The sequence below is a fragment of the Deltaproteobacteria bacterium genome (assembly GCA_017302835.1).
In the GTDB taxonomy this organism is placed as follows: Bacteria; Bdellovibrionota; Bdellovibrionia; order Bdellovibrionales; family Bdellovibrionaceae; genus UBA2316.
Genome location: JAFLCC010000017.1, coordinates 1 through 57,671, shown reverse-complemented (window position 1 = coordinate 57,671; position 57,671 = coordinate 1). Strand labels below are relative to the sequence as shown.

Sequence of the window (57,671 nt, the reverse complement as noted above, 5' to 3'; positions counted from 1 at the left end):
TGTCTGGCGTGTAGGAGAGTTGTTTTTTTTGCGTCGAGACTCTTCGGCGAAGTTGATTTCCAAACTCTGCCAGGCTGCTGCCAAAACTTTCAGAGCACAGGTCGGCAAAAACTCCAGATGAAGCAGCTAATAGTGAAGGGAAGGCCTGGGTTGGGGGCTTTTCTTTAGAGTGACCACAGTTGGCGGTTGTGGTTTTAGGTAGGGCTGCAGCGATCAAAATTTTTGAGCGATCGCCATGTTTGGACTTTACTAATTTTTGATAAAAATCTTCCGCTGATAAACCAGGACTCGCATCGTCGGCATCTGTTAAAAAAATGACGGCAAAATAGGAATCCTGTTCATAGAATCCTTGGTTGTCTGTCGAATTAATTTGATCAGTCATAACTGCCAACACCGGGGAAAAAGACTCTTCTGCCTCTGGCCCCCATTGAGTTCCAATAAGGACCGTTTCTTTTAAAACTTGCTTCGGCTGAGGTGTTTCCCTCGTGATATAAAGAGGAGTTGGCGAGATCTCATCGTTGAGGCCTTTTAAAGGGACCAGTTTCCCCAAAGCGTTCATTTTTCTTTTTCCTGAGGGTTTGTAAACGGTTTGATCATTCAAATATTTCGAATCATAAACAGGAACGACGCCTATTCGGTAATCAATACGGGTATTATCAAAAAAAGCATTGGCAAAAAGTTCGATATTTTCAGCTAAAATTGTTTGATAGGGGTTCATTGATTGAGAGTTGTCGACAACAAATAAGATATTTACCTTAGGATCTGAAAGAGTATCAGTTTGGGTTAACTCCTCAGATACCGAAGTAAAGAATTCAGGTGGAGCTTGGCGATCAGGTGAAACATTCCCACAAGCGGTTAAAAAAAGTGATATCAAGATGGGCATCAGCAATAAAGTTACATTTTTCATATAATAGCCCCCAGGTTTTTACTGTTTGATTGGTTATTTTTTGTTGGTTTTTCTTGTCCCGAGAAAGGGCAGAGATTCGTTCTTACTTGAAACTTACCAACTTCATCAAGCCAGACCTCATCATTGTCACCAGAAACAGGAAAGGTCACGGTATTGTTTTTATCAACTTTTGAAAATTGGAGTTTCTGACTTTCAGAATTCTGAGAGGTTATCAAACTATTTTTATCTTGAGTTAAAATCTTTTGCATTACTTGGATATCGATGATTTTCATTTTTTTTAAATTCAGCTCGATTTCATCCAAATCATTTTGGGCTAACTGACGCAGGCGTTTTAAAGATTCAGGTTTTTTATTTTGAAGGATAAAAGAAATAAGAGCCTTATCACGAAAAAAATAACGAGGCAATTTTTCAGCTTGTTTCCCAAGGCCTATTAAATTTAAACTTGGTTTTTTGATTTGATAAATCAGATTCCATAAGTCTTCTGATGGCGGTTTGTTGATGAGAGCTTGCAAAGAGTCCACACGGGGAATCATCACTTTTTTAAAGTGATCTATTTTTTTAAGAACATCTTTATAAGCACAAATTTTAAGAGATACAAAAGCGGATAGCATATAGGTTTCAGGACCCACTTGAGGTGCCCAAATCGGTGTCGTGATTGAATGCAATTCAGCTAAGGCTTTTTCGTAGTCTTTTAAGCTAGTGAAGGCCCACGCTTTCTCTTCAAGGGCTTCTAGCCAAAAATCTGAGCTGGGTGGAATCAAAGTATAATTTTGGATGGCTTCAGAATAATGAGCCTTTGCATACAAGGATCTAGCTGTATTTAAGATCATTTTATCTTGGGGTTGAAGTTGCAAATGGCGTTGAGCTTGCCGAAGGGGTTGAGGTTGAGACCGCGCCAGCGGTGCTGTTTTTACTATGGAGCTCGAGGCTTCAAGTGGACCGCTCCCCAGAAAAAGGAATAGAAATAAATTAAAGAGAGTTTTTACCATAGAAGAACTCCCACACTGGCAAGGGCTTGAAGATTGGATTGGTTGCGGACTTCACTGTTGAGAAGGTCGTTGTACTTAAGATAGCGTACTTCTAAACGGCTCGTGATCCATTGGTTAAGCCAAAATCCCGTACCTAAACCTACAGAATAGAGATTACTTTTTCCAGAATAAAGAGTGACGCTTCCGTACCCCAATTGCATGTAAATATCAAATTGGGCAATCCCCATATCAAACAAATTGAGCTTTCCATAAATTGGAAAAAAATTAAGTTTAAGCAAGTTAGAATCTAAGGGGTAATCTATGGCCGGGAATTTTTCAGGGCTCGCAGGATCGATTTTTTGCGCTGCCAAGGCCTTATCAAATTGATTTTTTCCCTCGGGAGAAAGTTGATTGTAGGACTTTTGGTATTCAAATCCCAGGGACCAACGAGGATTCACATGAAACTCTAAGAAACCACCCAAAGACTGGGTTTTCACATAGCTATCACTTCCGCCATTAAAAGCATAGTTTAGAGCCAGCTCAAGGCGGTTATTCCTGTCGACCAAACGGTTTTGCACCACTCGGATTTTTTGATCATGATTTAAATTTTTAATTCGCTCGGATACTTCTGGGCTGTTTCCAAGAGTTTTAAAATCATCTTTTAAATCTTTAGTTTTTTCTGCATAAACAGAAAAGCTAAAATGCTGAAAGAAAAAAATAAGGAAGAATAAAGTAGAATGAGGAAATGAAACTTTAGTTTTTTTCATGTGTACCACCCTTTTTTAAACAAGCCGTCTGACTGGGAACAAGTGTAAACGTTTTAATAAAAGTCGCAGATTTCGTTTTGCTGCCAGTGAGGTTATCCACTTTGAGAGATATCTTTTTAAGAGATTCCTTTGAAAGGCACGTGGGTGTCCAGCTTAGTTCACAAACTTGAGAAGTTAGTTTTTCTGGAGTTTCTGGTCGGCATTCTAACTTTTTACTTCCACTTAAATTTGACAATTGCTTTGTTGGATTAGATATATCCACTTTCCCTAAGTCATTCGCAGAAGAAATTCTAAATTTTATCACATTCAGTTCTCCGGCGGTGAGTTTTGTCTGATTTTCATCTTCCCATTTTAGAATGGGAGCTTGAGCCGCATACCGGGCCTTTAAACAGACTTGCTGATCAGGAGAATAGGTGTTCAAAACACTGATCGCTCGAAGATTGAAACAGACATCGACTTCAGGAGATAAGGGGTTATCGATCCCAAGACGGTCTTTATCCAGTGGGAGTTTGTCTGCATTTATTTGCAAATAAAATTTCCACTTTTTTGGGTTGTCGGTAAATCTTTTTGGGTTGATAAAATTAGGGTCACAACTGGAGCCAGTTTTTTGCGAACACTTAAGGCTCACCAAAGAAGAACCGTCCGCTCGAAAGGCCTCCGTATTTGTATAAGGGTGTGCCGTAATTTGGAGTAAGGGAATTTTGGGACTCAGAATAGATCCAGGATCTTCTAGGTCCACCTCAAAATCGATGATTTTTCCTTCATCGATGCCAGCATTTAAACTGGAGTGCTCAACAAAAAGAAGGGGTACTGAGTTATCCCGAGTGAGGAGGAGTGGTAGTGATTCTAACTTGGTAAGACCGACAAGATGTGAACTTGTGGCTTCTAAAACGGTGACTTGAATTTTTGTTTCTAATAAAATAAAAAGCTCGCCGTTAGGAATCGTTCCAAAGGGAGCTTTCCAGGTAAGAGAAAAAACATTGGGAACAGTTGTTTCTTTTATTTCGGGTTTGACGGGAAGCGATTGTGTTCCTAAAAAGATATCTGAAATTTGCGTAGAGTACTTGGTGATTTTTTGACTTTTTGGTAGCACTTTGAAGAAGAAAGTTTTTTCTTGTTCCTCTAAAAATCGAGAATTATTGCTCCCCTGATAAGAGTTCCTTTCCCCTTGAGTTCCCTGCAAATTCAATGCGAGAACTTCTGCATCTTCCAGAACCATGAGTGGAGTGAAGACCTCCGGAACGATCATTTGTGACTCTGAAGTTTTACCAGTTGGTTGAGCCGATTTTAATTCAGAATAAGCCGCCAATGGATTGGATGAGGACCCAATACAAGAGGTTAATAGTAAACTCAAAGCCAAACAGCTTGAAGCCCTACTGATCATAGACACTGATTTTTGATTTAAGAACATTTTCATTTTTATTCTCCCCATTTTTTTAATCCCCAAAAAATCTTAATTCACTAACCACTGGGTGGCTCGAAACTGGTTCCACTATTAAGTGTTAAGTGGCACTTAGTTGGTTCCACTTCATGTGTCACTGACCCTGCGAAGAACGAAAGGGTAATTAACCTTGACGTTTACTCCGCCTTGCGGCTTTGGAAACTTCCAACTTCGCAGGTGGTCTCTGATACAATTTTCTACGGGTGGATGACCCATGCTTGAGTTATTCACTTGCGCCAAGGTCACAAGACCTTGTTGACCAATTGTAAAATTAATTGAAACACGTCCCGAAAGATTTGGATTTTTTTGTAAACTATTTTCATAACAAAATCGCACTTCACTTAGATGTCTTTGAATCACGGCGGCGATGGCATTTTTATCTAATCCACCCTGGCTCCAGGCTTCGCTATCGATGGATTCAATGAAGGCCGTTGATGAAGAAGAGGATCCAACAAGGGCCATTTTTCCATAACCGCTGGCCCCGCCACCTTTACCTTTGCTGCCATAGCCTCCGCCGCCATAAATATTTTTTCCAGTGCCAAGGGGGGCTGAAAACATTCCCTTAGCATAGTGAGAAGTTTGAATTCCACCGCTGCCTTCAAGACCTTCTCCACGGCCAATTCCTTTTGAAGTCTTAAAATGGTTCAATGAAAGTCCACCACGTTGAGGTGATTTTTTCAATTGCCCCAAGGCTCCCAGAGCACCTAACTGAGTTATAGCGATGGGTTTAATTTGCTTTTTTTGTAAATGGGATCGAGAAAATTTTCTAGGTAAAATGATTCTTTTTGGAGCCTGTTGAACCAAGGCAGAGGGTTTGATGGCCAGAGGTTTAACGAGGAGTGAGGGGGGTACTAATTTTCGGTCAATGACAGTGACGGTTTGTAAAGGCAAAGGGTCCGCATTTTTTTTGTGATCATTGATGTTAGGGATTAAAATGCTTCCAATAAGTAAAAAGGCGACTAAAAAAACCATGATCCCACTGGTTTTTTTTAAAATCTCGATAAAATGATCTGGATCGTCTTTGGGTAAATCCACATTTCGCAAAATGTTCTTAGATTCAGCAACCAAACTGATATGATTATTCATAAAGCTTAAAGGATAGCGTTTATTTAAAGAAAACCTTTGTTTGTCCAAGGTTTCAAGCAAGGTAAAAGAAATATTTTCTTCGACTAATGGGCCTAAATCATAAATAGCTTCCACTCTTTGAGTGTCGTGACGAAAGATAAAATGAAGTTTCTCTTCTTCCCATTCAATGGCTCGGACGGCTTGTCCTTGATTGTTTTCAAGGTAGTAAATAGGACGGGAGTGTTGAGAACTCATGAATTACCTCATCACCTTGGAACGACGTTGACGATCTTGAAAGTTCTTACGGACCCCAATAAGGTCATCGATAGATTTTTCATCTTCTACGACGGTTAAAGCTTCAAAGGGAGATTGATACTTACCCCCAACCATTTGGTCATTAAAATCAATAGCTGTAGATAAAGCAGGAGTTGTTTTCTTATTTTTTATTTTTGCTAAAAGAGTTAAAGAGAAAAATACGAGAATAAAAAATGTAAAAATTAAAATCACTTTTTGTTTTTGCAAAGGTTTTACTTCTTTTTTCGCCATTATTTCGCTCCTTGAGGGGTAGGGAAGGCAAGTCGTGAATCTAGATAAGCAACTAAGGGGCCATCTCCTAGAGCTTTTTGTAAGTTGCGGAATTTTTCTAACTCATTGATATTAAATGGATCTTTAAGAAGGAATTTTTTACTTGCATTGGCTTCATTGACTATTTTTTGTCGTTCAAGTGAAAAACTTATAAAAGGATCCTGTTTAAGTCCAATGGCCAAAGCGGAAGTTTGGAGATGAAGCACTAGATTTTTAGCAAGCAGAGAACCTGGTTTTCCTTCTTCCTGACTCAAGTCAAAAAGGTCTTTAAATAAATTTTTAGCGATGGCTTCCTGATAGAGAGTATGGGTTTTTTCCGTAATTGAAATTGACTTCAGCTGAAAGGGATGAACTTGCTGTTGAACTTGTTCAAGATATTCTTTTTTTTGTGAAGGCTTTAATTGCTTGGGAATTGGCAGTGAAAGAATATCTGTGGCTAGCTTTGAATTTTCTTGAGCTAAATAGACCAAACCAAAAAGTTGCAAGATAAAATCCTTTCGTGGATTTAATTTTTGGATCTGGGTTTCAACTTTGCTTAGCCCTGAAACTTTTGCTAAAATATTTCTTTTTAAGGCGCTTCCAGAAGAACCAGAAATAGGAATTTGGCGGAGATGAGATTGTTTTTGAAGCATTTTCTGGAACTCTAAATAATGAGTTAATAGTTGGCCTTCAAAGGTGTTTTTAACTTTGGTTGAATTAAGTAATTTTTTTGCAAATAAATCGTCTTTTGTTTTTTCAAAAACAAAAGTTCCTGCAGCAGCGTAAACAATAAAATTGGACCTTAAAATATTTTGATATTTTAAAAAGACACTTTTTGGATTTTTAGAAATTAAAACAATTTTGTAAATAGCCAATTGCTTCTTTGAAGGATCTTTGGAGCTAGCTATAAATTGAAGGTAGTCTGGGGTAGGATCGACTCCGGCTAATTCAGATAAGAGCGCTAGTTTATAAAAATGGTCCGCTCTATTCTTTGTCGTTGGGGTAATTTTACGTGAATAAAAAATAGCCATGGGAAAATCCATTTTCATTTCGTAGACCCAGGCTATTTGGGTGAATGCAGAGTTTATCTCAGACAAGGATAGTTGAGGGACCTTTAATAATTTTTGTGATGAGTTGAGGATGAGGTCAAGACGGTTTAACTTCAAGCCTAGGGAAGTTTGATGCTGTAGGGTCTTCTTTAGATCTGCGGTTGGCCACGAGTGCAGATCGAGAGCATTTAGTTTGTCAGAGAGTTTTTCGAGGGAGCTTGATGATGTGGAAGCATCGTTTAACAATTTGGCGCTTTGGTTGAGAATGGATTTGCGCCAAAGCGTAAGATAATAGTCTGATTTTTTTGTAAAAACTTGTGAAAACAAAAGTGCGTCCTTTTCAATTTGAACTTCATCTTTAAGAAGAACCGCGCTATCGATACTTAATTCAGCAGATGTGTCCCTAAGGGAATAGGGTGCTTGTTTGTCTAAGGAAATTTCTTTAAATAAGGTAAGAGATTTTTGAAAATTATTGGCTTCATAATACCCATGGGCCATTTGATATTTTACGGAATAGAGTTTTTCTCCGTTTGGATTTAGCTCTAGATAAAATGTATAAGCCTCTAATTTGAGATCCGTTGAGTTTAATTTTTCTGAGGCTTCGATGTTTCCTAAGAGTGCGTCTTCAAATAAACGAGAAAGTCTTGGATTTTTAGGAACAGAGGTTGGAACAGAGGAAAGTAAAGTGGCTGCATCTTTAAAGGCTTGAATGGCTTCTAGATAGTTTTTTCTTTTTAAGGATGTTTGTCCGATCCAAAAACTGATTTCATAGTCAGGAAAAGCTTTTGTAAAAAGCTGATTGGCCTTGATAAGCTCTAAGGAGGGATGTTGTGTTTCCGCTTTGGCCCACTCAGCGAGAAGGGATTTTAATTTTTTTTGATTTTCAGAACTTTCTGGTAATTCTTTTGATTTTGGTTCTTGAAGAAGGTGGATCGTTTTGTCCAATTCAAGGATTAATTTATCTTTGCGGCCCAGGTCATACTCAATCCGAGTCACTCGCAATTGTCCTGCGATTCTATCTTCAATCTGTGGGTTTTTGTTTTCCACTTTTTTCCAAACAAGAAGGGCACTTTTTTTCTTTCCTGTTCTTTCTAACTCGTTAGCCAAATAAATCAAATTTTTTTGCTTAGCGGGTTGGGGGCTTAAGTTTTCAAGCAGTTCAATCTCTGACTCGGAAACATCTAAAGTGGCCATAAAAGTAGCCAAATCTCTGGAGACATCTTCGTGAAAGCTTTGGTTCTTAGTTGATGTCGTAGATATATTTTTTAGAAGTTGAATCAGGCTTTGCTTAGCCATTTGAGCTTGTCCTAAATTAAAATCGCACCAAGCGGCTCGGTAGGCTGCATAAGCCCTTCGGGCGGAGCTTGTTTGAGCTAAACTCACCTGATTTGAACCTAATAACAATCCTTGTGATTCTTTAAGTGAATTTGTAAAATAAATTTTAGCTTTTTTATAATCTCCCTTATAAAAGGAAAGATCACCAAGCTGGACATTGGCAGTGAAAATAGTTTGCCCATCAAAATTTTGTTTATGGTTTAAAATACGAAAGTAAGTACTGATGGCTTTGGCTTCCTGATTTTGGATCAAATTTAAATGCGCAATTTGTAAGTGAATATGGCCCCATTTTTCAACAGTAAATGCGGATTTTTTATGAAGTAATCGGGAATAAATACCCAAGGACTTGGTTCTATCGAGATCGATTTTTGTCTTGTTTAAAAGAGCACCTTGTCCATCCTTTTCCAGACCTAATAATCTGGCTCTTTCTGCATAGAGATCAGCCAGTCGCAAATATAATTGAGTTTGTTCTAACATGCTGTCTTTAAGAGGAGGATTGAGAACAGATTCTAGTTTCTCAATCAGAGAATCATGGACGGTCAGGCTCATCTTTTCGGCTTGGGCTGCCCCGCCAGAAAGCAAACTTAAAGAAAGAATGGCAGACAAAAGACGTAACATAAAACTTCTCATTTGAATCCTGGGAGGACGGCAAAAGAATACTTATCAAAACCAGCTTGTCCGCCAGCCCTAAGCAACAAGCTTATTTTTTCAAAATCAGAATTTCGATCCGCTTGAATCACTAAATGATTTTTGTTCTCAGCCTTGAGAGCGATGAGTTTTTTTGTTAAGTCCTCAAAGGAGGTCGCTTTCTCATCTACAAAAAGCGACTCCTTTTCAAATTTGATTTGAACACCGGGGCTTAAAACTTCCGTTTTCATAGCGGAGGGTAGAATCAAACTTTTTCCCAATTGAAAATGTTGTAGCTGTCCGTTCATGTTGGAAAGTAAAAAAATGACTAAAATACAAAAAGCATCAATGAGTGTTGTTAAGTTCATCACAAAGGAGAGGCTTTTACCTTTAGGGGAAGCTCCAGAGGCTTGAATTCGCTTTTGCAGTTGAAGCGGGCTGTTTATTATTTGGTTTTTTAAAACACTTGCTTTCATGTAAGTTCATTTCCTTCATTTAGTTGCAACTATATAGGTGATAAACCAATATCCTTAAAGCCATTTTGTTTTAGAAGATCCATAAGCTTGATGATTTCATCGTACTTGGTTTTTTTTGTTGGAAGAAGTTGCGCGATTTCGATTTTGTTATTGGCAATCGATTTTAAATACAAACTCATCTTGTTCCAGTCAATTTGACCTTTCGCCGCCATCAAGGAATAAGATTTTCTAGAGGTAGAGGCCGAAGGGGAAGAGGTGCCGTCTTGTAATTTTTTTGGCGATTGCAGGTTCAGAGTGAGGTTGTTTTCCTGATCCAAGCTAATCCAGAGGCTTTCTCTCGTTTCCGTCTCTGCCAGGCCTTGGCTACCAATCACTTGCTTTGTTTCAAGGGACCTGATCTCCACCCACACCACGGTCATCAATAAAAAACAGATACATACAGAAAGGATGTCAAATACAGGAAGTAAATTAAGTTCAAAATTCAAATCTTTCTTAGAGTAAGACTGACCAGACATTCCCATAAATACCTCCTATCCTAATTTCTTTTATTCATGAAAATCAGCTTGACGGTAATCAAAAGTACGAGGGATTTTTTTAGAAACAGGTTCGTAACTATAGGTTAACCAATTATAGACCATTAAGGCTGTTTGGTTTAAATCTTCCGTCAGGGATTGAGCTCTGTTTTGTAAGACGGCAAACATAACGAGGGCAGGAATAGCAACCAACAATCCATAGGCTGTCGCATACATGGCCATTGAAATACCGTTAGATAGGAGTGCCGCTTTTTCTATAGGATTGCTGTTGGCTACAGCAGAAAAAGAATCAATAAGACCCATGATCGTTCCTAAGAGACCTGCTAGGGTGGCGATGTTACCAATGGCCGCCAGAAAACCAGTACGCTTTTCAACTTGAGAGGTCTCTGAAAGTAAGACCTCATCCATCTTTGATTGAATCTCTTGGCTGCCGCCTCGGTGAACGGCGGCTTGAGTCCCTGCAACAATAGCTTTTCCAAGGGCATAGTCTTTTTTAGAAAGGGACTTGGCCTTAGAGAGAACGGTATCAAGGTTTCCTTTTTTAATATCTTCCTCAAATTGGAGAGCCATATTTCTGTTGTTCAGAGATCGAGAGAGAAAAAGAACGTAAATTCTTTCAACAATGATCGCTATAGAAAAGATTTGACCGAAAAAAATAATCCACATGACAAATCCACCATGGGAAAAAGCTTGAAATAAATTGGAAAAAAATCCCATACGTACCTCTTTAAAAAACAAATTAGGGTTAAAAAAACAGTTAGCGCCATAAAAGTCAGCAAGCCATGGGCCAAGTCCAGTGCATCAGCAAGATCAATTTAAAGTGGGTAGAGTCATTATAAAATTGAAATTTTCATCAACTTGTCAAAAGTTAAGACAAATTCTGGCAAAAACAAAACAATAATTGTTATTTCTATTGAAGGATAGTTGGAAGATAGAACTAAATTAAAATAGGTCTCAAGATAAAAAATAATATGTCGATCCTCATTTTGCTAAGTCTAAAACAAAAGAAAATCAATCAGAGGGGTATCTCATGGTCAAGTCATTTAAAGCCAAAATCTTGTTTAGTTTAATTGTAGCGATTGTCTTATCAATAGCTGTGGGCGTTTTTGGATTGTATAGATCCTATCATCAAGCATTGGAGTCTGCCAAAGACACTCAAGAAGGCTTAGAGTTTTCGGACTCTGTGGCTTCCATTCAAAAGGATTTTAGTCACATGATACAGGAATGGAAAAACACCTTGTTACGAGGCAGTAAAAAAGAAGCCTATGATAAACATGCAAATGCCTTTGATAAAGCCCTGGTGAGTATTTATGAAAAAGTAAACACCCTTAGAGGAAAAACAGATAAGGCGCACTTATCTCAGTTAGATAGCTTTAATTCTAAGATCAAGGAATTGGAGTCAAAGTACAAAGCCGCGAGAACGGAGTTTATCAATCCTAGTAAGTTTGATGCGGCATCTGCAGATGAAGCTGTCAAGGGAATTGACCGTGGAGCCTTGGAGCCTTTGAACGCCCTATTAGATCAAGTTGAGAAAGAAAATAAAGATCAATCGCTTGATGGCATTAAGAGCATGAGAACTTTATTTTGGACCACTGTCGTGGTTTCAGGAGTTGTGGGATTGCTATCGATATTGATTTTTACGTTTCTAATTTCGAAAATTGTGAATCCGATCAATACCTCGATTGCTTCGTTGCAAAGTACTTCTGAAAAAGTAGCCGAAGTGGCGACCCATGTTTCACAATCATCTATGAGCGTTTCCGAGGCGGCCACAGAGCAGTCTTCGTCTCTAGAGGAAACGGCGGCCTCCTTAGAGGAAATTAGCGCGATGATTTCTAAAGCGGCAGAGAGTGCTAATTCGACTGCCATTAGTTCCACAGAATCTCAGCAAAAGGCTGAAGAGGGCCGTATCGCCGTTGATCAAATGCTAACCTCGATGGATGAAATCAGTCAAAGTAATGAATCTATCATGGCACAGATAAACGAAAGTAATCAAAAGATGGGCGAGATCGTCAGAGTGATTCAAGAAATTGGTAATAAGACAAAAGTGATCAATGAAATTGTGTTTCAGACTAAATTATTATCTTTTAATGCCTCGGTGGAAGCTGCGCGGGCAGGAGAGCACGGTAAGGGATTCGCGGTTGTTGCTGAAGAAGTAGGTAACTTGGCACAGATGAGTGGTAATGCAGCCAAAGAAATCTCCGATATGTTAGATGGAAGTATTTCCAAAGTGGATTTTATTGTGAACGAAACCAAGTCAAAAGTGGAACTTCTTGTGGCTCAAGGAAAAGGAAAAGTGGAGTCTGGAGTCAGGGTGGCTCGTCAATGTTCTGATGTTTTAAATGAGATTGTTCATAATGTTTCTAAGGTTTCCACATTGTCTCAAGAAATCTCGCAAGCGAGTAAAGAACAAGCCCAAGGGGTGACAGAGATCAACAAGGCCATGGGTCAGTTAGATACAGTAAATCAGCAAAACACGACTACCAGTCAAGAAGCTTCAACCTCGGCGCAGCAGCTTTCATCTGAAGCGGTTATTTTAAAAGGAATCGTGGAAGATTTAGTTTATGTCGTGCAAGGAAGACGAGCCGATAATTTTGAGAATAATAAGGGGCTTCACCAGCAAAGGAAAAATGTCTCCAGAGGAGGTTCTTCCGGTAAGAATCAACTTCCGAATCAAGGCAGAGTCAATCATCATGCCAAGGGAAAGAATTCTGCGGCTTAAGATAGTAGCTTGAGATAGCAACTTAATTTAGAAGCTTAATTTAGAAGCTTAATTTAGAAAATAGGAAGTGATTTGAAAAAATAAGTAATTTGAATTTCAAAATAAATATAAAAAATAAAGCGTAAAAACAAAAAGTAAAGAAAAGAAGAAAAAGAGCCAATCGAAAAAAATTGGCTCTTTTTCTTTTGTAGTTGTTCTTAGTGTTGGCATTCCATTTAGTGTGGAAGTGGTTATTAATGTGATGTGTATTAAAAATAAAATTTGATTGATAATCAATCAAGGTTTTGATTTGATACACGGAGAATTGTGACAACCAAAATTAATATTTAGTTTAGATAAAGGAAAAATATGAAATTACTAGTTATGGCTTCATTGATCGCGCTTTCTTTTGCAACAGGTTTTACTTGTTCTAAAAACAAACCCGAAGAGATCAAAAACGAAGAAACGCCGGCAGCGACTTCGGAGCAGGCGCCAGCAGGGTCAGCCCCCGTAGAGCAACAACCTTCACAAGAGCAAATGGCTCAGCCAGTTGAAAGCAATTTGCCTGCAGAACCAGCAGCACCTGCGGTCAAGTCACCAGAACCACAACAAACTCCTGAATCTAAATAAAGGGCCCAAATAATTTTTAAATCGGGCTTGCTTCAGAAGAATTTAAGAGTTTTAATACCACATAGCTGTATTAATTTGTGAATTTTATTTGTGAATTCAAAAGAAAGGATTCTTTATGGAGGCATTTGGTTTTTTGCAAGCCTTTATGGGCTGGAGTTTGCTTGTAGGACTGTTAGCAGCGCTGATGTTGGGATACGTGGGGGCACCCATGATTTTGTGGTCCCTAGCTATTTTGATTTACATGGTGGGTCTGGGGTTGCCCCTGTGGTCCTTGGTTGTGGCAGTGATTCTTTTATTAGTGTTTGTTTTAAAACCCGTTCGCACGCACACAGTAACCGCCTTGGTGGTGAAGTTATTTAAAAAATTTGATTTTATCCCTAAAATTTCAGAAACAGAGAGAATCGCTCTGGATGCGGGAGTTGTTTGGATTGAAAAAGATTTGTTTTCGGGAAAACCAAATTTTGAAAATCTGATGAAAGAGTCTTATCCAGATCTAACAAGTGAAGAAAAAGCATTTATTGACGGGCCTGTTGAGCAGCTTTGTAAAATGCTCCAACCTTGGAAAATTTGGCGCGATCGTGAAATGCCTAAGGAAGTCTGGGATTTTATTAAGCATGAAAAATTTCTGGGGATGATTATCCCAAAAGAGTATGGTGGGCTGGGTTTTTCGGCGCTCTGTCACTCGGAAGTGATTATGAAGTTGTCTTCAAGATCGCTACCTGCAACGATTTCGGTGATGGTTCCTAATTCGCTGGGGCCTGCGGAGCTGCTTGTCCATTACGGAACGGATCAGCAGAAAAATTATTACCTACCTCGATTAGCCGTCGGGACAGACATGCCATGCTTTGGCTTAACGGAACCCTTGGCGGGTTCTGATGCTGGTAGCATCACTTCAAGTGGAGTGATTTTTAAAGACGCTCAGGGAAAAATAAAGATCAAGCTAAATTGGAACAAAAGATGGATCACCTTGGCATCGATTTCAACAGTGATTGGTCTGGCGTTTAAGCTCAGGGATCCGGGAAATATTTTAGGAAAAGGAGAAGATCTAGGAATTACTTGTGCCTTGATCCCTTCAAATACTCCGGGCGTCGTCATTGGCCGAAGGCATGATCCTTTATCCATTCCATTTCATAATTGTCCTACCCAAGGTCATGATGTGATTGTCGATGTCGACGCGGTTGTGGGTGGGGCTGCTGGCTGTGGCGAAGGTTGGAAAATGTTGATGGAGTGTCTTGCTGCTGGAAGAGGTATCAGTTTGCCCGCCCAAGCAACAGGAGGTTCTAAACTGATTGCCAGAGTGGTTTCAGCACATTCTGTGGTGCGAAGACAATTTGGTGTGAGCATTGGAAAATTTGAAGGTATTGAAGAGCCTTTGGCCAGGATCACGGCGAAAACATATGCACTGGAGGCTATGAGGAAATTTACCGTTGGAGCTCTTGATAAAGGAATAAAGCCACCGGTGATCACAGCCATTCAAAAGTATTATTCAACGGAGTTAGGCAGGTCAGTTGTTAATGATGGCATGGACGTGATGGGTGGCTCTGGAATTTCCTTGGGCCCACGAAATCTTATTGGTGAAATTTATGTAGCGACTCCCATTGGGATTACGGTGGAAGGGGCTAATATTTTAACAAGAACCTTGATTATTTTTGGCCAGGGGGCATTGAGAGCCCATCCTTTTGCTTACAATGAGGTGAAGACCTTAGAGGCTAATGATTTAAATGGTTTTGATACCGCTTTTTGGGGTCATGTGGGCCATGTGGTCAGAAATCTTTGTCGAAGCATCTTGTTGTCATTGACTCGTGGTTATCTTGCTAATTCACCCGATTGTCATCCTCAACTGCGTGTTTATTTTAGAAGACTGCAATGGGTTTCGGCAAGTTTTGCAATCCTGTCGGATGTGGCCATGGGATCCCTTGGAGGAGCCCTAAAGCTGCGCGAGAAGCTAACTGGTCGATTCGCAGATGTGTTGGCACATATGTATATCATGACATGTATCCTACGCCGTTTTGAAGCTGAAGGTCGAAATAAAGAAGATTTAGCTGTCGTTCATTATAACTTAAAATATGGTTTAGCTAAAATTCAAGAAGCTTTTGATGGGATTTTTGATAATTTGAAAATCCCAGGATTGCGATGGTTTTTAAAAGGATGGGTGGGAGCTTGGTCGCGGATTAATTCTGTGGGAAGTCAGGCCAGTGATGGTTGGTCTCATCATATTTCAACCGATGTGATGCAAGATGGTGAGTTTAGGCAGCGTATTACGGGTGGAATTCATTTGCCAAGCGATATGACTCAGCAGTTAGCTCGTCTTGAGAATGCTTTTAGAGTTTCAATAAAAGCTGAAAATGCAGAAAAGAAAATTAAAAAAGCGATCAAAGATAAGATCCTACCTAGGAAGAAAATATACGAAATTCTAGAAGAGGCTCGGGCTAAAAATGTTATCAGTGAGGATGAACTTAAATTAATTAAAGAATCCGATGCCATTAGGTACGATGTGATTTTGGTTGATGACTATGATGAAGATGAATTTATGGGAAGGAAAGAGTACCATCCTCAGCTTATCGAAATGAAAAGTTTTTAGAAGCGAATTTTCAAGCACTTGCTTTCAAACAAGTGCATAGAATCGCGAGTTCGCTCTACAAAGGAGATTATATGAAAAATAGGAATTTAAAAATTGGCTTTTTTTCACTTCTTTCTATTTTGGTTTCTTTATTTTTATCTGAAAGTCTTTTTGCAGCCAGGGTTTTAGACGGAAACTATTTGGCGAAAGAAAAAATTCTAAATTTAACTATTGCTTATATGGGGGGGTGTCAGGCCCCCGATTATTTTATTCAATGGGAGGATTGTGCCTTTGATGACTCTTCACAAAGGACATTTCTTTATGGGTGGTTGTTAACAAATGAAGAAGTGGTTTCTTGTGATATCAATGTAGAGCAGAAATTACAGTTTCCACTTTCAGAAATCAAATGTGATCCAGATTTGATTTTTATCAAATCGACTTCTTCAAAGATTCCTTTCTTGATTCGTAAATAAGAAGAAACAATTTCTATAATAATATTCCCTTATGACGCATTTTTTTCTGCCGCGCGCTTAATTTGTTTTGGTGACAGGACCTTTGAATTAAGTATCAAATATCATTCTGGGGGAAAAAATGGATTTTTCACAACGGATGTGGTCTTCTCTTTGTTTCTTAATTTTAACTAGTCTTTTTACCGTATCATGCACGCAACAAAAACCAAACTTGAATTTGTTTGGCCCAGACTTAAAGAGGGCAAGCCAGATTTTTAGTGATCGTCCCCAACAAAAGGGTGATGTCGTTTTGTTATTGAAATTGTCACAACCGGCATTGTTGTCAGCATTAAAAATAGATAGATTAAAAAACGTCGTCGATAAGGAATTGTCTCGGGCGATTCAAGCCGAACAGGCCGCGGTGATCGCAAAATTAAAAGAAATTAATCCAGAAATTTTAATCCTCTATAGGTATAAAATGGTCCTCAATGCCCTGACCATTGTGGCGCCAGAAAAGGATCTCGAGAAGATCCAGGGGGTTACGGGAGTGAACTTGGTTCAAAGATCTCAATCTTTCGAACGCGCCAAAGCCGTGATGCCGGCCACAGCAGCGACACTGGCAACAGCAGCAACAGCGGAAGTGGCCTCCTCGGTTATCAGTTTAAATTTGAATAACTCTGCTCTTTTTTTGGGAGCAAAGACCGCTTATGACAAAAACATTAAAGGTCAAAATATCAGAGTCGGAATTATCGACACAGGTATTGATTACACCCATGCTATGCTAGGTGGGTCTGGGAACATTGATGATTATAGCAAGGTCTCTCCAGATAAGGAGTCATCTCAGTTTCCAAATCGAAAAGTTGTAGGCGGTCTAGATTTTGTTGGGACTCAGTTCAATGCAGCCAGTGATGTTTTTTCACAAAGAATACCTAAAATGGACGGTAATCCCATGGATGAAGGGGGGCATGGTTCCCATGTCGCCGGAACAGTGGCAGGAATCGGTGATGGTTCGAATTCCTATAATGGGGTGGCGCCATCGGCCCTGTTGTATGCCCTTAAAGTTTTTGGTGCCGAAGGTTCAACCTCCGATGAAGTGGTGATTGCCGCTTTGGAATACGCTGCAGATCCTGATGGGGATGAAGTTTTGGATGATCGATTAGATGTCGTCAATTTGTCCTTAGGTTCAAACTATGGAGGGCCTAAAATATTTTATAATCAAGCCATCAGAAATTTGACCTTAGGTGGAACGGTGGTGGTTTGCTCTGCTGGAAATTCAGGGGACACGAGTTATATCGTTGGGGCGCCCAGCGTGAGTGATGAAGCCATCAGTGTGGCAGCCAGTGTGGATTCCATGGAACACAATTGGAAGTTTAAAGCGATATCTATTCAGTTTAATGATAAGTCAGAAACAGTTGTAGAGGCAGTGGAATCCTCCATGTCCAAGCCTTTGGCTCATCTTGAGTCAACCCAAGGAAATTTCATGTATGTGGGCTCTCTAAATAAAGATTTGACGGAAGAAGAAAAGGCTTTGCTTCATGAGAAGGTGGCTTTGGTAGACAGAGGGGAATCTACATTTTCAGAAAAGATTCATCGTGCTGAACAGGCTGGAGCCGTCGGAGTTGTTGTTGTTAACAATCAAGATGGCGAGCCTTTTTCCATGGGTGGAACTGGAAAATTTGATATTCCTGCTATTATGGTTTCTAAGAAGTTAGGTTTAAGAATTAAAGAAGCTTTGAAGGCGGGGCCCGTTTCGATTAATTTTAAGCTCGATAAACTGCTAGAGAAAACTAATTTGATTGACACCATAACTGATTTTTCTTCCCGTGGACCCAGGTCTGAAGATGCCTTGATAAAACCAGAAATTGCCGCTCCAGGAGCCAATATTATTTCCGCGGCTATGGGGAAGGGGAAAGAGACCGTCAAGTTTTCAGGGACCTCCATGTCGGGCCCTCATATCGCCGGAGTCATGGCCTTGATGAAACAGTACTATCCCGAGCTGAGTGTTGCCGAGCTAAAGTCAGTGGTCATGGGGACGGCTAAGTCCATGGTGGATGCCGATGGAAAACCCTATTCCATTTCTCGGGTGGGAGCCGGTAGGGTTCAGATTGATCAAGCTCTTTCTGCAACACTGGCTTCGGCAACTTCCGCCTTGAGTTTGGGGGATGTGCGGATAGACAGTCAGAAAATGTTGTTAAAGAACTTGAACTTGAAAAACATTAAGCCAGAACCAATCAAAGTTACGGCCGTATTTGAAGGGAACCCAGCTCTCACTATGGAGCCCCAGGAGATCTCCTTGGATCCACGAGCTGAAGTTGCCGTGAGCCTGAAGTTTACTTTATTGGCATCACTTTTAAAAAAATCAGCTACTGGAAATTCCGCTACCGTAAATTCGGCAACAGAGCTTGATGGCTATGTGAAGTTTTATAAAGATAAGGAAAAAGATAAAACTGAAGTGTTTAGATTGCCACTGTTGGCGGTAGTTCGTAAAATTTCGGGAATCAGTGCTAACTCCCTGATGATTCAATCGACGTCTCAAGTGGATAGCGATGGGGCTTTAGCTGAGCTAAGCTTATCAAATTTATCAGGACAAAAAGGCATCACCTATCCGATGAATTTAATTATGACTGATGATAGAAAAAAGGATCCCACCCAAGATGAGTTTAAATCCAAAGCTTGTGACTTACAAAGTGTTGGATATAAAGTTGTTGGCGATAAGCTTTATGTCGGGTTTAAATTGTATCAACAGGTTACCTCCTGGAACCTGTGTGAGCTGAACATGCAAATTGATTCAGACAGGGATGGCGTCCCCGACCAAGAAATTGTGGGTGTGCCCATGAGCCGGCTAGAAGGGCTACCGGCTTCGGGTAAATTTGTAACCTTAAATTTGGATGCTTCAATGATCAGAAACCTGAGAACGGCTTTTGAAAAACAAAACGATAAGTCCAAAGAATCTGAAAGTCCTAAGCGCCCCAATTATCTTAAGGCTGTCAATGATGTTCAGGAGATGATCTATTACGATCACTCAAGTATTGCCATGCTGATTGTGGATATGAACAAGATCAAAAGAGATCCCACAGGAGAGGTGTTTGTGAAGCTGGCAACCTCAAGTTTGGAAGAGTACGCGATCGAAGGTGATGACTATCTAGGTAATGATCAAAATCAGTGGAGAAAAATGGATCTTTCCGCTAAGGGACAGAGTTTTATCTTTGATCAGTTATCTCTTGAGCTGGAGGGGCACCAAAACAAAGTGCTTTCTTTCACGAAAGGTCAAGGCTTTGGCGAGTTGATTCTTTTAACACCAACGAATAGATCGGTGCTGAATGTGCTTTCATCGGATGATCAATTAGAAATAGTAAAAGCAAGGTATATGAATTAGGCTAATGACTCCAGCTTCGGTGTAATTGATAGGCACCAGAAGATTGATGTTGGGATCCCAAACCTGAAGGGTTCCCGTGGCCTTCGCCCGCGGAGTCCCATCCGTAAGAATCTTTGGAAGTGACGATTTTTGTCTTCTTTTTGTTAAAAGTGTTTAATTCTCTTCAGTGGTTTTACTTTAGTGTTTCGATTATATTCTCAAAATGAAATATTTTAAATTAAGTCGAAATTTTTTTATATTGTCCCTCACGTTTTTCAGTTTTTTAGACAGCTCCTTGGGCCAATCAGCAGATTCTTTGAACCTAGGGCAAGTGCTAATTAATCAAATAAGTCAGTTTCAAAATACGGAACCTTTTCAGATTTTTGGTGAAGATAAGCTATGGCTTAAATTCATGATGTCGGAAGCTCTCAAAAACCATTCGATGAAAAATCAAGTTTTGGATATTCAATCGTTAGATATTCAAAAGATTAAAGAAAAATATTTAGTGTTCAAGCAAAAAGTATCCATTGTAAAAAAAGATTTTTCATCGATGGAAGATTATATCGATTTTGAAAAAACAGAATGGCCACAATCAGGAGATTTAAAAACCGATATAAAAAGAATTGAAGAGGTAGGACTTACTTTGACAGTACCCCATTTTGACAATGAAATCGCCAATCAACTTTGGGCGAAGAATGAGCAAAATCAAATTCAGTTCTTAAAAAAAATGGGATTAGCAACAATCACTTCTTTAGTTAATTTAAGCCAGTCTGAATTTAAATCAAACCAGTCTAAGGGATTTTATGGTTCATCTCTACAAAGGCAGATTGAAAACCAATTTGTTGAGCTTTTTAGAGGGATGTTTTCAAGTAACGGGGATCAGTTAATGAGGGATGTTTTACCGATTTTGCTGTCTGAGTATTTTAAAAACTCTTCCTCAGAAATGAAAGTGAATATATTCTCGGCTTTACTCGATCTTAAATTTCCCCTGTCTAAGGAAGATTTGATATCTACTTTTTTCGCAAATAGTGGCCCTCAACTTCAAAAAGTCATTCAACTCCTAGCGCGCAATAAAAGTATTAGTCCTGAGTGGAAAAAGCTGTTTAAAAAGTTTGAATCTAACGGAAGACCCGTTCCTGATTGGCAAGTGCAAAAACTTTTAGCGGAATCTACATTTCCGTTCGAAATTCTTGAGTTTGAGAAAGAGCCTTTGGGCGTTGGTACCATGGCCCAGGTTCATGGCGGAAAGGTTAAATTTCCTGATGGGAAAATCAAGCAGGTCGTTTTTAGATTTATAAAACCGGGGATTCAAGCCATGGCTTTGGCAGAGACCCTGGTAATTAACAATGCTTGTGAAGCTATTGATAAAAATCCTAATTTTTTAGGTAAGGATTATCCTAAGTTTTCAAAGTTAGCCAGCAACGCCTATTCCATGATATTGGATGATATGAATTTAAAAGTGAGTGCTAAAAACCAATTAGAGGGGATCGAGGTTTATTCGCGTTCGGATGTCTTTGTTCCCGAAGTGTGGCTTTCTTTAGAGGAGCAGCCTCTTTTCATGGTTCAAACAAGGGCGGACGGTGAAGAGTTATCAAATCACTCCATTCAAGTCAGACAGAATGCACTCAATGCCATTATTCAGTACTGGCTTGAAGAGGCTTTGTTTGGAACGGGTTTTTTTCATGCAGACCCGCATCAAGGAAACTTAATGGTTAAGCTCAGAGAAAAATTTAAAGGTGCGGACAGAGAATTAAAAACCCTCCTCGATTTTGGAATGGTGGGCAGACTTTCTAAAGAAGACCGTCTTAATTTAATGGGATTTGCGGTGGCCATAGCCTCAAAGAATATTCAATCTCTCACCGAAATGGCTTGGAGGATGTCTGATACTCAACAAAACTCGATTACAAGGAATGAGCTATATCAAAAAATAGATGAAAAGTATGGAGCGCGATCGGATCAAGAAATTTCTAATGATCCTCATTTTATTGAGTCAATTTTAAAGTTTTTTCCTCAAATTGGATTAGAGTTGAATCTTCATATTCAAGAATTTTTAAGGGGTTCTGTGGAGCTATCAAGTCAGTTAGCAGAAGTGGATACAAAAAATACCTTTCTTTCTAATGCTCTCAAAGTGGTATCAAGACACCCCATTCAGGCCTTGAAAGTTTTAAAATTAAAAGAGGTAACAACAAAGGATTTATTTAAAGTAGCTTGGAATCAAATTTTTAAAAAGAAAAAATCGACAAATCAATCCTTGGTTCAGCAAACCCTGATTAAGCCTCGTTCATCTGTATCATCGACTCAAAGTAATCAGTGTTTAAAACATTATGGGAACTGATGGATATGGACCATAGTTCTATTCTTAACTATAGTCTTGGGTTTTTGTTAGACAAATAAGTCCGATTGAGTTGCCCTATTATCTGTGGAGGGGACCATGAAGACTTTTATAATTTTAACGATCGTTTTTTTATCTCATTTTCAGAGTGATGCAAAAATCTTAGATGTAAATCATCTCAACAAGACTTTTTTAAATTCAACTCAATTAAGTTCAATCAAAGAAAAACCTCAATGGATAGCTAAGGATAATTGGCTAAATGACTTATCCAAGGCTGAATTAAAGAAAATGTTGGGTGCTGAGGCGCCAAATACCGATGTGGAATTTATTCATTCAAGCAAAGAGTTAGCAATGACCTTACCTGTATCCATTGATTGGCGAAACAAGGATGGAAAAAATTGGGTTTCTCCCATAATGAACCAAGGAAGTTGTGGATCCTGTGTGGCTTTCGCCTCTATTGGCACTTTGGAAACCCAGATAAATATTTCTTCATTTTTGCCAAGTCTTAATTTACAACTATCTCCTCAACACCTATTTGCCTGTGGTGGCGGAGCTTGCAGCTATGGTTGGATGCCCGAATCAGCTGCAAAGTTTTTGAAAAAAAAAGGAGTTGTGGATGAATCCTGCATGCCTTACTCTTCTGGGGTTACAGGTGAGGACGTGAGCTGCCAGTCAACCTGCTCCGATTCCTCAAAACGTGTTCTGAGGATCACGGATTACCATCGTCCCACCCAGTTTTTTAAGAGTCCTAGCAGCGTTAAAAAGGCCTTATTGAATGGACCCTTGGTGACCACCATGAAAGTGTATGAAGATTTTTTAGTTTATAGCCAAGGCATCTATAAACATGCAAGTGGAGGCGCCTTAGGAGGTCATGCGGTCTCTTTAGTCGGATACGATGATGCCAAAGGAGCCTTCTTAATTAGAAATAGTTGGGGTGAGTCTTGGGGGGAAAAGGGTTTTGCCTATATGGACTACGAGGACTCTTCTGGAATAGGAAACGCGACGTGGTCCTACGAAGTAGATAAGGGAATGAAAGTGATTTCGATTGAGTACCCAAGAAATAATGATTTTGTTTCCGATTCTGTTGAGTTTAGCTCTCAGTCAAATCAAAACGATATTCAAAATGTAGTTTACAGCCTCATCGACAATTCTGGAAGAATAGTGAGTGAAACTAAGACCGCTGAAAAGGCCCTGGCCGTCACCGTTGATTCTTCAACTCTTCCAGATGGAAAGTATAACGTCGTAGCAAGGGCCTACGATATATTGAATCAGCTGCTGGTGACTTCAAAACCACAGTATTTTTACGTCGTCAATCATGAACCCGAGCTTAAAATTTCTTTTAAAGGTTATCAGGTAGACTTAAATAAAGATATCAAAGGACGCATTGAACTTCAGGTATTTGCTGAAAGCAACAGTGTGCCCATGAACAGTTTGGAATTTCATTTTAAAGATGAATCGGGAAATGAAACCGTTCGAACAACTGATTATGTAGCTGAAGAAATGAGACTGGGTTGGAGAACAGGTCAATTAAAAAATGGAAAATATTCCATTTGGTTAGTAGGAAAAGTAAATACCAACAAAATTAAAGCTCAAGTTAAAACGGAGCCACTTTTGGTAACTCTGAATAATTAAGAACGGATTATTTGAATTCAGCATTCCACCAGGCTTGAATATTAGAGCAGGGGGATGTGGTTAAGTTCCCATTGCAGGAGTTGCCATTATGTCCGTTGAGTAACTTATTTATAAGTTTATTGTTGGTAGCAGTTCCTCCTTGCAGAGGAGTTGGACTTACTAGAGCTCCATAATATAAGCTATTGAAGTTCCAACTATGGCATCTAGAGCAATTGCTGACATATGAATTTAAAAACGAATTGTAAACAGGTTCGGCCTTAGGTGTGAATGAAGTATAGCTCATCTCACCTGGGGTTAAGGCCAAAGAGGGAGTCGCAGACTGTCCATAGGCGTAAATCTTGTGATTCTTTCCGTCGGCATAAGCTGGTGGGAGATCAAATTTATAATAATGACCGGCATTAACTCCGAGAGATTGGATATTAGCAAGAGCTTCGCCGATCAGAGTCCCAACGCCAACAGGGCCGTCCAAATAAAATAAAACTTTTAAAGTTTTACTTTTATTTACGGGATCAAAAGCATAGCCCCACACTTGCCCAGAGATAGAAACGGAATCGATCACTCCGGTGACCTTTCCACTGAATTCATTTCCAACGACAGGATTATTTGAAGTTTGAATATCCGTTGTGGAAGTGCTGGAACCGCCTTCAGAGTTGGCTTGAAATTGTTGGCTGGGATCCGAGCAATTTGTAAAAAACAAGGAAAGGGTCGTGCTGATTAAAATAAAAATGAGCAAAGCTTTGTAATGATTTCTATTCATTGGATGATTCATTTAATTCTCCCCACGTGATCTCTTTAGATTCTATTTTAGCTGTTAGTTTTTCTATATTCTAAGGAAAAGATATAAAAAATGAGGATCGTCCCAAAATGACTCAGTTTATTTATCTCGTTCACAAGGTGTGATCACATTATTCATTTTCTTAAGAATATAAATATACAAGTGAGACGGTAAAAATTAAATTATCAAGAATCTCATTCTGAAAACTTCAAGTTAATCAAGTTAGATAGCGATGAAAGTTAAATTAATTACCAAATATTGCGAGGAGGGGGGATTGAAAAATGAATTTCGTTCCGAATATACTGGAACAGTTGAATGAATCCGTAACACATGGATAAAAGTTTACGCCATCATGATAAGAGTCATGAAAAGAGCGTTGAGGAACTGGGGAGGGATTTTGGGTACAATTATTTTGAATGCAAAAACTGGAGTGGTAAACTTCATAAAGTATTTGATTCAGCGTCGTGGAAAGTATTCGCGAAGGGTCTCATTTATTGTGCTTTCTCTGTTATTATTTATTCCCTTTCAGAACTGCTCCCAAGGAACTTTTAAAATAGAAGAAACAGATTCTTCATCTGTTTCCAATAACTCTGTCAACGAGCCATCTAATACCGCCGAAACGGTTGGAACACCTACTAACAACCCGCCAGGAACCATAGCTCCAGTAGCGCCGACAGAGCCTACAGCTCCCACAGGTCCTGTAGGTCCTTCGGCAGCGCAGATTCAAGCTGAAATAGAGCGTAAGAACCGATGCAAAGGATGGCTTCAGACTCCCATGATTATGAATGCCGACGTGGTGAAAGCCAAGGTGTTTAATTTGAAAGCGGGACTGGCCGTTGGTTCTGGAGATATTGACGATGCTTCTTCTTTAGATGTCATTGTAGATGATAATAAAGGAGTTAATCCGAAGGTTGATCCTGCAGATGGATGTACCTATGAAACTCGTTTGCAGGTTTCACTCAGTATGGATGCTGGCAAGGTATCTCAATTTAACAGTGGAATCGATGCAAGCGGAGCTCCGATAACCATAGACAATGATGTCAACGGTCAAAGAGTCACGGATAGATTGGGAGCGGCAGTAGAGCCTCGAGCTAATAATAATAATTTAAACAATGGCGGAGCTACTTACGCTAACAGTAATATCTCACTAAGATTTCGCAATCGGCAGGCTAATATGGGAACCAGAGCCATTCGCTGTGCTGATGGCGTGGCTTATTATAAACTCTTTATCCGAGTTTCGACTACTAATTTAAATACAGTGAAGGTGGGATATGCTTCGACAAATATGGCTAATGTGAGTTTAGAGTCCGAACCGATCTACGTGCAAACGAATATTGAGAACAATTGTTGGAAAGAGCAAAAGCTTAACAACGCAATAGCCTCCGAAGACTCTACTAAATTACCAGCAACCAATGCCAAGTTTGGGACGAGTGTGGCGATGGACGGGGACTTTGCTGCGGCCTTGAGTGAGGGCGAGGATGATCTTGGATATATTTACTTGTTTAAAAAAAATTTGAAAGGTAATTGGAGTTTTGTACAAAAAATTCTTCCAGGAAATCCCATTGGAAGCAATTTAACTAGTGTAGCGTTGAAGGGAAATTTACTGGCCGTGAGCTCCATGGGTAACCAAGGATTTTCAGGGAGAGTTTATGTATATAGTATCAGTAGTGGTCTGGCGAGTCTAGTTCAGACGATAAAAAATCCGGTGACTTGCTCTTATCCTACGACTCCTTGTTCCCGTTTTGGCTCGAGTCTGGCTTTGACAGGAAGTTCGGTGATAGTTGGGGATGTGACCGCACAAGTAAAGGGTGCCGTCTATCTGTACGCTTACAATGCGGAGCTCTTCGGAGATGGAAGCACGAGTGATCGAACTCCTACGTCTACCTTGTTAGGTACCATCCTTTCTAGTAATGATGCCTTTAATGATCTTCAAGCTTTAGGAGCTAATCTTGTATTTCAAGGAGGCCGAGCTGTCGTGGCTGCTTACCAGGGAGCTAATTCCTATAAGGGATCTATCCATATATTTAATGTCGATGCGGGAACCTTTGTGAATGTCGCTAGCATTAATTCCCCAAGCATTATTTCAGATAAAGGAAAGTTTGGCTCTTCAATTAGCTTTGACGGCACATCTTTAGCGGTAGGAGCTGTGGATGATAGCCGACCGGGACAAATAGCTCGTGGGGCCATGATTTATTACCAAAACTATACTGATGTAACCAATCCATTTATTATTTTTGGAGCGGGGGCCGATGAAATTCGATTTGGCGTCTCATTGGCCATGGTTGGAGATTCGGTTTATGTCGGTACTCGAGGGAATAGTTCTAGCGGAGGTTCTATCTCTCGACATACAAAAGCCAACTTGAATGCTAGAAATGCATCGGTAAGCTTCCTTCAGTTAGATCATTATAGTGAAAATGGAGAGAGTTTTAGCTACTCAATGTCGGTGTCTGAAGGGGCTTCCAAGCCAACAATTATCGTAGGGGCGCAAACAAAGCCGCAGGTCGTGAGTCCATCAGAAATTAGATCTAATGCAGGGGCTGTTTATATTTATGAGATTAAGTAATCAAAGAATGAAATGAGTTTATATTTTTGAAATAAAAATGTTGAACGTGAGTGGGTGGTGAGTGATGAAAAATATCTAGTTGGGGGGAAACTAATGAGAGCGAAGATGAGAGAACAGATAAAAGCAAAGCATTGGGTATTTTTGACCGTGTTTTTTGTGGGTATGATCTCCATTGCAGATATCACTTCTGCTGTCAGAAATAGCAAGGCGGTAGTACACTACGATTTTGAAGATGATTTCACTTCAATGCTTCAAAATGATGCCCCCGTCGTGTTCCAAGACAAATCAAATATAGGGGCTAAATTAAATTTAAGATGGTATGGAACCGACAAAACAAAAATTGAATTTGGAAAAGATAGCAGTAACGATGGCTTTCTCAGGATTCGTGGGAGCACTATTATTCGATCCATTGATTACGCAACAAAAATTACTTCGGAATGCAGGAAGCCAGGGACTACAGGTTTAACTATCGAAGCGGAAATCGAAAGTAATGAAACTGTTGAAAGAAGAACGGGAGAATACCCTGAGAGCAATAATCCTAATTTCCTTCAACCTCTTCGTATAGTGAGCATGTCAAAAGATTTCACTAACAGAGGAAACAATGTAAACATCAATTTTGCATTAGGCCAAGTTTATAATATGGGAGATAGATTTCTTGGGGCCCTAACAAATCCAGTAAATCAAAACCTATTCGCACAGCCGGTGACCTCGTCCGCTACTTCGGTCTTGATCGATGGTCTAGGGCGGAAAGCAACAAGTTATAAACAGAAAGTTATTTTTACAGTTAATAAGCTAACAGGTTTTGCGAATCTGTATCTTACGGACAGAAACGGAAATCTTTATCCTGCCGTTGAAACCAGAAATGGTTTTAATGGTGGAACTCCTGGGACCTATTTTGATAAATGGATAAGTGATGCTTATTTAAATGTAGGAAATGACTACATAAGCTCAACCTCCATTTTAACCCAACCAGAAAATTTTCAGGATTACATTGGAAGTGATCCAAAATCAAATAACCCTAATCGTTATTGGAAAGGGAAGATGTATCGATTGGCTATTTACTGCGAGGCTTTGAGTAAGGACGAGGTTTTTGGGAGTGCTTATCAAATTGTTAAGAATGAATTGTTTCCCATAGTGAATGTGCCAAGAACTGAAAATTTGCTAAAAGCTTCCGAGATCTATGAGCGTCTGACGGGAACCAAGACTCCTATTTACAACCCTTTGTTGACACAAATGGAACAACGACTAAATGTGAATGATGGTGTTGGAGCAGCGGCTTTGGTTACTGAGAATCCCTCTTTCTACAATATTGTTGTCAGAAATTTTGCGGCCAAGATGTCAAATAGGGACGAGACCATTAATTACCCCTTAAATGATTTTACAGCAACCGTAATTGGGGCTGTAAGGGATGATATCAGCGCTAAAGAATTGTTATCTGGAGATTTTTTCTATCAAGGAGATCCTACAAAATCAGCGGTTCCAAGTGACGACATCGATGATATTTTAAGATCTAACAATCATTATGAAGCCTTGGAATCTGGAAACTTTGATTTGAAAGCCGTTTTGATGAAGCGAAAACAAATTTTGTTAAGAGCTAGTTCAGCAACGGCCAACAATAGCACGAATAATAACAACATTAATAATATTACCTTTGAGGCGGTAGATAACTCCTGGGCTGCTGGTTTACTAACGACTCGTCAGTGGGCGATGTCCCACATGGTGGCCGGTACTAATCGAAGGGCTGCGGAGTTTACTTTTAGAGAGTTTTTGTGCATGCCCATTGAAAATATGGCAGATGCTTCAGGCCCAGAGGATGTGATTGGTCGGGATATCGATCGCAATCCTGGAGGCAGCAGGGCCAAGTTCACGACTTCATGTCGGGCTTGCCATACGGTCTTAGATGGGTTCCGTCCTGCCTTTGCTCACATGACTTTCTCGAATGATTTTTTAAAACACTCCTCTTTGGTTCCGAACTCAACAGCTGCAAATGCTAATGAGGACAATTCTATTGTAATGAGAATTCATCCAGATGCTCCTACCGTATCACGTAAGATGAATCACAACGAAGAAACTTTTAGGGATGGCAGAATTCTGAGAGGTGATGAATGGGTGAATAATGCTAACAGTGGAACAAACAAGATCGCCATTGGATGGGGCCCGAGAGTATCGGGGAAAGGCACCAATGAATTTGGTAAAGCGATAGCTGAAAGCAAGGCTTTCCCTCGTTGTATGGCAAAACGAGTTTTCTTTACGGTTTGCAAACGCGAGGCTGGTGTAAAAGAAGATGGATTTATTAAAACTGTGGCTGAAGAATTTTCGAAACCTGAACGTAACTACAACCTGAAGTATTTATTTCAAAAAATTGTTTCAAACGAATTATGTTTAGGGGGGAAATAACATGAACGACAAAAATCAAATTAAAGCAAAACGACTTATGCGGGTATTTCAAACGTCCTTGGTCCTGGTTTCTGCTGTGGTTATATTTGGAAATGGTTGCTCTGAAGGGGGTTTTTATCCTAATGCAAATAACAGCCAAGAACTAAGCTCAACACTCGGGGCTTCTTGTGTCGACCCAGATGCTATTGAGGTCATTCCAGGAGCAAAAACAGCAGCGTTAGTCGGCTCAACAAATATTGTTCAGCACTTAGCTGCTTGTACAGGTTTGGAAAGTGTTTCGTCATTAACACTAGGTGTGTACGATGCCAAAGTGGGATCTGTATCAACCTATGGAGCTGTCAACTCGCTCACTCCGCCAATGATGATGGCTGTACATAGCATTGCAGGTGAAATATGCAATGATCTTGTCGATCAAGAAATTGCCAGGGGTACAAGGATTTTTGCTGGCTGGAATTTGAATGCCGATGTATTGCCCAGCACTTCAGCCATAAGTGTGGCGGCATCAAATATGGCTTTATCTTGTTTTAGGGACTACGAACTTAGTAACGAAGAAAGAGATATCGTTATTGATTCTATCACGAGTTCTGTCGGTGCGAATGAAACTCAGGCTTCCAGAACAGCAGCCGTGATGTTGTGCACTTCTATGTTAGCGAGTTTAAACGCTCTCTTGAATTAACCAATGTAGTTGATGAGATGGGGAGCTCAGTTAAAGTAGCTTGGCAAAATGCCCGAATCACAGAGAAAGTTAGTGAGTTATTATAAAAATAAAAATTAAAAAATTGGAGAATTAAAAATGGAAAACAACAATAGTAACAACGGTAACAACAACAACAGACCTAAACTGTACCATGGAAGAAAACCCGTCACGAGGAGGGAGTTTTTAGCTTCCGGAGCCATTCCGTTTATGGCTTCAATGACCATGCCCTCGCTCATGACCATGTTTGCCAAGTCTGGATTGGCCCAGGCACAGGAATTGTGTAAAGCTGCTGCAGCCACGAAGCTCGCGCCCTTTATCACTGTCAATCTGAACGGCGGTTGGGGAGCTACTCGAAATTGGATTGCCTTAACAGAAGGGCGTGAGTTATTGCCTCACTACGGACTTCAAGGTTTGGGATCTGCAGCCAATTTGGTCGGTCAAATTGTAAAAGACGGGCATTTTAAAAATAAACCTAATTTTTATTCAGGATCTGGATTCTTAGCTGGTGTTCAAACAAGTCTTGTTCCCAATTTAGCTACTTCTGCTTTAGCTAAAACTCACTTTGTTGGGTTGCCCCTCCAATCTCAGAACGATTCAGACACAAATAGATTTGATAGCTCGGGACTAGTTGCCAAAGCCGGGATGAAAGGAAAGATTTTACCTAACATGGGTCGTGTGGACAATGGAATTGGCGTAAGCAATGCCACCGCTTTTGTCATGCCTCCCGCTCCCTTAATTGTGAATAACGTCGATAATATTATCAACGCATTGGGGGTCGCTGATCGGCTGAGTGGTTTAAGTGCCTCGCAGAAAACCAGTTTTTTCAAAGCTTCTGCAAAACTATCCCAAGCTCAATCTAGGAAATTAGCTAGCATGACGGGTGGAAGTTTGTTGGATCGCCTTTTAGGAACTGCAAATAAAGACAATGTGAATTTGATCGAAAACCCTTCTGGCTTAGACTTAGATCCTAGAACCAATCCTGCTTTTGCTGCCGTTTGGGGATTGAATGCCAATACAGGGAGAGGGGACGCCTCATATGTTAATGCGGCTCTTCTTTTTAATGCAATTAACGGGAATGCAGGAACTATAAGTATTGAACTGGGCGGTTATGATTATCATGGCTCTGATCTTGCGACTACGAACCGAATGGACACCGACGCAGGAGTGGTGATTGGGAGAATCATTCAATCACTTCATGTAATGAATTCTCCAGGGTTTATTCATTTAGTAAGTGATGGAGGCGTGGGTACGCCAAAGTCGGATTCGCCAGGAGTAGATCCCACAGCAGATCGTGGAGATGCTGGAGCCATGTTCATGATGGCCTATGACCCCAGTGAAACGGTTGAGTCTGTCGATTCTCAGCTGGGACATATGAAAAATGATCCGGATGCCGAAGCTGCGGATGATCGATTTTTAGTGGGAGGAAACTCAGAAATTGCCGCTGCGGCCGTTTTTGCAAACTATTTGTCCTTTAATGGAAAACTTGGGTTGTGGTCAGGAATTCCAGAAACCAATCGGACCTTTGACACTTTGGCTTTGGATAAGATTGTGAAGATACATGGTAAAGCGGCTGCGTAGTATGACGAGACGTTAGGTAGATAGGTCTAACTGAGACGGTTCGGCTTAGTTTGGTTTAATTTGCCTAGATTGGCTTAGTTTTTCTTAGCATTGGGTCGGTATGGGAATTAATTTGAGGATTGTTGGGGGGACGTAATGAATTTGCGAATGTTAAAAAATCTATCAGTGCTGTTTATGGTTGGGGTCTTCACCACGGTGGCCTTTAATAATTGCAGCAATCCAAAGGATGCAGAAGAATCATCATCGTCTTTGAGCTCCCTGACAAACCAGCAGCTCAGTGAGGAACCTTGCGAGGATCAATTGATGAATTTTTATGCTCGAAGTTATCAACCTTTCTTGATTGCGAATTGTAAGTCTTGTCATTCCACAGGGCCCGGTAAGGGTCAATTTTCCAATCCTGATACTGTTGTGGCTTACAAGGATTTTATGCAGGTTGGTTACTCCAAAGTATCTAGCAATGCCATCAGCGATGGCCATAACCCTCCCTACACTGGTTCACAACATACGGTTGCTGTCAATGAGCTTAAAATTACATGGGTTAAGGCTCTTTCAGAATATGATATGTGCCTTGGCGGCACTGGAGAAGCGCAGCAGAATTTAAGTATTAAAGACCGATCGAATTTTGGATTAATTGGCAAAATCATCCCAACAATGAACGACGGAGAAGAAAGAACTATTGAGTATGATTTGGCTAAAGACCTGATTCAGCTAAAGGACAAAAGCGTGCCTGATTTGAAAGGGGCGAAGTTTTCAGTCGTTGTTCATAAAGTGCTTCGTGGCACTGAAAGATATTTTTCCGTCCATTCACCACGTATTTATGGAAGCAGCGAGGATATTCATATTAAAGGGCTATTTACTTTAATTAATGGGCGTTATATCAACTATAGTACTAATTTTAGATATCTAGATGCAAAGATTCCAAAAACCGCACAAGCGGCCTTACCTAGTTCTTTGTTATCCACTGGCGCTATCGTCATTGCCGGAGCTATCTTTGCTGAAGATAAGCTTAGCTTTGATTTTGAGAACATAGAAACAACGAATATTCCCCCACCGCCTCCTCCTGTTTTGTTATCCTTCACAGGAACCAGGACGGTGTTGGCTAACAATACTGGTGAAGTGAGTTTTAACGTCGTTCTAGATAAGCCTAGCACCGAGGTCATTACCTTTTCTATTACCCCAGACACCAGCGCTTTGTGTAGTGGAGGAGTAACTAATTCAACAAGCTGTTTGCCAGACGTATATAATTTAGTTTGCCCATCAGCTGGTGGTTGTGGTCACCCCTTGGCTAGGAACTTTGAAGTCGCACGATCTGTGGTAGGGACCAGCTTTAACCGTTTTGATTGGGATTACAAATTGGGAACCACATCATTTGCCTTTGCTCCCGGTGAAACCTTAAAACCGATCACAATCAAAACGGCTCGGGATGAAAGATATGAATCAAACCGCGTTTTAACACTGCGTTTAGAAGCGGGTCTTGGCAGTGTTCAAATCCCTCAGGGAACCGAGGTTGCAAGAATCGTCTTTAATAAAAGAATGCACCGAGAGCCTCCTTCAACAGAAATTACCTTTAGCAAATTGATGAGTAACGGTGGGACTCTATTTGCTACCTGCACGGAGTGCCACAATTCGGTTAGGAGGGATGGGGGCTATGATATTCAGGATTACGAGCTGATGATTTCAAGTAACAAGCAGATTTTGGTGCCAGGTGCTGACTCCATTTCTTTCACGGCTGAAGGAGATAAAGTGATTGTCCCCGTGAGTCTCATGTATCGCAGAACTTTGCGAAAATTCACTACTGAGGCCCTGCTAATGCCTCGGTTAAAACCATTAACGGCATCAGAATATTTCGATCTAGAATCCTGGTTGCTCAGTGGGGCTAAGAACAATTAAGGGGAAATCCTATGAAAATTGAAAACAATGAAAACAATGAAAACAATTTAGGTACGGTCAGAGGCAGTCGAATTCAAAAAATAAAGCGCAGTCTTTTGGCCTGCCTCGGTTGTTTGGTCCTGGTGTTGATGTTTCAAAACTGCTCTGCGGTGAGAGCTCCAAACAACTCTGACCAGGGTTCATTCGAAGGAATGAGCGAGCAGGATGTGTTAGGAAAACAGGCTATGGATATTCTCAACTCCAAATGTTTGAGTTGTCACAATCCTGATAAACCCGAAGGGGGAATTTCAGACATCAATGATTTAGGATATTTATTGTATACTCGCTTGGTGATTCCAGGACAGCCAGAAATCTCTGACATCATCCGAGTGATCAAAGAGGGAAGCATGCCTCCAGGAACGAAAAAATTATCAACCGACGAATTACAAGCATTAAATAAGTGGATCATGGAAGGACTCATAGATTCGTCAGGTAATATCGCTCTGCCAGGAGGGTCCGCAACCTTAGAACCCACTTTCAATAGTATCAAGGTTCGAATTTTTAACACAAAATGTCTTAGCTGCCACACTGCAGGAAACGCAGCAGGGGGAACCAACCTAGATAGCTACGACACTTTAATTGCTAGCAACCGTATCATTGCAGGAAACCCAGCTGGCTCGCGGCTTGTTCTATCCGTCGAAAGGCCCGGTAATGATTTTATGCCACGAGGTGGAGCAAGGTTAAGCGCGGAAGAGCTGGCAGCTATAAGACTCTGGATCCAAAATGGAGCCCTCAGATAAATGCTAAGTGAGCTCTTAGAAAATAGTTCTAGTAAATATTTTTAAACTCATAAATAATCAATTTATGTCTAATTCGTCATCGTCGCCTTCATCGACGTCTAAATTTTGGAGTGATTTATTGCCCTTTTTAATTTCGCCAGTCGATGGTGGAGAACTGGAGTGGAATGGGGAAGGATTTCAATCTTCATCTCGATCTTCAACCGGGAAACATGTATTTCCGCTTATTGATAAACTGCCTTGGCTTTTTCCAAATCTTGGGAATTATGAGTCTTATTGGCGGCAAAAATTTCGAGATTTAATTGAGTTTCATAGAATGAAAAAAGAAAGTTTAAAGCTCCAATTAAGCGAAGGTAAGCTCGTTCCTTCCACTCAAAAGCGCTTGCAAAATTTAATACAAGCCCATCGTCATAATTTGGAAATGCTTTTAAAATGGCTTCCTGAATTGAATCAAAGCGGGGGAATGAGGGAGTTTGTGATTCCCTCGCATCAATCGTTAACTCTTTATCATAAGAATATTTTTCGAGATTGGGCGTGGCAGACTCAAGAAAATGAAATCTCTTTGAGTTTTGTCAGTGAAATTTTAAAGGGTGTTTCTGAAATAAAAAAAGTAGCGGTGCTGGGATCTGGTGCTGGAAGGCTAGCTACTGATTTACATCACCAACAAAAATGGGATAAAACATTCGCTATTGATTTTAATCCATTGTTAACGAAAATCGCCCACCGTGTGCAAAAACAAGAAAATGTGAGTTTGTACGATTTTGCCGTTGCTCCCCTGACTCTCGAACAAGCAGCAATTAAATATCAGCTTAAATCGCCTCATCCAGCATCTGAAGGTCTGGTCTTTCTGCTAGCTGATGCAGCCTATCTACCCTTGCGTGCAGGGTGTATGGATTTGGTTTTAACTCCATGGGTGATCGATATTTTACCCATGAATGTAAGACAGTTAAGCACACGAATTAATAAAATACTTAAACTTGGAGGACAGTGGATTAACTTTGGTCCTTTGGGTTATGCTTCTTCAAACGAGAGCTTGATGTATACCGAAGAGGAACTAAAGGAAAATGCTTCTGCTTGGGGTTTTCAGGTCGAGGTCTCTGAAGTTAAAAAGATGATTTACCTATCTCATCCGAATGAAGTGCAGTCGAGAAACGAGTCCGTACTTTTATTTCGATGGACTAAAGTCCGCGATATGGAGGTGGAAAAAATAAATACCTATCCGGAATGGCTTAGAGATAAGAAAATGGCCATCCCTTTGGATCCTCAGCTCATTCAGCAGCAGGCGCTCGCTCGCTTTCAAGGCGACCTTTTTAACTCTCTGGATGGCCGTGTGAGTGTAGAAAAGCTCATTGAGTTATTCGTTTCTCATTATCAATTGGAGCCACAGCTTGCTGAAGACATGATTGTCACGACTTTAGGGTCCTATTACGAAAAGACTCAGAAAAAATAATTCTGGAGTTCCAAAAATAATTGATTAGCACATTCGCTAGTTCAACCAGACCTTTGACTTTTTTTGAGATTTTTAAATAAAATTGCTCGATCAAAAGTGAACAAAGAAGGCATAATAATAGAATGAAAAAGGGAATTAAGATTGTATTGTTACTAGTATTTTTAGTGATGCTAGAGGGGTGTGGGAAAGTAAAAAACTCTTCAAGTTCAGACGTCGCTTCGGCCTCTGGAACCGAGGCTTTTGTTGCTGCTAAACAAGTGGTTGCAGATAAATGTTTAAGCTGCCACAGCGCTTGGACAAGTTATTCAGAGGCTGATTACATTTCAAAGAATTTAGTTACTAAGAAAAATCCGACGAATTCCTCTATTTACAATCGAATCAGAGGAAATGATACGGGCACAGCTGGGGACATGCCACAAAGCAATCCCAATCTCTCTCAATCAGAAATGCAATTGATCAAAACTTGGATCAATAATATTGAGTAAATAGCCATGGTTCCACTAAGTGTTAATTCTGTACTACAAATTCTTTTGTCATAAAATCGATTCAACGACCTCTGGTTCTTAAGGTTAGTCGTTCGGAAGTGACGTTTTTTGTTATCTTGTTTAAATCTCTACAGGTGAAAAATTTAGAATCTTGTTATATATTATATTTCTAATTTGTGTTCACACCGAAACTTTGAAATGGTCGTAAAAAAACTAAATCTTTTAGAAGTTTCAGTGGTATTTTTAAACAGAAGTAACTTTAATTTTTCAAAATTGGAGCGATTATGCTTATAAAAACAATGAGTCTTTTAGTTCTCATATTATTGTCAGCCAAAAGCAATGCCGGAAATCTATTAAATTGTTCTCAGAATTATAAAAACAAATCAGTTCAAATGAGTGATCGTTTGAAGGTTTTTCTTAATCAAGAGAATAAAGAACAAGTAATTTACGTAAAATTAACTTTTTTCAAGGGAGAAAGTGAAATTCTAATCGCAGATACGACAAAAGTAAATGGTGTTGAAATAAATATGATGGAGGTTTCTCAAAAAGAAGTTAATGTAAATGGTTGGTCTGAATTGCCTAAATATCCCATCAGTGATGCCCAGAGAACAACCAAAGATGTAATGAGAGTAATAAATGATATGGGGGGAAAATTTATTAAATCTAAATACTTTTTTCATTTGCAAAAAATGGAGATCTTGGTTAGGGCGCCCATTAAAGTTGTTTCTGATTTTCTCGAAGTAAAGATTAATGATTTAGTTTTCGCTGATAAAGCTCATCAGCAGTCACTTGAGATCGGTTGGGGCACAACTCAATTGCCATAAGAAAAGTTGTTTTATTCACGCACATTCTCGCTGATGAACATTGTAAATAAGATCATCAGCTATCATGCTATTCTTTCACAATGATTTTGTAAATGCACAAATATACATTCTATAAATGCATATTTGCAGATATAATCTACATAAGAATTTTAGCAGAGGCTTGTACTGCAAGAAAAGAACACTTTTAAGACAGAAATATCGGCTGATTTAGCTGACCAAGAAGGTCAGCTTCTAAAAAACTCTGCTTAAAAATAATTAGAATTCTAAAAATTTACTTTTTATTACCTTTTCCCATTCCAGTTCCTGGTCCAGTACTTTCAAGAACTTGAAGGCATTCTTTTGATAGTTCAGTTTTTTTTGTTTCAAGGCAAGTTCTTACTTCCTTAGCAACATGCTGTTTGCCGGCGCAAAATTTTTCAATATCAGTTTTGCAAACTGCAGCGACTGGGCCATCCCCCTTAGCGAAAGTGGCTAAAGATATTAAGACAGAAAATAACATAGCAATACTTTTTTTCATAACTAACTCCTTTTTTTTACTTCTACTCCTAATTTAAAGAAGCATGTACTGTTTTCTCTTAAGGAGTGAGTCAATTGTGAAACAAGTTTGGCAAAAATATTTCTAAAATATCTTCCCGATATATTGGAAAAGCAATGAGGATCCTTATTTTGTTACAGCTACTTAATTTAGCGTGTAATTAAAACCTAGTCTCCAGATCATTGAGTATTGTCTTGTATGAAAGCCGAAAGATTGAACCAATTCAAGGGGGTAACTGATCCTCCAACGGGTATCCAAAAAGAAAAAATATTGTGGGTTGATTTGAGGCATGACTTTGAAGGTGGCCTCTTCGGGCCATTTGGTATCTTTAAATTGGACTAAAATGGAAGGGCCAATGTCTATTCGGGTATTCGCGCGAACAAAAAACCTTCCTCCCACTCGGTACCCAAGCCAGGAAATTCTTCTTTCGTAGTATTCGCCAGTGTTGACTATCCCTGACTGGGCATTTCCACTGATAGCTCCCAGAGAAAAAGCATAACCATATTTTTCTTCGTAAATCGTATGATCGTAATAGATACCAACGCCAAAATAATGAGATTTCGTATCAGAGTAGGCGCTTGTCGAGCTATTTAAAATTTTAATTGTTTCGTACCAAGTATTGTAATCAATGGTGATAGCTTTTCGATCTTTAAACTTGGATTTGCTCACAGTGGAATGTCCAGTGTTTGATGAATTGGCTGTAGGGGCTACCTCCATGGGATTTTTGGGTTCCTCTCTTCCGCTGCTTTCGTCGAGAACCAATGGAGGTCTAATCTTTTGTTTTTTGGGGTTCAATGATTGCGGGGGAGCAGAAGAAACCGGTGGTGGCACCTTCACAGGAGAATTAGTTTCTTCTTCGGAAAGGGGTGGAATTTGGGGGCTTTCATCAGAAAAAGTAAGTCCCTCATTCATTTTTAGCGCTTTTGGTTGGGCTTTTTTGGCCGTATTTGACTTTGCAACAGGTTGAGTTTGAGGTTTAGTTAGACTCTTTGGCTTAGCTTGAGATTTTGTTTGGGACTGCGTTTGAGTCTTGGATTTAGATTCAGAGGGGCTTTTGGGCTTGGCTATGAGTGTAGACTCGTCAATCACAATGGCATTTTCTGCAAGCTGTATCGGTTCAGATAGGAGCAAGGAAAAAGCCTTAATTGAGAAAACCAAAAACAGGAGTGTGAAACGTAACATAAAACCTCTATAAAGATAGATGAAGTTGCATTTGGGCAGCCCAAGAATCACCAGCAGTGGTTTCATCTGAAAGGTCTCTGCCATTGACTAGGGTTAAACGAAATTCAGTTTTTAGATAAGGAAAAGAGACAAGCCCAAAGGTCCATTTTAAATTATCGGGAGACTTTGTCGAAAGTGATTGATTAAAATACTCAGCTTGGGAAAGAAAGAAAAATCCGCGGCGGATGAGGGCCATGCTTTGAGCCATGGCATAGCCTCCATTTTTGGTCGCGCCACTTTTTGGTTTATTTTGCAGGTAGCCAGCTTCGGTTAAAAAACTATTGCCTTTGCCAAAACCCAATTTGGAGTGAGCGGAAACGCGGAGCCAGTTCACATAATCGTTTTGTGACATCATAAAGCTTGAGCCGATTCGATGAAACTGGTGGAGGTCTTTTTCTGCCATTAATGAAAATCCCTTTTGCCTGAGATCGGCATCTTGGGAAAGATTTCCAAGAAAAGCGTGGGCAGTGTAATCCCAAGGTTCCATTTTATAGGTGGTCATCACTCCATGAGTTTGGTCATTTTGGGCCAACCCCGTCTTGACTCGAGAAAAAGCTGTATGATCGACAGTTCTGATGCCGAAAGCTTTGTCCATAAGTCCAACAAAGAAAATTAAATTATCATTTTTTAAGTAGCGAAGGTAATGCTCTCGAGAGATCCACTCGGAGGGTTTATTGGGATCATTTTTTAAATTAGCAGGCACGGGATAGTAACCGAAACTTGAAACGAATACCCATTTTTGATCTTGGTCAAAATGAATCACGGCGCTGGCATCAGCTTGCATGGTGACGAATTTACTTAATGCTTCTTTGCTTCCAGGATTTGTTTGAAACCATAACCCACGGTATTTAACTCCCGGGCGAAACCACCAAGGCAAGGAGGTCTTCCCAAGAAAACCGCTTTTTTCTGAGAGTTCTTCATCGGTAACCGTAGATTTCATAAAAGACTTAGAGATAACTTCCGCAGCAAAAACTCCACGACCGTAGTCATTCAGGGGACCATTGCCTTGACCATTGTAGTGACAAGTCATGCAGGAGCTGTATCCATAGCCAATAAAATCAGCATAGGCTTGAACATAAATCGGGTAACATAAGGAAACAAACCACACTAAAAATAAAATACAATATTTCATGGAACTATCATTTTTCAACACTCGACTAAAATCAAGCAGAACTTTGTTGGTCATGGTCAAAAGTCGGTTTTTTTAAAAAAACTAAGTCAATGCATTTAGTTTTATCTAGATTTTCTCGAATAGAGAATCGAAGAACAAAAGAGGAAAACATGTCATTTAATTATGAAAAACATAAAAATCACCAAGATGATGGACATTTTTGGACTTCTTATTCAGATTTGTTTTTAGGTTTATCAACTATTTTTTTGCTACTTTATGTCACATCTTCACTGCGAACGGGAACCAATGGCATGAAACAGCAGGTAGATAACCAGAATCTCAAAACTGAAGTTCAGGATTTAAAAAGTCAGTTGAAAATGTATGAGTCGATAAAAAAAGATTATTTAAAATCTCAAGCGCCTGAATCAGAGTTCAAGGCTTATCAAGAATTAATGGATAAGTTAGTTCTTCTCAAGGAAGAAGCCAAAGACGAGAAAGAGAAATTAAGACAGGCCTCTTTGGCGAATGGTCAAAAAGAAGAAGCGCTTAATCAGTACCAGCAAATGGTTCGCAATATGATTAACGCCAATGTCTTATCAAAAACTAAAATTAAAAAACGAGATTCGATTATCGAAGAACAAGATGTCACCATTGTGTCCCAAGAAGAACAAATTACGAATCTCAATGAAGATGTGGAAACCAAAAAGAAGTTGATTGCTGAAGGTGAAATGAAAATAGCTCAGGTTCAAGAAACTTTAGATGAAAAAATGAATGATCTTAAGATGGCGCTTAAAAATAAAGAAATCACTCAGCAGGCCTATCAGAAGAAAATGGCAAAATTGAAAGAGGACAATCAGAAAAACATTGATAAGCTTAATGAAGACAACCAGGCCTATCAAAAAGAATTAACTCAATCGCAAAGCAAGCTTGGAGAATTGTCATCAAGTCTGGCACAAACCCAGTCCGCCCTCAATGTAAAGTCAAAAGAAGCGGACCAACTTAAGAACAAATTAGGAACAGTTGAAGGCGAGTACAATAAAAAAATCGCTGATTTGCAAGGACAGTATGAATCAGAGAGAGACCGTGATCGCAAGGCCTTTGAAAAAGAGCTAGGGGCGCAAAAATTAGGAGCCGCCGAAAGAGCCAAAAGAGAGGGCGAGTTTAAACAAAGAGCGGAACAGAAAGAGCGTGATTTGCAAAATAAAATTGCCGGTCTGTCAAAAGATTTAGGGAGCAAAGATAAAGAGCTTCGTCAAGCCTTGGAAGAAAGAGATCTGCGCAAAGACGTTGCAAAGGAAATCAAAAAGGGATTTGAAAAAGCTGGCGTGAAGGCTGATATCGATCTTCAGACAGGGGAAGTAATGCTCGATTTTGGTGATTCTTATTTTGAATCGGGATCCGCCAAATTAAATGAAGATATGAAGTCAGTTCTTGAGAAAGCCATGCCCGTGTATGCGAAGTCTTTATTTGGGAACGACAAAGTAAAAGGAAAAATATCTGCAGTTGAAATTGTGGGCTTTGCTTCTCCGACCTATAAGGGAAAATATGTGGACCCTAACTCGAGTGCCAAAAATGACAAACAAGCTTTAAAGTACAACATGGATTTGAGTTATCAGCGAGCGAAATCCATCTTTACTCATATTATAGATGACAAGACGATGGAATTTGATCACCAAAAAGACATGTTCCCAGTCATGAAAGTTTCTGGAAGAAGTTTTCTTGAGGTGATGAAAGTTAAAAATGTGTCGCCGGGAGTGGATTTTTGTAAGGTCAACGATTGCAAAAAATCACAAAGAGTTATTATCAGATTTGGAATGGATGGAAAGAAATAATTAAAGGAGAATGGGAACATGGGAACTAAAACATTGGTAGAATATTTTATACTCTCTCTACCTTACATAATGGGTGGGGTATTTATACTGGGTGCCTTTCTGCGAGTCATGATTTGGTACACGGTAAAACGCCACGAATGGTTTTCTCGAGAGTTTGAGAAAAGAGTTTCGCTTTTCATGGAAACAGAAAAACCAAATGACAAAAAAAATGTTTCTTTTTATGTGCTATCTAAAAAAATGTTAGAAAGAACGTATTATGAAATTTTTGAAATGCGAGACCGTATGTTACGCCGACGCACTGATAAAATCATGCGTTGGAGTGATAGGATATTTTTGGTTAAACAAGGATGTTCGTGGTTGGTTAAAGACATATTGAAACAATTAAAATTTTTAAAATGGACTGACGAGACCCCTAAGTTATTACATATAACAAAGGCTACTTTTCATCACAATCCTTGTTTTAATAGGGTTTTTGGTGTGTTTCCGATATCTAGTCTTAATGATGTCGTTACGATCCTTCCAGGACTCTTTGTTGTGGCAGGTATCCTTGGAACCTTTATGGGAATAGCCAAAGGCTTGCCAGAACTGGGTGGAATGAATTTGCAAGACATGGACAATACCAAAAATGTGATGGATCGATTTTTATTTGAAATTTCCTATGCCATGTCATCTTCTATTTCAGGGATCACTTTTTCATTGTTGCTTAATTTTATCAACGTGATTTTTTCTCCAGATAGAGTATTCGTTTCGATGATCGATAGGTTTGAAAGCTCGATGGATTTATTGTGGTATCGAAGTGATCATAATCAGTTTCCAAGCAATGAAAAACCCTTTGATGAGAATAGAGATCCAGAAGAGGCGCTAGCTGAAGAATCACTGAATATTGAAATAGCTAAAGGGCAACGTGGTAGAGAATTTGATGAGATTAAAAAAATAAAGATATCTTAATAGAAAGTATTATTTTATGGCAAAGTCGATTCAGGTTTTTATTGTCACGGTTCAAGAAGGTGAGAATGTTGACTATAAAATAGTTGACGATAGCACCTTTACGGTGGGCCGATCCTTAGATGCCACCTTGGCCTTTAGTGATCAGAATATTAGCCGTATTCATTTGATCGTGACATTAAAACATAATAAAATTTGGGTTGAAGACCAAGGTTCAGCGAACGGTACATTTGTAAACGATCAAAAAATCCCTTCGCAAAAGACAATCAGTGTCGAGCCTGGAGATAAAGTCAAGTTAGGAAAATCTGAAATTTATTTGTCTTTTAATTTATTAGAGAAATGTTTTAAAAAAGATGAAATTGTTAAGAGCCAATTGCCTAAGGACGAGAAAGAATCACTTTCTCGAGTGATTCAGGGGGCTCATGCCGAAGGGCAAAAAATCGTTAAGTTGGCGCAGGAAGGGCATGATAAATTAATTAAAATTGCTGAACAAAAAGCTGTCAGCATTGAAAATGAGATGTTGTTAAAACAAAATGAAATTTTATCCACGGCCTCCGCCCAGGCGACTCAAATTGTCCAAGACGCCAAAAGACGTGGCGTTGGTCTTATCAATGACGCTCAAAACGATGCAGAGATTAAGGTTCAAGAAATCTACAGCAAGGCAAATGAATTTAAAAAAGAATCGGATGATTATTATAAATTAAAGCTTGAAGAGGCTCAGTTAAAAGCTCAGGAAATGTTAAAGAGGAACGAGACCTTAGCCCATGGAATAGTCGAGGAGGCCAGGCAAAAAGCCTCCTTGATGCGCGAATTCTCACAAAATGAAATGGAGCAGCTAAAAAGTAAGTCACTTATTGAAATTGAGGAATTGAAAAATAGTATTTTAAAGGATGCTCAGTCAGAGAAAGAAAGCTTATTGCAAAGAACAGAACGAGAGGCATTAAAAAAGATGCATGTGTTGCTGGCCGAATCAGAAGAAAATGCCAAGTTAGAAAAAGAAAAATTAATTGCGGCCGCTTATCGTGATATTGAAAAAATAAAAATGGACTCAGAGTCTGAAATAGATAATCAGAAAAAAGAAATATCTTTGCTGCAAAAAGATATTGAAAAACTTGAAAATGAAATTAAAGCTCTTGATGAGAGTCGAAAAAGTCTGAAGTCAAAACTTGAAAAAGAAGAACAAGATAAAAGAAAGTCGCTAGATGAAGAGCTTCGATTGAGAGGAGAATCCTTTGAAAAATCGCTTGCTGAAAAAGGTGAGGATTTTGAATCAAGACTTAAAAAAAGACAAGAGTTTGCAGAGAGAGACATTGCCTCTCGCTATAATGATTTAGAACTTGAAGAAGAACGAAAAAACAATGAACTTTCTGAATTCAAAGGAAACCTGAAAAAAAAGGAAGAAGAGTTTTACTTTCACTTTAACAGAGATAAGGAAGCTAAATTAAAAGAGCTTGAGCATCAAGAGAAATCAGTACGAGAACAGAATGAAAAACTGGTAAAAGAAACAAACAGCTGGGTTGAGGAGACTAAATCTCGATTACAAAAAGAGTGGGATGAACGCGAGGTTCAATTAAGGAATTTTGAGTCAAACAAACGAAATGAAACCCAAGCGTGGATCAAGGCCGAACAAAAAAAGAAAGAAAATGAATGGCAACTCAAAGCAGCCGAGATTAAAGAGTTAGAAGAAAAGAAAAACAAAGAGTTGAGTCAATGGTTGAAAGAAAGACAGGACGAGTTTTTATATAAAAATAAAGATCTAATTGACGAGAATAATATATTAGAAGCTAAAGTTAAAGAATTAAGAGTAGATCATACCAGTCTAGAAAGAAACAACTCTCAGTTAAGAAATGAAAATGACCTGATCATAAAAGACTTTAATGAGACCAAGGAGAAAGTAGATAAGCTTAAAGAATCAAATATCCGTTTGTTAAAGCAACAAGAGGCTGTCATCCATGAAACCCGAATTGTCGAAAAGAAATTGGGAGAGATGAGATATGAGATGAGTGCGCAGCAAGAAAACGTCATTCATATGGAAAAAGATTTTGAAGCCAAAAAATCTTTATTCAAAGAACAGTTAATTATCGAACAACAGAAGATGCAGAAGGCTACGCAAGAACAAGTGAATCAAATGAAAATTCTCGAATTAGATAAGCTAAACACCATGAAAGAAACGATGTTAAGCGATATTTATAAGAATAAAGAAACGATAGCGAAGGAGATTCATCGTTCTATTGAAAAAGAAATTATTGGAACCATGCCGCCGGCTCAATTTGCTCAGCTGTCTGAAAATATTTATAAGCAAATTGTTAACACCTTTGATGAACATTCAGCCGCCACATCGGCAGAGACGGACTCAGATAAAGGGCAATTAAAGAAAGATGCCACTTTGGTATTGTCGAAACAGAAAAGACAACGTCAGCAGTTTGTTGGGGGCGGAATGTTGATGGGGATGCTCTTGTTTTTCTTAGGGAGCTCTGGTTATAATTACGTGAAAGAGAAACAGACCCCTGTGAGTGAAAGAATCGCAGAGCAAGCAGAGCAAAACAAGAAAGATTTAATAGGTAAAAAATTTATCCCAGCCAGAGTCCCCGAAGTGAAGGAGTCCTATGTGGATCTTGTGCTGTACACAGACCAATTTACAGAGCTTTACTTAAACCACAAATATCATGACAAGTGGGGCAAGGCGGCGATGGATTATCTTTTGAAAACATGGAGAATTGAAGAAGAAAAATCCATAAAAATTGTGGCCATGTCGCACACTCTCGTCAAGAATTTGATTGAAAAAAAAGAAACCATCCGTACTGATTTTCTAGAACAAGGTTTGGCTAAAATGAAGGAAATTGAAAGCGAAAGCGCGAATAAAGTCATAGAAATTCTAGGATCTCAGGTAAAGTATGAATCCTTTCGAAAATTTGAAAGAAAATATTTTCGCGAAGAGTTAGAAAAGTTCTACCTTGCCAGAAGCTCAAAACAGCAAAATGATGGGGAAATTGATCAAAGTTCCACAGCTAAATAATTGGCCATTAGTTAGCTAAATATTTAGCTAACTAAACGTGCAGTGAAATAAATTTTATATGAAAAAATATCAAAAATGTTATCCCTCTGAAGTTTCCATGAAGAGCCTTTTCTTGGGACCAAAGGCAGAGAATAGTTCTTGGTTGTTAGAACAAATGTTGGGCATTTTAAACAATTGGTTCTTATGGAGAAAAAAGCTTAATCCCTATGATGGCCCTGCGGTCAGTGCTTTTGACCAAAACCTCAAGGAGTTTATTAATAAACAAAATTTTGTTTCTGAAAATCTTAAACATTTAGCGGCTCTTTTTGAAAAAGAGGTTCCTCAATTTTCACCTCGTTATATTGGTCATATGTTTTCTGAAGTTAATTTGCCTGCTTTACTAGGACACTTTATCAGCTTGCTTCATAATCCAAACATCATTTCCCATGAATCGGCAAAGGTGGGGATCAAAATTGAAAATGAAGCGATTGGTTGGCTCAATCAAATGATTGGATTTAAAGGAAATCATGGGCATTTCACCTCGGGTGGAACAGTTGCTAATTTTGAATCTTTGATCAGGTCGAAAGAACGAATTTTTTTATGGGCCCTCATGTTGGCTACGGAAAATCAAGTTCTAAAGACGAAAAATGAGTTATGGCAAACCAGCTCTTGTGGGTGGAAAAGGTTTCATAAATTATTTTTAAAAAAAGAAATTAGAAGGCAATTTCAAAAATCATTAAAAGAATTGAACTCCAGCGAGAGTAAACGAATCTATTTTAAAGAAATGTTTGGAACTCAAAATAACGACCCCGTGGTGCTGATTCCACAGCATAAACATTATTCCTGGATGAAGGGCTGCTCTTTTATAGGTTTGGATCCCGAGCAAGTTCGTTATTTAGATCTTGATGCCGATGGGAAGGTTGATTTAAAAAAACTAGATCGTGATTTAGGAGAGCTGAAAAAGGAAAATCGTCCCATTCAGATGATTGTTTCCGTTTTTGGAACTACCGAGCTAGGTTTTGTGGATCCTATTGATAAGATTCTTCAGTTGCTCAAAAAAAACAAAGTGCCCAACACCTGGTGCCATATAGATGGCGCCTTTGGAGGTTTTTTTGCGACCCTTAAAACGGAACCAAAGCTTTTTACTCAGAAAGCTTTTCAAAGTTTAAAGGCAATGAAGTTAGCAACCTCAGTCACCATTGACCCCCACAAAATGGGCTACGTTCCTTATTCGAGTGGCGCTTTTTTATGTGCCCATAGAGAGGATTACTATTTGCAATCATTTTTTGGCCCTTACGTTGTCTATGAAGAAAAAGTAGATCGAGGTCCTTACACCCTAGAGGGATCTCGTCCTGGAACGGGGGCCACAGCGATGTGGATGACTGCGAAATCAATTCCATTAAATTCCCAAGGTTTAGGACAGATAATTAAAAGAACTTTGCGGACCAAAAAGGATCTTGAGATTTTATTACGAGAATCCCATCCAGGGATTCGAATTGCTCACAGTACAGATCTAAATATTTTGTGTTTTTGTTTGGCCTCGGAGGGAGATAGTTTCTTATCTGTAAATAAAAAAACAAAAAGCTTATTGAATAAAATGGCGAAAAAAAAAGAGGGCTTTATTGTCTCACAAACCATTTTAAAATATGAAAGTTACTCGGCTTATATTGAAAAGCTCAGTCAACAGTGGAAATGTAATAATGAACAATCCCAAAAAAAAGACTTAATGTTGATCAGGGTGACGGTGATGAATCCTTTTTTTGATTCCAAGGAATTCAAGATAAACTTTAAAAAAGAATTCGTTAATTTTGTTCTTAAAAATATAGATGAGGGCAGCAAGGCAAAGTCCCATAAGGAAAGGAAGGGGTAATTCATACTCCTTGAATACACAGATGATAAATTCAGAACTGAAGAAGGAGCCCCTTAATGATTTTACAGAAATTCTTCGAGGGGAATTAAAAAGTCGCACACAAAGAAATCCAAAATATTCTTTGCGTGCATTTGCCCGAGATCTTGGAATTTCGCCGGCACGGTTAAGTCGAATTCTCTCCGCACGAGCTGTATCCAGTAGAGCCATGACCTTAAAAATAGGGTCTAAGCTTGGATTTAAAGATGAAAAATTAGATTGGTTTATAGCATTGGTCGAATCTCGTTATGGAAAAAACCCTACAGAAAAGGCAGCCGCTCAAGCTCTAGTTGATCGTTATAGCGAAGGGATCTTGACCAAAAAGTTAACTGTTAAAAACCCTTTCTATTGGAGTTGGTATCACTTCACTATTCGAAGAATGACGCAACTGAAAGACTTTCGTGTGAATTTTGATTGGATAGCGAAGGCCCTAGGGATGAGAAAAGCTCATGTAAAAAAAGCTGTTGATGAATTGCTCATGGAGGGAGCGTTGATGATGGTGAATGGAAAGTTAGAAATACATGAAAACTATTCGGTTCAAATCGAAGGCGATAAGGCATTGTTTTGCAGGAGGATGGAAAAATCTCTTTATCCACGAAAGCTTAAGTCCATTCTTGGAACAAACAGAGAACGATCACACCATGCAAGACATTTTTTTGCCTTGAACCATGCTCAAATGGAAGAAATAAAAAGGCTCATTCGTAGTTTCGAAAATCAAGTTGATGACTTGACCTATAAAACACAAGAACCAGATGACGTGTATTTACTGAGTATTGATTTTTGTGCGCTCACTCAAACTAAATAGTGTTTCCTCCTGTTGCGCCGAGGATGATTTTGTAAACACTCAACAACATTTTTAATTAAAGATCACAAGGTAACTCATGGATTGGTGTTGCTCCTTTTTTTCTTCGATGCAAGGCTTTCTTAGGAGGAGATAGATTCAGTGGAAGAATTTCTGAAAACTCTAAGAGAGCAAATTGGGGAAGACAAGGTGATCACGGATGTAGATCTCCTAGCCCAGGTTTCGCAAAACTCTTTAGGTGTGAATAGGCGCGTTCCTGCTATTTTATTTCCGAAGAGTGAAGCTGACGTGTTGAGTATTGTCAAATCGGCAGGGCAATGGAGCGTACCGCTGTACCCTTTAAGTCGAGGACGAAATAGGGGCTATGGAGATATGACCCCGGTCAAAAAAAATCAAGTCGTAGTGAGTTTAGAGCGGATGTCACGAATTCTAGATTTGGACATCGAAGGTGGTACCGTCACCATTGAGCCAGGAGTTAGCCAAGGGCAGTTGGTTAGTTTTTTAAGGCAGAATGCCAAGGACTGGATGGCTGATGTAACCGGGGCTTCACCCGAAGCCAGTTTGGTTGGGAATACACTCGATGGCGGTTTTGGTCACACACCCTTGGGAAATCATCGTGACCATTTGCTTTCATTGCGTGCTGTTTTGGGATCAGGGGAAGTTCTGCATACGGGAAGATTTCCAACGATGGGACCAAACTTAGCACCGCTTTTTATTCAGTCTAACTTTGGAATTGTTACGGCCTTACAACTTCCGCTTTTTCGTAGGCCTGAAGTTATTGTTACCTACACCTTGCAAATTTCTAAGGAAGAAAATTATTTGGAGGTCCTTCCTGTCTTAAGAGAACTTCGCCAGCTCGGAGTGATTCGAAGTTTGCCTCACTTTGCTAATGCCACTCGTATTTTTATGTCCACCAATCATTTTCCACCGGAGTTGGGAAAGGAACAATGCCTTTCAGACGCTGATTGCCGTGAGCGTTTAAAAATTCCATTGATGCGAACACCGCTGTGGGCAGGAGTGGGTGGGCTTTATGGGAGCCAAATCCAAGTGAAGGAGTCCATGCATATTTTGAAAACGAGGCTTGGAAAATATGGACAGGTGAAGATGTTCAACCCTGGTCGATTTAAAATTTTACGCCGGCTCAGTCGCCTCTTTTTTTTCAATTCTCCAAGTTATCTTCAAAATGTTGAGAGGAGTCTTTCGTCGCTTGAAGATATTTATTCTTTGTGCGAGGGAATTCCCTCTGCTCGCCCCAATGAACACATACAGTGGAAAACTCAAAACAAAACAGATTTAGGGCTTATTTGGATATGTCCAGTTATCAGAGCTTGTCCTCAAGAAGCTGAAAAACTATTGAGATTGGTTCGCCCTATTTTTGAAAAGTTTCGATTTGAGCTTCCCATTACCATGACCTTGATTGATGAAATTCACTTGGTCTGTGTTTTAAATATTTCCTTTGATAAATCAAATCAGGAACAGCTGCTAAGGGCTCATCGGGCCTATCGAATGCTTCATTCAGAATTTAGGAAAGAGCGAATTAATTGTTATCGTAATGGAATTGTTTTTCAAGGATATGGAATTCCTAAGGAACGGTTAGAGTCTATCCAAAAACTCAAACGAGCTTGGGATCCTCAAGGGATCATAGCACCAGGACGCTATGGAATAAGGAGTTAAATAATGAAGAGTCTTTTTATTGGTGCTTTGCCTTTTAGGGCAGATGAAAAAAGAATTAGAGAATTAATTTTACCTTACGGGCCAGAAGAGAACATACAGATCTTTGCCGATTGGATAAACCCTCACTTTGAACCCTATGCATTGGTGAGGGTGAAAGATGTGGATCGTGCCATTGCTGAATTGGATGGACTCAAGATAGGTTCAACTCACTTACGAGTGCATGAATGGAGTGGAATATGAACGTTGATCAGCAGATAGTTCGCGAAATTAGATTCTTCGATTTTGTGGCTCAAAAAATTTGGCCCAGAGTGCGATGGTTATTTACTAAGATGATAGCCCAGCGTTGTTCTCAATGTGTTATTTCATCTCGTGTCTCCTATGTGACCTTAACTGACGGGGTATGTAATCTTTGTGCTGATTACAACCGAACCAAGAACAAAGAAGAAGAAGCATGGCATGAGAAATACATTGCTCATCAGGCCAGGGCTCTTGATGAACTTCTTAAAGCTTATCAAGGAAAAGGTCGAGGTCGATATGATGCCATCGTGTTATTTAGTGGAGGCAGGGATAGCACCTACATGTTGCATCGACTCAAACGTGATTATCCTGGACTTCGGTTGTTGCTGATGACCTGGGATAATGGTTTTTATAGTGCCGTAGCTCTTGAGCGATCCTTAGAGGTCGCTCAGAAATTGAATCTGGAACATATTCGCTACAAGCCAAGTTCTTCGGTGTATAAAACTCTCTATCGTTATACCCTTCAGAATGTAGGACAGAAAGGGAGTTACCAAACTGTTGATCGAATGGATGGAACCCTTAATCAATTTTTAGGTTTTCATTACGCTTATCTCATGGACATTCCTTTAGTATTGGCCGGCGTCGATTTTGCTCAAGAACAGATCATGCAGTTTCATAGTTATTTTGAAATGCCTTTCGAGGACATGGGTTCGCGGACGTTGTTGGACCGAATGGAACGACGATCAGGTTTTAAAATTAAAGAAATATTTTCTGAGGAGGATCAAAAGCTTTTTTGGGATGGAACAGGGAAAGACAAAGCAAAGATTCCTCGCTATATACTCCCCCTCTTAGCGTGGAGGCCTGATAAAAGTTCAGTGCAGGACGATCAAGAGCTACAGGAGTTACTACCGAAACGGGATTCTTCTCCCATCTTGACTAACAATCAAGTACTTGCGGTGATGACAGCTATTGACATTAAAACCATCGGCTATTGCAGTTTCGAACCAGAATTTTCTGAAATGATTCGCTTTCGCGAGAACGATCCCATTTACTGGCGAAATGTTTTTGAACTTGTGGAGCTCGCTGTAAAAAGACGGTTTCTTTTGGAAACTATAATCTCTAAGGTATTAAAAAAACTGGGACTAAGTTCAAAGGAAGTCAGACTGTGATTTTTGTTGTTTTTTTCAAGGGTTGAGCGAATTGACTCCAAAAAAGAGTGATCCAGATATTAGGACTAAGAGAAATTAAACGCCTTTGTTAATTTATACAGTGATTTTTTTCCAGAGTTTTGACGAAGAACAACTCCATCTTCAATCATTTGATTGATAATTCTAATGGTTTTAGCTTTACTCAAACCAGATGACTTTTCTAAATCTATCCTTTTTTGGAAACCATTCAACTCTAGTTGAGACGAGATTTTTTCATATATAACCTTACTTAACTCTGTCGCATTACGAGCCTTACAAGTTCTCGTCAAAATTTTTCTCCATGCATTCTTATCAAATTCATTTTGAGAAACTCCTTTAATTAGTTGATATCTTTCCTTTCTCATTTGAAAATGAATCACTTGTCGTCTTATGCTAAAATCAAAGGATCCCTTGTGAATTGATTTTAACCTAGATAATACATTGTAAACTTTTCTGTAATGAATAAGTTCATCGTAATAGGAAATTCCAAAAACAGATTCCATAAAATCATTCATGATTGCAGCAGTGTTAGATTCAATATTAAGAAAAAAATGGGAACTTAAAACTAGACTTTCACTTGAAATCCAAGTTTTAAAAATCGGATCCCACAAGCGACCATAGATTAAATGAGAAATTATTTTTGAATAGTTGAATTTGATTGGCGTAAATGAATTCAAACAAAGACCCGGTAGAATTTCTCTAACTTTTGATTTTTTTAATGGTTGAAATTGACGGAAGAAAGGGAGGATATTTTGAAGATCACTTTTTAAATTCATAGGAAGATGAAGACTCAAATTTATTAAATCATCAATGAATCTTCTTTCTTGATTCAAATAGTGATGCCCTTTGTAATTTAAAGGACCCAATAAATTTATAAATTGGAAGGCTTTTTTTTGAGAAGAAGGATCAAATAAGGACACTAAAATTAAACAATGACTTAACATTATTTGATCTTCAGAAGTTAGTGAAGAAATAAATTTTTCAAATGGAAACTCTTCAAGTAATTGAATCACCGAGTTTATATTAACTTTATTAGGTTGACTCAATGAAGTCCAAGTCCAGAGATAAAGACGATCTGTCCAATGATTTATAGGTGGGTTGTGAAGGTCTTCTGCTGTTCTACGAAATTGCAAGGTATTTAAAATAAATCGAGCATAAGGTTGAAGGGTATTTAGTGAAAAACTCAGATTGCTAGATTTTAAATTCATTTGTGGAAGTCTTTTTAACCAAAGAAAATAAAAAATGGAAGGTCCCTTATAGTTATAAATCTGAGTCCATAAGCCTTCGCGAAAGTAGAATCTTAAAAGCAGAGAATTAAATTCTAAAAAAGTTTTTTGGTTGAGAGTCTCTTTTGGAATTTTCTTAATTTTGTTTCGAAGATTGCTAATCTTTTCAGAAATATCAAAACCAAGGGCTTCTTGACAGATTAAAGAGTTTATGTGTGTGGAGTAAAAACTATTCGTGTCAAAAGATTTTTTTTCCGCGGATAGCGAGTATTCAAGTGCCGTATGATATTGTCGACGTCGAATAAATACGCCTGAAAGCTCATACAGATAAAGAAAACTATCAGAAAGCTTCAGTTCAGAAAATTGAGTTTGCAGTTTTTTATAAATTTCAAAACGCGAGTCGACATTTTCGTCTAGGCTTATAGAGTAGGCACGTAACATCTGGAAATGAAAAAAATCCCAAGGATCAGGCGAGCTTTGAATTTGCCTTTGATATCGTTCACAAAATAGATTTACCTTATCAATGTTTTGGAATAACCGAGCATTAATTGCATTTATCAGAAGAGGATGCTTTGGAAGTTGTGATTTCAAAAAATTCCTTAGGAATGCGTTCGTTTCAAAATACGTTTCAATAATAAAAAAAATAAATTGTGAGTCAAGATATAAACAACTAACTTTTCATTTATAAATCATTTTGCAGTTTCATAATTGATTTGATTTTTTCAATCGGAGGAATGATGCTTCATAGAATTTATAACTACCTTTTTGAAAGAGTTTTCTTTAAAAGACAAATAGAAAAGTTCTATCTTGTTTTTGGTGGGCATATTTTTTTTCAAACATTAAGGGTTGCGGTTCAACTAAGGCTTTTTGATCTGTTAAAACAAAATGGTTCTCTTGAATTAAAGGAGATCGCAGAGAAGCTTTCTCTTCAACTTCAACCAACTCGGATAATTTTACTTGGATTGACATCTGTAGGTTTTATAAAGAAAAAGGGTTCTCGTTATTCTAACTCTTATCTCTCAGATATGTTGTTTGTTCATTCCAGTCCTAAAAAAGTGATAGCCTATATTGAATTGCAACACAGAGTTATGTATAGAGGTCTGTACTGGCTTTTAGAATCGGTAAAAGAATATAAGAATGTCGGTTTAAAAGAAATTCCAGGAAATGAGAAGACTTTATATGAACGACTGGCCCATGACCCTGAACTAGAGAAAATATTTCAAGAAGCGATGCAAGAACTTTCCTTGCATGCCAATAAAGAACTGGCAAATCACCTTGAACTCAATGGAGTTAAAATACTTGTAGATGTTGGAGGGGGTGATGGGACAAACGCATTAGCCTTGGCAAGAAAATGGCCACAGTTAAAGACCGTGGTGTTCGATTCAGAGACTGTCTGCAATATTGCTATTCAAAATATAAAACATCAAGGCTTAGCTGATAGAGTGTCCACTTCGATTGGGAACGCGTTTTCGACTCCTTTTCCTGCAGGTGCAGATTCATTAATGTTTTGTCACTTTTTCACTATCTGGGGAGAGTCAAAGGGAAAAGAGCTACTCAAAAAGTGTTATAGCTTTCTTCCAAAAGGGGGAAGAGTTATTATATTCAATATGTTTCAAGATGATAATGAGTGTGGCCCCCTGAGTGCAGCCGTAGGCTCGCCTTATTTTCTAGGAATTGCCACCGGTTTGGGAATGCTTTATACCGCAAAAGAATATAAGGCCTGGTTCGCCGAATGTGGATTTCATTCCATTCAGCATACCCGTTTAGCTCGTGATCACGGAATTATCATAGGTATTAAGTAAAAATGTCTAATGATTCAAGTTCAGTACTTCCATCCTACGAAGAATTGTTTTCAAGAAATATTGGAATTGTTTCAACTAATGAGCAACTTGTTCTTTCAAACTCAAAGGTGGGCATAGCTGGTGTTGGGGGAGTTGGTGGTGCACATGCAATCACCCTTGCACGAATGGGAGTAGGTGAATTTTATCTCGCTGATCCTGATATTTTCGAACCTGCAAACATGAATCGTCAGGCGGGAGCAACTATTTCCACTCTTGGAAGACAAAAAGGAGTGGTAATAAAAGAAATGATACTTTCAATCAACCCAAAAGCAAAAGTAACTGTTTTTGAAAAAGGGTTAACTAACGAAAACCTGTCGGATTTTTTGAATGGAGTTGATATCATTTTAGATGGACTTGATGCCTTTGCCATACCTATTCGAAGGAAATTATATGAAGCTTGCAGCAAAAAAGAAAAATTTGTTATTGCCTCTGGGCCCTTAGGCTTGACGGGAACACTTCATGTTTTTGGACCAGGGTCAATGTCATTTGAAAAATATTTTGACTTTAAAAGTTGCCGAAATTTTGAAGAATGTTTTGTCGCATTTATTGTGGGAACTTGTCCTTCATTTTTGCAATTGGGACAAATAGATAGCCAAAGTGTTAATATCGAAAAGCAACAAGGCCCTTCATTAGCTCCTTCCATTAACTTATGTGCAGCTTTAACAGGAGCCGAAGCATTACAAATTTTAATTCATAAGAAAAGTAATCTATTGGCGCCAAGATTTCTTCAATTTGATTTACAGAAAAAAAGAATGGTAAGGAAGTACTTATACTTTGGAAATCGCAATCCTATTCAAAAGCTAAAAAGAAAAATAGTTTTATTTATTTTAAAAAGAAAAAAATAAAACGATGGTGAGTGACACCTATTAAAATCGGTGCAAAGATATTCCTTGAATAAGAAATTCCCTTAACTTTAGCAATGTCCCATTGCTTTAACTGTCCCATTGTAAGGCAAGTCTATAATTTTCGTGAATCTATATACTTTTTACTGTCTAAAATAAGGCAGTATGAGTATCCTAAATTTTAATATACAGAAAATAGACAGAAATAGTTCATAACATTTCAAGAGGAAACCATGATGAATTTGTTAAGATTTTCAATTTATTTGCTTATATTGACGAATTTTCTCATTCAAGTGCAGGCTCATGGAAAATCAAATATTCGTTTGATTTGCTATGATCATCATGGAAATCAACTCATTTTATCACAAGATGATCAAGCTAGTGACGTTGATTTTAAAATCATGCTCAATTCGCCGAAAGTTTCGCTATATGGCCCACTAAAACCAAACGCGATTCAGTACCTTGTTTCAGAAAATGTCCTTAAAAGTGTAAATTATGATCAATTTGTCCTCCCTATTAGGTATAACCTTCAAGAGAAACGCTATGTGAATAAATTCAATCATTTTGAATACTTTTTGCAAATGAGAGATAACAGTGTTGATTTCGTTTTTTTAAAAAACAGCGAATCAATTTTTTGGAATTATAATCTCTGTCAAAATCCCAGGAAGTTCACTGCAAGTTATTAACATTTTCCCTAATGCCAGGATTTTTTCACCTAGGGCTTGTATGAAATCTATCATATTATTTTGTTCAATCTTTTGTGCAATTTACGCAAAAGGATCAAAGTGAAATATTTATTTTGAAATTAGAACCTGGGTTGTCTCAAATCAGTTCAAATTCTTGTTAACAAATTTTTAGAATTATTTCTCATAATGGCTCTCAAGTATTTAACTTATCTCCCGAACTTAAGTCTGGCTCAATCATGGGCCAAATTAAGAATGGAAGGTACGTAAATGAATCATTTTATAAAGCATAAAAAGTCCTTGGCGTCAGTTCTAGTCATCAGTATGGCATTGGGACTAGGAGCTTGCACAAAGAAGTCAGAAACCGCAGTGGCATCAGGGAGCTCAACCAATGATTTTGCCAATCTTCCCGAGGTGACAGGCCCAGTAACAAGCGTGTCTTCAGGGGCTCTGGGACTCAATTCTGCGCTAGCCGCGACCACAGGTGTCCCATTAGCAACAGTAGCTACCAGCACCTTCAGCTCAGGAATGTCTGTGCCTATGTGTGAAAATGTCAATAATGTGAAAGAGATTCTTAGAGAGGCCGCATCGCCAGATAAAATCTTGTGTTATATGGGAAAGATGAAAGGCGCTGATGTAATCCCCAGCACATTGAATGTGGCGGATGGACTTCCTCACTATATCAAGTTGGTGAATTTGCCAAACGAGGGGGGCGGTGACCGCAATTCCACTCCTCAAATCAAGTTTCAAATTGTGAAAAGCAATGGGACCATATCCAGCTTCAAAATGTGGTCTTGCTTCAGCGGCACATCCACGGTGCCAGTACAGAGCGAGTATATAGAACAATCGTTCACTGGTGAAACCGCTACCGTGAGTTCGAAATACCTGGGTTCTGAATCCGGCGCGACCTTTGGGTCCAGCATGACAGCCACGGGAACATTCACTGCCGGCGCTTGGAGCAGCAAAAATATTTCTGGTTACAAGTATTATAGCCAAAGTGGAAGCTCTTTTGTGAATACACTCAACTTGAACCAATATTCCAATCGCATTGATATGTCGATTGCAATGAAGGGTGTTTTTGGTGGAAACACTTTTGAGAACAGATTTTTCACCATCGCTCAGATAATCAATGCCACATCACTAGCAACCACGGCCATCGGCGACGGCAGTTCGAAATATTCCATGTCCTACACCCCCAGCGTGGGTTCGCCATTTACGCAATCAGGAACTGTCTCTTGGAACGGCGATACTAAGATGAATTTAGGGACCGCTTCCAGTGGTGACTATTATACGGCTGCCAATGCGGGAACTGTTCCTGATGCCCCCAATGCAGCAGCCACTGTGACATTTACTGGGGATCAAGTTTGGGATTGCACTGCGCCTGCAGGTGAGGCTTTTGTGGAAGCTAATTTCTCTGTTGGTGGAACAACAATCCAACAAGGTATGCAAGCTTGTGATGCGAAATACATCAGCAACAACCAGTGGGTGAACTGTCCTTATCAATAGGACTTAAGTAAAACCAAGGGTTTTCTTAATTTATCCTTGCCTGTCTATGAAACTAGATTCCTTGTTTTGATTATTGGTGACCAAACCAACCAAGACAAGGAGTCACCAAGGATGGACGTCAATAGTTTCAAATCAATTTCTTTAGGAATGCAACCAGAGGAAGTCAAAGATTCTTAAGTAGGGTTCACGGGATTTGAACGGGGTATTTAGTTAGATATGAGTCAAAAATTGCCCATTCCATGGCCTTGTGATTTGATTTTGTTACTACGCAATTTCAAATTAAAAGGAGTTCCAAGGAATGGACT

43 protein-coding genes (1 of these 43 running past the window's edge) are annotated in these 57,671 nt (G+C 39.2%); 28 read left to right on the top strand and 15 right to left on the bottom strand.

What is annotated here, in order from left to right; genetic code table 11:
• The 10 genes from J0M15_14545 to J0M15_14500 form a co-directional block, all read right to left on the bottom strand.
• A protein-coding gene (locus J0M15_14545) for a hypothetical protein (GenBank protein MBN8538270.1) crosses the window boundary here: on the bottom strand, window positions 1-907 show its 5' portion. Its footprint begins 272 nt before the window's first position; only the first 907 of its 1,179 coding nucleotides appear in the window; the start codon lies at window positions 905-907; the stop codon falls past the left edge of the window.
• Window positions 904-1,896, bottom strand: a complete 993-nt coding sequence (locus J0M15_14540; GenBank protein MBN8538269.1) for a hypothetical protein — start codon at window positions 1,894-1,896, stop codon at window positions 904-906. Before J0M15_14540 ends, J0M15_14545 begins: the two co-directional genes overlap by 4 nt.
• Window positions 1,890-2,642: an outer membrane beta-barrel domain-containing protein gene (locus tag J0M15_14535; GenBank protein MBN8538268.1), complete on the bottom strand. Its 753-nt coding sequence runs from the start codon at window positions 2,640-2,642 to the stop codon at window positions 1,890-1,892. Before J0M15_14535 ends, J0M15_14540 begins: the two co-directional genes overlap by 7 nt.
• Entirely contained in the window at window positions 2,629-4,059 is a 1,431-nt protein-coding gene (locus tag J0M15_14530) for a hypothetical protein (protein ID MBN8538267.1), read from the bottom strand. The genes J0M15_14535 and J0M15_14530 overlap by 14 nt, the downstream gene beginning before the upstream one ends.
• Before the next feature lie 111 nt (window positions 4,060-4,170).
• Window positions 4,171-5,403 carry an AgmX/PglI C-terminal domain-containing protein gene (locus J0M15_14525; GenBank protein MBN8538266.1) on the bottom strand — a complete coding sequence of 411 codons (1,233 nt, stop codon included), beginning with the start codon at window positions 5,401-5,403 and terminating at the stop codon, window positions 4,171-4,173.
• Window positions 5,404-5,406: 3 nt separating this feature from the next.
• Complete coding sequence (locus tag J0M15_14520; GenBank protein MBN8538265.1) at window positions 5,407-5,694, bottom strand: hypothetical protein; 288 nt, start codon at window positions 5,692-5,694, stop codon at window positions 5,407-5,409.
• Window positions 5,694-8,714, bottom strand: a complete 3,021-nt coding sequence (locus J0M15_14515; GenBank protein ID MBN8538264.1) for a hypothetical protein — start codon at window positions 8,712-8,714, stop codon at window positions 5,694-5,696. Before J0M15_14515 ends, J0M15_14520 begins: the two co-directional genes overlap by 1 nt.
• An 8-nt stretch (window positions 8,715-8,722) precedes the next feature.
• Entirely contained in the window at window positions 8,723-9,199 is a 477-nt protein-coding gene (locus J0M15_14510; protein ID MBN8538263.1) for a biopolymer transporter ExbD, read from the bottom strand.
• 29 nt (window positions 9,200-9,228) lie between these two features.
• Window positions 9,229-9,720 carry a biopolymer transporter ExbD gene (locus tag J0M15_14505; GenBank protein MBN8538262.1) on the bottom strand — a complete coding sequence of 164 codons (492 nt, stop codon included), beginning with the start codon at window positions 9,718-9,720 and terminating at the stop codon, window positions 9,229-9,231.
• Between the two features lie 24 nt (window positions 9,721-9,744).
• Entirely contained in the window at window positions 9,745-10,449 is a 705-nt protein-coding gene (locus J0M15_14500) for a MotA/TolQ/ExbB proton channel family protein (GenBank protein MBN8538261.1), read from the bottom strand.
• Window positions 10,450-10,762: 313 nt separating this feature from the next.
• Here J0M15_14500 and J0M15_14495 point away from each other — a divergent pair, with 313 nt between their 5' ends.
• The 7 genes from J0M15_14495 to J0M15_14465 all read left to right on the top strand — a co-directional run bounded on the left by J0M15_14495 (window position 10,763) and on the right by J0M15_14465 (window position 23,388).
• Window positions 10,763-12,451 carry a methyl-accepting chemotaxis protein gene (locus tag J0M15_14495; protein MBN8538260.1) on the top strand — a complete coding sequence of 563 codons (1,689 nt, stop codon included), beginning with the start codon at window positions 10,763-10,765 and terminating at the stop codon, window positions 12,449-12,451.
• 348 nt (window positions 12,452-12,799) lie between these two features.
• Window positions 12,800-13,060, top strand: a complete 261-nt coding sequence (locus J0M15_14490) for an acylneuraminate cytidylyltransferase (protein ID MBN8538259.1) — start codon at window positions 12,800-12,802, stop codon at window positions 13,058-13,060.
• Between the two features lie 115 nt (window positions 13,061-13,175).
• Window positions 13,176-15,641 carry an acyl-CoA dehydrogenase gene (locus J0M15_14485; GenBank protein MBN8538258.1) on the top strand — a complete coding sequence of 822 codons (2,466 nt, stop codon included), beginning with the start codon at window positions 13,176-13,178 and terminating at the stop codon, window positions 15,639-15,641.
• A gap of 71 nt (window positions 15,642-15,712) precedes the next feature.
• Window positions 15,713-16,093 carry a hypothetical protein gene (locus J0M15_14480; GenBank protein MBN8538257.1) on the top strand — a complete coding sequence of 127 codons (381 nt, stop codon included), beginning with the start codon at window positions 15,713-15,715 and terminating at the stop codon, window positions 16,091-16,093.
• A 118-nt stretch (window positions 16,094-16,211) separates the two neighbouring features.
• A complete protein-coding gene (locus J0M15_14475; GenBank protein MBN8538256.1) occupies window positions 16,212-19,445 on the top strand; it encodes a S8 family serine peptidase in 3,234 nt (1,077 codons plus the stop codon).
• A 202-nt stretch (window positions 19,446-19,647) separates the two neighbouring features.
• A complete protein-coding gene (locus tag J0M15_14470) occupies window positions 19,648-21,759 on the top strand; it encodes a hypothetical protein (GenBank protein ID MBN8538255.1) in 2,112 nt (703 codons plus the stop codon).
• A 96-nt stretch (window positions 21,760-21,855) separates the two neighbouring features.
• Window positions 21,856-23,388: a hypothetical protein gene (locus tag J0M15_14465; protein MBN8538254.1), complete on the top strand. Its 1,533-nt coding sequence runs from the start codon at window positions 21,856-21,858 to the stop codon at window positions 23,386-23,388.
• Window positions 23,389-23,395: 7 nt separating this feature from the next.
• On the opposite strand, the gene J0M15_14460 is transcribed toward J0M15_14465, so the two are convergent.
• On the bottom strand, window positions 23,396-24,157 hold the full coding sequence (locus tag J0M15_14460; GenBank protein ID MBN8538253.1) for a hypothetical protein: 762 nt from the start codon (window positions 24,155-24,157) through the stop codon (window positions 23,396-23,398).
• A 403-nt stretch (window positions 24,158-24,560) separates the two neighbouring features.
• On the opposite strand from J0M15_14460, the gene J0M15_14455 reads away from it, so the two are divergent.
• The 9 genes from J0M15_14455 to J0M15_14415 all read left to right on the top strand — a co-directional run bounded on the left by J0M15_14455 (window position 24,561) and on the right by J0M15_14415 (window position 36,823).
• Complete coding sequence (locus J0M15_14455; GenBank protein MBN8538252.1) at window positions 24,561-26,726, top strand: hypothetical protein; 2,166 nt, start codon at window positions 24,561-24,563, stop codon at window positions 26,724-26,726.
• Between the two features lie 93 nt (window positions 26,727-26,819).
• Window positions 26,820-29,123, top strand: a complete 2,304-nt coding sequence (locus J0M15_14450) for a hypothetical protein (GenBank protein ID MBN8538251.1) — start codon at window positions 26,820-26,822, stop codon at window positions 29,121-29,123.
• Between the two features lies 1 nt (window position 29,124).
• Window positions 29,125-29,799 carry a hypothetical protein gene (locus J0M15_14445; protein ID MBN8538250.1) on the top strand — a complete coding sequence of 225 codons (675 nt, stop codon included), beginning with the start codon at window positions 29,125-29,127 and terminating at the stop codon, window positions 29,797-29,799.
• A 117-nt stretch (window positions 29,800-29,916) separates the two neighbouring features.
• Window positions 29,917-31,398, top strand: coding sequence for a hypothetical protein (locus J0M15_14440; GenBank protein MBN8538249.1), 1,482 nt, complete (start codon window positions 29,917-29,919; stop codon window positions 31,396-31,398).
• A 135-nt stretch (window positions 31,399-31,533) separates the two neighbouring features.
• A complete protein-coding gene (locus J0M15_14435; protein ID MBN8538248.1) occupies window positions 31,534-33,288 on the top strand; it encodes a hypothetical protein in 1,755 nt (584 codons plus the stop codon).
• 11 nt (window positions 33,289-33,299) lie between these two features.
• A complete protein-coding gene (locus J0M15_14430) occupies window positions 33,300-34,067 on the top strand; it encodes a c-type cytochrome (protein MBN8538247.1) in 768 nt (255 codons plus the stop codon).
• A gap of 64 nt (window positions 34,068-34,131) precedes the next feature.
• Entirely contained in the window at window positions 34,132-35,514 is a 1,383-nt protein-coding gene (locus tag J0M15_14425; protein ID MBN8538246.1) for a methyltransferase domain-containing protein, read from the top strand.
• Window positions 35,515-35,636: 122 nt separating this feature from the next.
• Complete coding sequence (locus tag J0M15_14420; protein ID MBN8538245.1) at window positions 35,637-35,999, top strand: hypothetical protein; 363 nt, start codon at window positions 35,637-35,639, stop codon at window positions 35,997-35,999.
• 284 nt (window positions 36,000-36,283) lie between these two features.
• The gene (locus tag J0M15_14415; protein ID MBN8538244.1) at window positions 36,284-36,823 is read left to right on the top strand and encodes a hypothetical protein; all 540 of its coding nucleotides are present in this window, start codon (window positions 36,284-36,286) and stop codon (window positions 36,821-36,823) included.
• Between the two features lie 271 nt (window positions 36,824-37,094).
• On the opposite strand, the gene J0M15_14410 is transcribed toward J0M15_14415, so the two are convergent.
• From J0M15_14410 to J0M15_14400, 3 genes are all read right to left on the bottom strand, one after another.
• Entirely contained in the window at window positions 37,095-37,340 is a 246-nt protein-coding gene (locus tag J0M15_14410) for a hypothetical protein (GenBank protein MBN8538243.1), read from the bottom strand.
• 162 nt (window positions 37,341-37,502) lie between these two features.
• Complete coding sequence (locus J0M15_14405; protein MBN8538242.1) at window positions 37,503-38,540, bottom strand: hypothetical protein; 1,038 nt, start codon at window positions 38,538-38,540, stop codon at window positions 37,503-37,505.
• A gap of 7 nt (window positions 38,541-38,547) precedes the next feature.
• Complete coding sequence (locus J0M15_14400) at window positions 38,548-39,711, bottom strand: hypothetical protein (GenBank protein MBN8538241.1); 1,164 nt, start codon at window positions 39,709-39,711, stop codon at window positions 38,548-38,550.
• Between the two features lie 149 nt (window positions 39,712-39,860).
• On the opposite strand from J0M15_14400, the gene J0M15_14395 reads away from it, so the two are divergent.
• From J0M15_14395 to J0M15_14360, 8 genes are all read left to right on the top strand, one after another.
• Window positions 39,861-41,522, top strand: coding sequence for a microtubule-binding protein (locus J0M15_14395; GenBank protein ID MBN8538240.1), 1,662 nt, complete (start codon window positions 39,861-39,863; stop codon window positions 41,520-41,522).
• A 69-nt stretch (window positions 41,523-41,591) separates the two neighbouring features.
• The gene (locus J0M15_14390; protein ID MBN8538239.1) at window positions 41,592-42,470 is read left to right on the top strand and encodes a hypothetical protein; all 879 of its coding nucleotides are present in this window, start codon (window positions 41,592-41,594) and stop codon (window positions 42,468-42,470) included.
• A gap of 16 nt (window positions 42,471-42,486) precedes the next feature.
• Window positions 42,487-45,483, top strand: a complete 2,997-nt coding sequence (locus tag J0M15_14385; protein MBN8538238.1) for an FHA domain-containing protein — start codon at window positions 42,487-42,489, stop codon at window positions 45,481-45,483.
• A 58-nt stretch (window positions 45,484-45,541) separates the two neighbouring features.
• Window positions 45,542-47,332, top strand: coding sequence for a hypothetical protein (locus J0M15_14380; GenBank protein ID MBN8538237.1), 1,791 nt, complete (start codon window positions 45,542-45,544; stop codon window positions 47,330-47,332).
• A gap of 22 nt (window positions 47,333-47,354) precedes the next feature.
• Window positions 47,355-48,173, top strand: a complete 819-nt coding sequence (locus J0M15_14375) for a TIGR02147 family protein (protein MBN8538236.1) — start codon at window positions 47,355-47,357, stop codon at window positions 48,171-48,173.
• 138 nt (window positions 48,174-48,311) lie between these two features.
• Complete coding sequence (locus tag J0M15_14370) at window positions 48,312-49,844, top strand: FAD-binding oxidoreductase (protein MBN8538235.1); 1,533 nt, start codon at window positions 48,312-48,314, stop codon at window positions 49,842-49,844.
• 3 nt (window positions 49,845-49,847) lie between these two features.
• On the top strand, window positions 49,848-50,084 hold the full coding sequence (locus tag J0M15_14365) for an RNA-binding protein (protein MBN8538234.1): 237 nt from the start codon (window positions 49,848-49,850) through the stop codon (window positions 50,082-50,084).
• Window positions 50,081-51,250, top strand: coding sequence for a hypothetical protein (locus J0M15_14360; GenBank protein ID MBN8538233.1), 1,170 nt, complete (start codon window positions 50,081-50,083; stop codon window positions 51,248-51,250). The genes J0M15_14365 and J0M15_14360 overlap by 4 nt, the downstream gene beginning before the upstream one ends.
• A gap of 65 nt (window positions 51,251-51,315) precedes the next feature.
• Here J0M15_14360 and J0M15_14355 read toward each other — a convergent pair whose 3' ends face one another.
• Window positions 51,316-53,085, bottom strand: a complete 1,770-nt coding sequence (locus J0M15_14355; protein MBN8538232.1) for a hypothetical protein — start codon at window positions 53,083-53,085, stop codon at window positions 51,316-51,318.
• A 146-nt stretch (window positions 53,086-53,231) separates the two neighbouring features.
• Between J0M15_14355 and J0M15_14350 the strand changes: the two genes are divergently transcribed.
• From J0M15_14350 to J0M15_14335, 4 genes are all read left to right on the top strand, one after another.
• Entirely contained in the window at window positions 53,232-54,296 is a 1,065-nt protein-coding gene (locus J0M15_14350; protein MBN8538231.1) for a methyltransferase domain-containing protein, read from the top strand.
• A gap of 2 nt (window positions 54,297-54,298) precedes the next feature.
• Window positions 54,299-55,180 (top strand): ThiF family adenylyltransferase, encoded by an 882-nt coding sequence (locus J0M15_14345; GenBank protein ID MBN8538230.1) that lies wholly within the window; start codon window positions 54,299-54,301, stop codon window positions 55,178-55,180.
• 230 nt (window positions 55,181-55,410) lie between these two features.
• Window positions 55,411-55,863 (top strand): hypothetical protein, encoded by a 453-nt coding sequence (locus tag J0M15_14340; GenBank protein MBN8538229.1) that lies wholly within the window; start codon window positions 55,411-55,413, stop codon window positions 55,861-55,863.
• A 267-nt stretch (window positions 55,864-56,130) separates the two neighbouring features.
• Window positions 56,131-57,366 carry a hypothetical protein gene (locus tag J0M15_14335; GenBank protein MBN8538228.1) on the top strand — a complete coding sequence of 412 codons (1,236 nt, stop codon included), beginning with the start codon at window positions 56,131-56,133 and terminating at the stop codon, window positions 57,364-57,366.
• Window positions 57,367-57,671: the final 305 nt, after the last annotated feature.

Bases quoted from the DNA above. Each gene is read 5' to 3' on its own strand.
- J0M15_14445 (MBN8538250.1), top strand. From the start codon at position 29,125: ATGAACGACAAAAATCAAATTAAAGCAAAACGACTTATGCGGGTATTT.
- J0M15_14380 (MBN8538237.1), top strand. From the start codon at position 45,542: ATGAAAAAATATCAAAAATGTTATCCCTCTGAAGTTTCCATGAAGAGC.
- J0M15_14425 (MBN8538246.1), top strand. From the start codon at position 34,132: ATGTCTAATTCGTCATCGTCGCCTTCATCGACGTCTAAATTTTGGAGT.
- J0M15_14405 (MBN8538242.1), bottom strand. From the start codon at position 38,540: ATGTTACGTTTCACACTCCTGTTTTTGGTTTTCTCAATTAAGGCTTTT.
- J0M15_14440 (MBN8538249.1), top strand. From the start codon at position 29,917: ATGGAAAACAACAATAGTAACAACGGTAACAACAACAACAGACCTAAA.
- J0M15_14540 (MBN8538269.1), bottom strand. From the start codon at position 1,896: ATGGTAAAAACTCTCTTTAATTTATTTCTATTCCTTTTTCTGGGGAGC.
- J0M15_14520 (MBN8538265.1), bottom strand. From the start codon at position 5,694: ATGGCGAAAAAAGAAGTAAAACCTTTGCAAAAACAAAAAGTGATTTTA.
- J0M15_14515 (MBN8538264.1), bottom strand. From the start codon at position 8,714: ATGTTACGTCTTTTGTCTGCCATTCTTTCTTTAAGTTTGCTTTCTGGC.
- J0M15_14465 (MBN8538254.1), top strand. From the start codon at position 21,856: ATGAAGACTTTTATAATTTTAACGATCGTTTTTTTATCTCATTTTCAG.
- J0M15_14395 (MBN8538240.1), top strand. From the start codon at position 39,861: ATGTCATTTAATTATGAAAAACATAAAAATCACCAAGATGATGGACAT.
- J0M15_14410 (MBN8538243.1), bottom strand. From the start codon at position 37,340: ATGAAAAAAAGTATTGCTATGTTATTTTCTGTCTTAATATCTTTAGCC.
- J0M15_14390 (MBN8538239.1), top strand. From the start codon at position 41,592: ATGGGTGGGGTATTTATACTGGGTGCCTTTCTGCGAGTCATGATTTGG.
- J0M15_14415 (MBN8538244.1), top strand. From the start codon at position 36,284: ATGCTTATAAAAACAATGAGTCTTTTAGTTCTCATATTATTGTCAGCC.
- J0M15_14400 (MBN8538241.1), bottom strand. From the start codon at position 39,711: ATGAAATATTGTATTTTATTTTTAGTGTGGTTTGTTTCCTTATGTTAC.
- J0M15_14530 (MBN8538267.1), bottom strand. From the start codon at position 4,059: ATGAAAATGTTCTTAAATCAAAAATCAGTGTCTATGATCAGTAGGGCT.
- J0M15_14510 (MBN8538263.1), bottom strand. From the start codon at position 9,199: ATGAAAGCAAGTGTTTTAAAAAACCAAATAATAAACAGCCCGCTTCAA.
- J0M15_14470 (MBN8538255.1), top strand. From the start codon at position 19,648: ATGAAATATTTTAAATTAAGTCGAAATTTTTTTATATTGTCCCTCACG.
- J0M15_14385 (MBN8538238.1), top strand. From the start codon at position 42,487: ATGGCAAAGTCGATTCAGGTTTTTATTGTCACGGTTCAAGAAGGTGAG.
- J0M15_14435 (MBN8538248.1), top strand. From the start codon at position 31,534: ATGAATTTGCGAATGTTAAAAAATCTATCAGTGCTGTTTATGGTTGGG.
- J0M15_14480 (MBN8538257.1), top strand. From the start codon at position 15,713: ATGAAAAATAGGAATTTAAAAATTGGCTTTTTTTCACTTCTTTCTATT.
- J0M15_14420 (MBN8538245.1), top strand. From the start codon at position 35,637: ATGAAAAAGGGAATTAAGATTGTATTGTTACTAGTATTTTTAGTGATG.
- J0M15_14335 (MBN8538228.1), top strand. From the start codon at position 56,131: ATGAATCATTTTATAAAGCATAAAAAGTCCTTGGCGTCAGTTCTAGTC.
- J0M15_14500 (MBN8538261.1), bottom strand. From the start codon at position 10,449: ATGGGATTTTTTTCCAATTTATTTCAAGCTTTTTCCCATGGTGGATTT.
- J0M15_14490 (MBN8538259.1), top strand. From the start codon at position 12,800: ATGAAATTACTAGTTATGGCTTCATTGATCGCGCTTTCTTTTGCAACA.
- J0M15_14365 (MBN8538234.1), top strand. From the start codon at position 49,848: ATGAAGAGTCTTTTTATTGGTGCTTTGCCTTTTAGGGCAGATGAAAAA.
- J0M15_14450 (MBN8538251.1), top strand. From the start codon at position 26,820: ATGAGAGCGAAGATGAGAGAACAGATAAAAGCAAAGCATTGGGTATTT.
- J0M15_14340 (MBN8538229.1), top strand. From the start codon at position 55,411: ATGATGAATTTGTTAAGATTTTCAATTTATTTGCTTATATTGACGAAT.
- J0M15_14505 (MBN8538262.1), bottom strand. From the start codon at position 9,720: ATGGGAATGTCTGGTCAGTCTTACTCTAAGAAAGATTTGAATTTTGAA.
- J0M15_14460 (MBN8538253.1), bottom strand. From the start codon at position 24,157: ATGAATCATCCAATGAATAGAAATCATTACAAAGCTTTGCTCATTTTT.
- J0M15_14535 (MBN8538268.1), bottom strand. From the start codon at position 2,642: ATGAAAAAAACTAAAGTTTCATTTCCTCATTCTACTTTATTCTTCCTT.
- J0M15_14495 (MBN8538260.1), top strand. From the start codon at position 10,763: ATGGTCAAGTCATTTAAAGCCAAAATCTTGTTTAGTTTAATTGTAGCG.
- J0M15_14350 (MBN8538231.1), top strand. From the start codon at position 53,232: ATGCTTCATAGAATTTATAACTACCTTTTTGAAAGAGTTTTCTTTAAA.
- J0M15_14485 (MBN8538258.1), top strand. From the start codon at position 13,176: ATGGAGGCATTTGGTTTTTTGCAAGCCTTTATGGGCTGGAGTTTGCTT.
- J0M15_14375 (MBN8538236.1), top strand. From the start codon at position 47,355: ATGATAAATTCAGAACTGAAGAAGGAGCCCCTTAATGATTTTACAGAA.
- J0M15_14430 (MBN8538247.1), top strand. From the start codon at position 33,300: ATGAAAATTGAAAACAATGAAAACAATGAAAACAATTTAGGTACGGTC.
- J0M15_14525 (MBN8538266.1), bottom strand. From the start codon at position 5,403: ATGAGTTCTCAACACTCCCGTCCTATTTACTACCTTGAAAACAATCAA.
- J0M15_14360 (MBN8538233.1), top strand. From the start codon at position 50,081: ATGAACGTTGATCAGCAGATAGTTCGCGAAATTAGATTCTTCGATTTT.
- J0M15_14345 (MBN8538230.1), top strand. From the start codon at position 54,299: ATGTCTAATGATTCAAGTTCAGTACTTCCATCCTACGAAGAATTGTTT.
- J0M15_14475 (MBN8538256.1), top strand. From the start codon at position 16,212: ATGGATTTTTCACAACGGATGTGGTCTTCTCTTTGTTTCTTAATTTTA.